At 41.4% G+C, this 48,327-nt stretch carries 39 protein-coding genes, 1 other RNA gene and 1 pseudogene (1 of these 41 cut by a window edge); 24 read left to right on the top strand and 17 right to left on the bottom strand.

Annotation, left to right across the window (positions count from 1 at the left end; genetic code table 11):
* Positions 1–172: 172 nt before the first annotated feature.
* Both V7K53_RS23555 and aroB read right to left on the bottom strand, forming a co-directional pair.
* Positions 173–751 carry a Uma2 family endonuclease gene (locus V7K53_RS23555; protein ID WP_335199955.1) on the bottom strand — a complete coding sequence of 193 codons (579 nt, stop codon included), beginning with the start codon at positions 749–751 and terminating at the stop codon, positions 173–175.
* Between the two features lie 73 nt (positions 752–824).
* Complete coding sequence (gene aroB / locus V7K53_RS23550; RefSeq protein WP_335199954.1) at positions 825–1,958, bottom strand: 3-dehydroquinate synthase; 1,134 nt, start codon at positions 1,956–1,958, stop codon at positions 825–827.
* Positions 1,959–2,171: 213 nt separating this feature from the next.
* On the opposite strand from aroB, the gene petL reads away from it, so the two are divergent.
* The 10 genes from petL to ssrA all read left to right on the top strand — a co-directional run bounded on the left by petL (position 2,172) and on the right by ssrA (position 9,443).
* Positions 2,172–2,267: a cytochrome b6-f complex subunit PetL gene (petL, locus tag V7K53_RS23545; protein WP_099101760.1), complete on the top strand. Its 96-nt coding sequence runs from the start codon at positions 2,172–2,174 to the stop codon at positions 2,265–2,267.
* A 268-nt stretch (positions 2,268–2,535) separates the two neighbouring features.
* A complete protein-coding gene (locus V7K53_RS23540) occupies positions 2,536–2,976 on the top strand; it encodes an ATP synthase subunit I (RefSeq protein ID WP_335199953.1) in 441 nt (146 codons plus the stop codon).
* A gap of 60 nt (positions 2,977–3,036) precedes the next feature.
* Entirely contained in the window at positions 3,037–3,798 is a 762-nt protein-coding gene (gene atpB, locus V7K53_RS23535) for a F0F1 ATP synthase subunit A (protein WP_175586935.1), read from the top strand.
* Between the two features lie 148 nt (positions 3,799–3,946).
* The gene (gene atpE / locus V7K53_RS23530; protein WP_012411162.1) at positions 3,947–4,192 is read left to right on the top strand and encodes an ATP synthase F0 subunit C; all 246 of its coding nucleotides are present in this window, start codon (positions 3,947–3,949) and stop codon (positions 4,190–4,192) included.
* 182 nt (positions 4,193–4,374) lie between these two features.
* On the top strand, positions 4,375–4,806 hold the full coding sequence (locus tag V7K53_RS23525; RefSeq protein WP_292781174.1) for a F0F1 ATP synthase subunit B': 432 nt from the start codon (positions 4,375–4,377) through the stop codon (positions 4,804–4,806).
* 212 nt (positions 4,807–5,018) lie between these two features.
* Positions 5,019–5,591, top strand: a complete 573-nt coding sequence (locus V7K53_RS23520) for a F0F1 ATP synthase subunit B (protein ID WP_335199952.1) — start codon at positions 5,019–5,021, stop codon at positions 5,589–5,591.
* On the top strand, positions 5,588–6,142 hold the full coding sequence (gene atpH / locus V7K53_RS23515) for an ATP synthase F1 subunit delta (protein ID WP_335199951.1): 555 nt from the start codon (positions 5,588–5,590) through the stop codon (positions 6,140–6,142). Before V7K53_RS23520 ends, atpH begins: the two co-directional genes overlap by 4 nt.
* A 189-nt stretch (positions 6,143–6,331) precedes the next feature.
* Entirely contained in the window at positions 6,332–7,852 is a 1,521-nt protein-coding gene (gene atpA, locus V7K53_RS23510) for a F0F1 ATP synthase subunit alpha (RefSeq protein WP_335199950.1), read from the top strand.
* Positions 7,853–7,948: 96 nt separating this feature from the next.
* Entirely contained in the window at positions 7,949–8,896 is a 948-nt protein-coding gene (locus V7K53_RS23505) for a F0F1 ATP synthase subunit gamma (protein ID WP_335062334.1), read from the top strand.
* Positions 8,897–9,053: 157 nt separating this feature from the next.
* Positions 9,054–9,443: a transfer-messenger RNA gene (ssrA, locus tag V7K53_RS23500) on the top strand.
* 346 nt (positions 9,444–9,789) lie between these two features.
* On the opposite strand, the gene V7K53_RS23495 is transcribed toward ssrA, so the two are convergent.
* The gene (locus tag V7K53_RS23495) at positions 9,790–10,245 is read right to left on the bottom strand and encodes a helix-turn-helix domain-containing protein (RefSeq protein ID WP_334839353.1); all 456 of its coding nucleotides are present in this window, start codon (positions 10,243–10,245) and stop codon (positions 9,790–9,792) included.
* 1,094 nt (positions 10,246–11,339) lie between these two features.
* Here V7K53_RS23495 and V7K53_RS23490 point away from each other — a divergent pair.
* Together V7K53_RS23490 and V7K53_RS23485 are read left to right on the top strand one after the other, a co-directional pair.
* Positions 11,340–13,079 carry a diflavin flavoprotein gene (locus V7K53_RS23490; protein WP_335199949.1) on the top strand — a complete coding sequence of 580 codons (1,740 nt, stop codon included), beginning with the start codon at positions 11,340–11,342 and terminating at the stop codon, positions 13,077–13,079.
* Between the two features lie 126 nt (positions 13,080–13,205).
* Entirely contained in the window at positions 13,206–14,918 is a 1,713-nt protein-coding gene (locus V7K53_RS23485; protein WP_335199948.1) for a diflavin flavoprotein, read from the top strand.
* A 234-nt stretch (positions 14,919–15,152) separates the two neighbouring features.
* Here V7K53_RS23485 and V7K53_RS23480 read toward each other — a convergent pair whose 3' ends face one another.
* On the bottom strand, positions 15,153–15,989 hold the full coding sequence (locus V7K53_RS23480; RefSeq protein ID WP_335199947.1) for a M10 family metallopeptidase C-terminal domain-containing protein: 837 nt from the start codon (positions 15,987–15,989) through the stop codon (positions 15,153–15,155).
* A gap of 379 nt (positions 15,990–16,368) precedes the next feature.
* Here V7K53_RS23480 and V7K53_RS23475 point away from each other — a divergent pair, with 379 nt between their 5' ends.
* Complete coding sequence (locus V7K53_RS23475) at positions 16,369–17,430, top strand: TIGR03032 family protein (protein ID WP_335199946.1); 1,062 nt, start codon at positions 16,369–16,371, stop codon at positions 17,428–17,430.
* A 399-nt stretch (positions 17,431–17,829) separates the two neighbouring features.
* The gene (locus V7K53_RS23470; protein ID WP_228013468.1) at positions 17,830–18,009 is read left to right on the top strand and encodes a hypothetical protein; all 180 of its coding nucleotides are present in this window, start codon (positions 17,830–17,832) and stop codon (positions 18,007–18,009) included.
* Positions 18,010–18,049: 40 nt separating this feature from the next.
* Here V7K53_RS23470 and V7K53_RS23465 read toward each other — a convergent pair whose 3' ends face one another.
* Positions 18,050–19,342: a dicarboxylate/amino acid:cation symporter gene (locus tag V7K53_RS23465; RefSeq protein ID WP_335199945.1), complete on the bottom strand. Its 1,293-nt coding sequence runs from the start codon at positions 19,340–19,342 to the stop codon at positions 18,050–18,052.
* A gap of 193 nt (positions 19,343–19,535) precedes the next feature.
* Here V7K53_RS23465 and V7K53_RS23460 point away from each other — a divergent pair, with 193 nt between their 5' ends.
* Both V7K53_RS23460 and tnpA read left to right on the top strand, forming a co-directional pair.
* Positions 19,536–22,166 carry a DNA polymerase III subunit alpha gene (locus V7K53_RS23460; RefSeq protein ID WP_335199944.1) on the top strand — a complete coding sequence of 877 codons (2,631 nt, stop codon included), beginning with the start codon at positions 19,536–19,538 and terminating at the stop codon, positions 22,164–22,166.
* A gap of 372 nt (positions 22,167–22,538) precedes the next feature.
* Positions 22,539–22,949 (top strand): IS200/IS605 family transposase, encoded by a 411-nt coding sequence (gene tnpA, locus V7K53_RS23455; RefSeq protein WP_335199943.1) that lies wholly within the window; start codon positions 22,539–22,541, stop codon positions 22,947–22,949.
* A gap of 131 nt (positions 22,950–23,080) precedes the next feature.
* Here the strand turns inward: tnpA and V7K53_RS23450 are convergent, their stop codons facing one another.
* Both V7K53_RS23450 and V7K53_RS23445 read right to left on the bottom strand, forming a co-directional pair.
* Complete coding sequence (locus V7K53_RS23450; RefSeq protein ID WP_335199942.1) at positions 23,081–24,814, bottom strand: Rqc2 family fibronectin-binding protein; 1,734 nt, start codon at positions 24,812–24,814, stop codon at positions 23,081–23,083.
* Positions 24,815–25,464: 650 nt separating this feature from the next.
* A pseudogene (locus V7K53_RS23445) lies at positions 25,465–26,703 on the bottom strand (glycosyltransferase family 4 protein); the annotation flags it as partial.
* Between the two features lie 735 nt (positions 26,704–27,438).
* On the opposite strand from V7K53_RS23445, the gene V7K53_RS23440 reads away from it, so the two are divergent.
* Positions 27,439–27,606, top strand: coding sequence for a hypothetical protein (locus V7K53_RS23440; protein ID WP_335199941.1), 168 nt, complete (start codon positions 27,439–27,441; stop codon positions 27,604–27,606).
* A 138-nt stretch (positions 27,607–27,744) separates the two neighbouring features.
* On the opposite strand, the gene V7K53_RS23435 is transcribed toward V7K53_RS23440, so the two are convergent.
* The 5 genes from V7K53_RS23435 to V7K53_RS23415 all read right to left on the bottom strand — a co-directional run bounded on the left by V7K53_RS23435 (position 27,745) and on the right by V7K53_RS23415 (position 34,595).
* A complete protein-coding gene (locus tag V7K53_RS23435; protein WP_335199940.1) occupies positions 27,745–28,317 on the bottom strand; it encodes a Uma2 family endonuclease in 573 nt (190 codons plus the stop codon).
* Positions 28,318–28,512: 195 nt separating this feature from the next.
* Positions 28,513–29,064 carry a hypothetical protein gene (locus tag V7K53_RS23430; RefSeq protein WP_335199939.1) on the bottom strand — a complete coding sequence of 184 codons (552 nt, stop codon included), beginning with the start codon at positions 29,062–29,064 and terminating at the stop codon, positions 28,513–28,515.
* A gap of 43 nt (positions 29,065–29,107) precedes the next feature.
* Positions 29,108–31,270 (bottom strand): DNA helicase RecQ, encoded by a 2,163-nt coding sequence (gene recQ, locus V7K53_RS23425; RefSeq protein ID WP_335199938.1) that lies wholly within the window; start codon positions 31,268–31,270, stop codon positions 29,108–29,110.
* A gap of 195 nt (positions 31,271–31,465) precedes the next feature.
* A complete protein-coding gene (locus V7K53_RS23420) occupies positions 31,466–33,049 on the bottom strand; it encodes an AAA-like domain-containing protein (protein WP_335199937.1) in 1,584 nt (527 codons plus the stop codon).
* 139 nt (positions 33,050–33,188) lie between these two features.
* Positions 33,189–34,595 (bottom strand): AAA-like domain-containing protein, encoded by a 1,407-nt coding sequence (locus V7K53_RS23415; protein WP_335199936.1) that lies wholly within the window; start codon positions 34,593–34,595, stop codon positions 33,189–33,191.
* 424 nt (positions 34,596–35,019) lie between these two features.
* On the opposite strand from V7K53_RS23415, the gene V7K53_RS23410 reads away from it, so the two are divergent.
* Complete coding sequence (locus V7K53_RS23410) at positions 35,020–35,979, top strand: protochlorophyllide reductase (RefSeq protein ID WP_335199935.1); 960 nt, start codon at positions 35,020–35,022, stop codon at positions 35,977–35,979.
* Positions 35,980–36,552: 573 nt separating this feature from the next.
* Positions 36,553–37,173, top strand: a complete 621-nt coding sequence (locus tag V7K53_RS23405; protein ID WP_335199934.1) for a TMEM165/GDT1 family protein — start codon at positions 36,553–36,555, stop codon at positions 37,171–37,173.
* 126 nt (positions 37,174–37,299) lie between these two features.
* Here the strand turns inward: V7K53_RS23405 and V7K53_RS23400 are convergent, their stop codons facing one another.
* Positions 37,300–38,193, bottom strand: a complete 894-nt coding sequence (locus V7K53_RS23400) for a tetratricopeptide repeat protein (protein ID WP_335189847.1) — start codon at positions 38,191–38,193, stop codon at positions 37,300–37,302.
* A gap of 378 nt (positions 38,194–38,571) precedes the next feature.
* Between V7K53_RS23400 and V7K53_RS23395 the strand changes: the two genes are divergently transcribed.
* Positions 38,572–39,597, top strand: a complete 1,026-nt coding sequence (locus tag V7K53_RS23395; protein ID WP_335199933.1) for a hypothetical protein — start codon at positions 38,572–38,574, stop codon at positions 39,595–39,597.
* 82 nt (positions 39,598–39,679) lie between these two features.
* Here the strand turns inward: V7K53_RS23395 and V7K53_RS23390 are convergent, their stop codons facing one another.
* On the bottom strand, positions 39,680–40,849 hold the full coding sequence (locus tag V7K53_RS23390; RefSeq protein WP_335199932.1) for a homocysteine biosynthesis protein: 1,170 nt from the start codon (positions 40,847–40,849) through the stop codon (positions 39,680–39,682).
* 635 nt (positions 40,850–41,484) lie between these two features.
* Here V7K53_RS23390 and V7K53_RS23385 point away from each other — a divergent pair.
* Positions 41,485–42,375 (top strand): DUF4231 domain-containing protein, encoded by an 891-nt coding sequence (locus tag V7K53_RS23385; RefSeq protein ID WP_335199931.1) that lies wholly within the window; start codon positions 41,485–41,487, stop codon positions 42,373–42,375.
* A gap of 377 nt (positions 42,376–42,752) precedes the next feature.
* Here V7K53_RS23385 and V7K53_RS23380 read toward each other — a convergent pair whose 3' ends face one another.
* The 3 genes from V7K53_RS23380 to V7K53_RS23370 all read right to left on the bottom strand — a co-directional run bounded on the left by V7K53_RS23380 (position 42,753) and on the right by V7K53_RS23370 (position 45,457).
* The gene (locus V7K53_RS23380) at positions 42,753–43,898 is read right to left on the bottom strand and encodes an AI-2E family transporter (RefSeq protein ID WP_335199930.1); all 1,146 of its coding nucleotides are present in this window, start codon (positions 43,896–43,898) and stop codon (positions 42,753–42,755) included.
* A gap of 90 nt (positions 43,899–43,988) precedes the next feature.
* Positions 43,989–44,180 (bottom strand): hypothetical protein, encoded by a 192-nt coding sequence (locus V7K53_RS23375; protein ID WP_335199929.1) that lies wholly within the window; start codon positions 44,178–44,180, stop codon positions 43,989–43,991.
* Between the two features lie 284 nt (positions 44,181–44,464).
* Positions 44,465–45,457, bottom strand: coding sequence for a hypothetical protein (locus tag V7K53_RS23370; protein ID WP_335199928.1), 993 nt, complete (start codon positions 45,455–45,457; stop codon positions 44,465–44,467).
* Positions 45,458–45,909: 452 nt separating this feature from the next.
* Here V7K53_RS23370 and V7K53_RS23365 point away from each other — a divergent pair, with 452 nt between their 5' ends.
* The 3 genes from V7K53_RS23365 to V7K53_RS23355 form a co-directional block, all read left to right on the top strand.
* Positions 45,910–47,100, top strand: a complete 1,191-nt coding sequence (locus V7K53_RS23365) for a pyridoxal phosphate-dependent aminotransferase (RefSeq protein ID WP_335199927.1) — start codon at positions 45,910–45,912, stop codon at positions 47,098–47,100.
* An 86-nt stretch (positions 47,101–47,186) separates the two neighbouring features.
* On the top strand, positions 47,187–47,624 hold the full coding sequence (locus tag V7K53_RS23360) for a secondary thiamine-phosphate synthase enzyme YjbQ (RefSeq protein ID WP_335199961.1): 438 nt from the start codon (positions 47,187–47,189) through the stop codon (positions 47,622–47,624).
* Positions 47,625–47,807: 183 nt separating this feature from the next.
* Positions 47,808–48,327, top strand: the 5' end (the start) of a protein-coding gene (locus V7K53_RS23355; protein WP_335199926.1) for an aromatic ring-hydroxylating dioxygenase subunit alpha. The gene runs 533 nt beyond the window's last position; the window shows 520 of its 1,053 coding nt (coding positions 1–520); the start codon lies at positions 47,808–47,810; its stop codon lies beyond the right edge, outside the window.

The raw sequence follows: 48,327 nt of genomic DNA, 5'->3' as shown, positions 1-48,327 counted from the left end.
GGTTCAACTCTGGTGATTCTGCTAATAGGGGGTCTGTGTTCAAGCACACCCCTTATTTTTTTCTTGAGGCACAAGCTATTTAGTCTAAACTCCAGGCTCAAGCAACTTGTTAAAACTAAGCAAACTTGCGCCACTTGAAATTTCGATGGATGTCGAAAGCAAGAGAATTGTGCTATTCAGTAGCTAATGGTATTTTCGCCTTTTGAAACACCTGCTCAACAGTAAATTGCAGTCCTTCAAACAAAGAATCTGTGAGTAGTTCTTCTCCCATATAAGTTTGTGGTGCTGCATCTGGATAAAAAACAGTAATGCTTCTAGCTTTACTATCTAATACCCATACCCGCAGCACCTTAGCATCCAAATAGTCTTTGGCTTTAGCCGCCATTTGTCCAAAGGTTTGCCCTGGCGAAATAATCTCAATCACCAAATCAGGAGGAACAGGACAAGCTTCATTTTCATCCCAGTTCGCGGGCAAACGCTCATAAGAAATGTATAAAATATCTGGAATTGGCATCCAATCTCGTCCTCGACGAGTTAAGGCAACAGCCCATTCCGGGCAAACTTCTCCTTTATCCTCACACGATTGCTCAATCAAATTAAGAATAACGCGGGTAAGTTTCGCATGAAAAAATTTTGGTGACATTTTAGGAATTGCTTGACCATCAACTAGCTCATAAGTTATGTCTCCCTCGCCTGGTGGAAGATTTAGGAACTCTTGCAAAGTTAATTGATTTTTGGCTTGAAGTATCATGGCTCATTAATTCGTAATTGAAGGACAGAGCAACTAACTTTTATTCTGACTCCTGAATTCTTCTTCAAATTGTTTACATTCTTCGCAACACTTGCCGAATAATATCCGATGGCACTTCATCGGTAATTGTTACTACACCAATTTCTGTTGGTAGAACAAACCGCACTTTCCCGGCTTGGACTTTCTTATCTAATTGCAACGCCTCAATAATTGCTTCAATATCTACCCCATCTGGTAACTGAGTCGGTAAACCCGCTTTTTGAATTAAAGCATTTTGACGTTCTGTGTCTTCCTTTTGCCACAGTCCCAAATCCACAGCAATTTGACCGGCTGCTACCATACCAATAGCCACCGCTTCGCCATGATTTACTAGACGATAACCAGTCAAACTTTCCACTGTATGACCGATGGTGTGTCCATAGTTGAGAATTGCCCGTAATCCGCCTTCTTTCTCATCTTTGCTAACAACATCAGCTTTAGCTTGACAAGAGCGCGTTAATATGCTGGTTATTAAGTCAGGTTTGACATAGCGGAGTTGATCGAGGCGTTTACTTGCTTCTAACTGGGCAAACAATTCGGCATCCCAAATCACACCGTACTTAATAACTTCTGCCATCCCTGCTCGAAACTCGCGCATAGGTAGAGTTTTTAACACATCTGGGTCAATCAAAACCAAACGCGGTTGATGGAATGCCCCAATTAAGTTTTTACCGTGGGGATGATTCACGCCAGTTTTGCCACCAATCGCCGAATCTACCATCGCCAACAAAGAGGTAGGCACTTGGACAACATTAATACCACGTAGCCAAGTTGCGGCTGCAAAGCCAGTCATATCGCCAATTACACCTCCGCCCAAAGCAACCATCGTAGCAGAACGTTCTAGGCGGTTTTCTAAGGCTACATCGTAGAGTTTTTGGATGGAATTGAGGGTTTTGTAGCGTTCACCAGGCGGTAAAGTGCAGCTAGCAACTTCAAATCCAGCAGATTTTAGGGATGTAATTACTCTTTCGCCAAAATGCTTAAAAATCGTCGGATTAGAAACTAGCAGTACCTTCTTGCCCAGCTTGAGACTGGCCATCTGTTGACCAAGTTGATCTAAACTCGAAGGTGCATTAGCGTAGCTCAACGTTCGCGTAGCGTCTCGAAGAGAAGTTATCACAATCTCATAAGACTGCTCTGGTAAATTTACATTAATTACAGAAGTCATTGCCCAACCCCAAACAAGCGCCCGTGGGCTGTATTGTATCGCAATCTAGGAAATGGGCATAGGGCATTGGGCATTGGGCATTGAGGATTGCTAAGAAGCAGGCAAGCAGCAAAGAAGTTCTAGTAAGTATTTCTCCTCTACCCTCATGCCCCATGCCCAATACCCAACAACTAATGATTCAATAGATTTAGGAAGTATTCTGGAGAGCAATAAATGTTTGCAATTGTATCTTATATCGTCTTCTTGGGTTTATTCTTTGGCTTATCTGTAGGTTTGCTGTTCGGTCTGCGGACTGCGAAGATAATTTAATCAAGAGGTATATTCAACCCCAGATTCTTGTGGGGCGGGCATCTTGCCTGCCTCAGTTTATCAATATCCTATAAAATCCTTACTTTTTAACCAAGTTCACCTTAGCGGACTTGGTAAAAGCGCCGTAGGCTTTAGTTTGTCGGTACTTACTGCCTGATGTTGACAAGAAGTTAATTGTTTTTTCCTAAAGTATTGTTACCGCATCGTGATATGATTCAGCTGACTGAATGTGCAGTCATCATATTTAACTGTACTGGTTTCAAGTCCCGTGAGCTTGTCTGACGAATCAATTGCGCCCACTCCGACAACGCAACAAGATGCTAAAACTGGTTCTGGAGACACAGAATCAGATAACTCCATGCAAGAGTTCCATCAACTCTTCCAGCGATTGTTGGTAATCACGCTTGTCTTGACGGGGGTTATTTTTATCTCTGTGTGGATTTTTTATTCCTTAAACATTGCCCTAAATTATTTAATTGGGGCGTGTACAGGTGTGGTTTACTTAAAAATGTTGGCTAGAGACGTTGAGCAGCTTGGTAGTGAGAAAACCAGTCTAAGTAAAACTCGTTTTGCTCTGTTTATTGGAGTGATGATCGTGGCAACTCAATGGCGTGAGCTACAGATTTTGCCCATTTTTTTGGGATTTCTAACTTACAAGGCCACGCTCTTCGTCTATATGGTGCAAATTGCGTTCATTCCTGATTCTTAAAAAGTCAGGCTCACAAAGATAGTAATCCCATCCTCGCTCGTTGGGGAAAATGCTTGAAGAATGCAAATGCTTAGTGTCTTAAACGCCTTTAATTCTTTTCCCCTCGCCGAATTAGAAGTAGGACATCATTTCTACTGGCAGTTGGGCAATCTTAAAATTCATGGGCAAGTTTTTCTCACCTCATGGTTTGTGATTAGTATTCTAGTAGTGGCTTCAATCGCAGCTACTCGAAATGCACAAAGAATTCCCAAGGGCATCCAGAATTTGATGGAATATGCCCTAGAATTTATTCGCGATCTGGCCAAAAACCAACTTGGTGAGAAAGAGTACCGCCCTTGGGTGCCATTTATTGGCACATTGTTCTTGTTTATTTTCGTATCGAACTGGTCAGGCGCACTAATTCCCTGGAAGCTCATCAAGCTACCTTCGGGCGAATTGGCAGCTCCCACCAATGACATCAATACGACTGTCGCATTGGCATTGCTAACCTCCTTAGCGTACTTTTACGCAGGTTTTAGCAAACGGGGTTTAGGCTACTTTAAGAAATATATAGAGCCAACACCCGTTTTGTTGCCGATCGCAATTCTAGAAGATTTCACCAAACCCCTCTCCCTAAGCTTCCGGCTATTTGGTAATATTTTGGCGGATGAATTGGTAGTGGCGGTGTTGGTGCTGCTAGTTCCTCTATTTGTACCTCTGCCTGTAATGGCCTTGGGTTTATTTACCAGTGCCATTCAAGCTCTGGTTTTCGCCACCCTAGCCGGAGCATACATTCATGAGGCAATGGAGGGACATGGCGGAGATGAACATGAGGAGCATTAAACTTCTCAGCTGATAGCACAGTTCCCAGAGCATATTCGCTCAAAACATCGCAAAGCGCGATCAAAGAACTCATGTGCAGCGTGAAAACCACGTTTCTAATCGTTAACGTACTTTTGTTAGTTTTGTAATCAAAGCAAGGAAAATCAACATGGATCCATTAGTTCAGGCTGCTTCAGTTCTCGCTGCTGCTTTAGCGATTGGTTTAGCTGCAATTGGCCCTGGTATCGGTCAAGGAAATGCTGCTGGACAAGCAGTAGAAGGTATTGCTCGTCAACCTGAAGCAGAAGGAAAAATTCGCGGTACTCTGCTATTAACCTTGGCTTTCATGGAATCCTTGACTATCTATGGTCTAGTGATTGCCCTGGTATTGCTGTTTGCTAACCCCTTCGGCTAATACCTTAAAGTTTTTGTGAGTGTGGAGACGTGAACCATCACGCCTCTACAATCGGAACTTTTTGGATATCTTAATAGTTCTAATGTTCAGTTGACCCTTATTGGCTATGGGTCTCTAAAATATGAAAGGTTGGATGATGTTGCTAGCCACGAAAACTGCTACTCCAGCCAAAGAGGAGACAAATGTTTGATTTCGATGCTACCTTGCCCTTCATGGCATTGCAATTCCTGCTCTTGGCAGCTTTGTTGAATGCAATTTTCTATAAGCCACTGACCAAGGTACTAGACGATCGCGATAATTATATCCGAACGAATACCCTTGAGGCGCGGGAGAGCTTGGCTAAAGCCGAGCGCTTGGCTACTGAGTATGAACAGCAACTCGCAGACGCTCGCAGACAATCGCAAGCGACTGTAGAAGCAGCTCAACTAGAAGCTAAAAAAATTACTGCCGAGAAAATTGCTGAAGCCCAAAAGGAAGCTCAGACTCAACGAGAACAAGCTTCTGTTGAAATAGAGCAACAAAAGCAGGAAGCTTTTCGCACCTTAGAGCAACAAGTTGATGCTCTAAGCAGGCAGATTCTAGAAAAACTATTGGGGCCAACTCCAGTTAGATAAGCTAACTAGATTGGTTCTGTGTAAAGCATACGCGCAGCTGGCCCCTAGTCCAGAGCGCAAAATTTAAGTGTCAAAAAAGGCACTTTTTCCCCTTCTGGGGAAAGATACTTAATTTCCTTACGGGGAAAAGATACTTAAATTTCCCTTTGGGGGAAACTTAATTTCCCTTCGGGAAAATACAACGTATTAGCAAGCAAGCAGCGCACTTGTAAATGGGTATCATGGGGACATTCTTATTACTTGCCGCAGAAGCGAACGCTGTTCACTCTGAATTGGCAGAAGGCGCAGCAGAAGGTGGTTTCGGTCTAAACCTAGACATTTTTGAAACCAATCTGATCAATCTAGCGATTCTGATTGGCATACTATTTTACTTCGGACGTAAGGTTTTAAGCAATATCCTGAACGAGCGACAATCCAATATTGCCACTGCAATTCAGGAAGCAGAAGGACGCTTAAAAGAGGCAAAGACTGCCCTTTCTAAAGCGCAAGAGCAATTGAAGCAATCTCAGGCAGAGGCAGAACGCATCCGCCAATCTGCCACAGAAAACGCCCAAAAGACGAAAGAAGCCTTGTTAGCGAAGGCAGCGCAAGACGTAGAACGCTTGAAACAAACAGCAGCAGCAGATTTAAACACTGAAACCGATCGAGCGATCGCTCAACTGCGGCAACGGGTAGCTACACTAGCATTGCAAAAAGTCGAATCGCAACTTAAAACTGGGATTGCCGACGATGCTCAACAAAGTTTAATTGACCGCAGCATCGCACAACTGGGAGGCAACGTATGACAAGTCAGGTAGCGTCAGCCGAAGTAGCCCAACCCTACGCACAGGCACTTTTGTCAATAGCGCAATCGAAAAACTTGACTGAAGAGTTTGGAGAAGATGCGCGTACTTTCCTGGGATTGCTCAGGGCAGACAAACAGCTACACAACTTCTTCAGCAACCCGTTTATTCAATCTGAGAACAAAAAATCTCTCATCAAACAAATACTCGGTGAAGGCGCTAATCCCTACTTACGCAATTTTTTGCTGATACTGGTAGATAAGCGGCGCATTGCATTCTTGGAAGATATTTTTCAACAGTATCTGGCGCTGTTGCGGCAGCTGAATCAAACCGTATTAGCGGAAGTAATTTCAGCCGTTCCCCTCACAGAAGCTCAACAGCAGGCAATCATCCAAAAGGTCATCGCCATCTCCAATGCTCGCCAGGTAGAACTAGAAACCAGGGTAGACAGCGAGTTGATTGGTGGGGTGATCATTAAAGTAGGTTCACAGGTAATTGACGCTAGTATCCGGGGTCAGTTGCGCCGCCTTTCATTGCGCTTAACTAATAGCTAGAAAGTTAGAAGTTAGGAGTTAGAAGGTAGGAGTTAGAGTTAGAAGTTAGGAGTTAAGTAAATAGTAATTTATTTTGACTTTTAACTTGTAATTTTTGCATTTTTAACTCATCACTCTTAACTCATCACTCCTAACTGTTAACTCCTAACTCTTGAATTTTTCCGTCTCAAAAGCAAAAAAGATAGACACATGAGCATATCAATTAGACCTGACGAAATTAGTAGCATTATCCAACAACAAATCGAGCAATACGATCAAGAGGTCAAAGTTGCTAACGTTGGTACTGTTCTCCAAGTTGGTGACGGTATTGCCCGGATTTATGGTCTGGAAAAGGCTATGTCTGGAGAACTTTTGGAATTTGAAGATGGCACAATTGGCATCGCCCAAAACTTAGAAGAAGACAACGTGGGCGCGGTGTTGATGGGTGAAGGGCTAGAAATTCAAGAAGGTAGTTCTGTAACTGCCACTGGTAGAATTGCCCAGATCCCAGTAGGAGAAGCCCTAATTGGCCGAGTTGTAGATGCTTTGGGTCGTCCTATCGATGGTAAGGGAGACATCAAGTCCCCAGAAAGCCGTTTGATTGAATCTCCAGCACCCGGTATCATTGCCCGTCGGTCTGTGCACGAACCGATGCAAACGGGTATTACAGCTATTGACTCAATGATTCCCATTGGTCGCGGTCAACGGGAATTGATTATTGGCGATCGCCAAACCGGTAAAACTGCGATCGCGATCGACACCATCATCAACCAAAAGGAAGAAGATGTAATTTGTGTCTACGTTGCGATCGGTCAAAAGGCTTCCACAGTTGCTAACGTGGTACAAACATTGCAAGAAAAAGGTGCAATGGATTACACCATCGTCGTCGCCGCTAGTGCCAGTGAACCTGCAACCCTACAATACCTAGCTCCCTACACAGGCGCAACTATTGCTGAGTACTTCATGTACAAAGGCAAAGCTACCCTGGTAATTTATGATGACCTTTCTAAGCAAGCCCAAGCTTATCGCCAAATGTCCCTACTGCTACGTCGTCCACCAGGACGCGAAGCTTACCCCGGAGATGTATTCTACATCCACTCCCGCTTGTTAGAAAGAGCCGCAAAGCTGAGTGATGAATTAGGTAAAGGCAGTATGACCGCCCTACCAATTATCGAAACCCAAGCTGGTGACGTTTCAGCATACATCCCCACCAACGTAATTTCGATTACCGATGGTCAGATATTCCTATCTTCTGACTTGTTTAACGCTGGTATCCGTCCCGCTGTAAACCCCGGTATTTCCGTATCCCGCGTGGGTTCTGCCGCTCAAACCAAGGCAATGAAAAAAGTTGCCGGTAAGATTAAATTGGAACTAGCCCAATTTGACGACCTGCAAGCCTTCGCTCAATTTGCTTCTGACTTAGATAAAGCCACTCAAGACCAGTTGGCACGGGGTCAACGGTTGCGCGAACTCCTCAAGCAGCCACAAAATTCCCCACTCTCGGTATACGAGCAAGTAGCAATTTTGTATGCTGGTATCAATGGATACTTAGATGATGTACCTGTAAATCAAGTAACTACCTTCACTGCCGGTCTACGTGAGTTCTTAAAGACTGGCAAGACCCAGTATGCTCAAGGAGTACAAGCATCTAAAGCACTAGGTGACGCCGAAGAAGCTGCTTTGAAGGAAGCGCTTACCGAATACAAGAAGACCTTCAAAGCTACAGCGTAATTACAGTGAGGAGTGAAGAGTTAAGAGTTAAAAGTTAATAAAATACTCCTAGCTCTTAACTCCTAACTCCTAACTCCTAACTCCTAACTCAAGAATATGGCCAATTTAAAAGCAATACGCGATCGCATTCAGTCGGTCAAAAACACCAAAAAAATCACAGAAGCCATGCGTCTCGTAGCTGCGGCTAGAGTGCGCCGGGCGCAAGAACAAGTGCTAGCAACTCGTCCCTTTGCGGATCGCTTGGCACAAGTATTGTATGGTTTGCAAAGCCGTCTGCGCTTTGAAGAAGCAAACCTACCACTACTGAAAAAACGCCAAGTTAAGTCAGTTGGGTTGTTAGTTATTTCAGGCGATCGCGGTCTATGCGGTGGTTACAATAATAACGTTATCCGTCGTGCGGAAAACCGCGCCAAAGAAATCCAGGCAGAAGGTTTAAACTATCAATTTGTGATTGTCGGACGTAAAGCTACACAGTACTTTCAACGCCGCAATCAACCAATTGATGCCACCTACAGCGGCTTAGAACAAATCCCCACCGCAGCGGAAGCCAATCAGATTGCCGATCAACTACTTTCCTTGTTCCTTTCGGAAGAAGTTGACCGCATCGAATTAATCTATACCAGATTCCTTTCTTTGGTTAGCTCCCGTCCTGTGATTCAAACCTTACTACCCCTCGATCCACAAGGTCTAGAAGCAGCCGATGATGAAGTCTTCCGCTTGACAACCCGTGGCGGTAAATTTGAAGTCGAACGGGAGAAAGTGACTAGCCAAGTCCGCACGTTGGCTCCTGACATGATTTTCGAGCAAGATCCAGTGCAGATTCTCGATTCTTTATTGCCCCTGTATCTGAGTAATCAGCTATTGCGGGCGCTGCAAGAATCGGCAGCTAGCGAACTAGCAGCGCGGATGACAGCTATGAGTAATGCCAGTGAAAATGCTGGTGAACTGATTAATACCCTCACGCTCTCCTACAACAAAGCTCGACAAGCTGCAATTACCCAAGAACTTCTTGAAGTTGTAGGCGGTGCTGAAGCACTAACTTAGGGTATAGCTAATTATTTATTTGTAGTGCGTTGTAATATATAGCCAATTGCTAATTATTTTAAGATTAGCAATTGGCTATTTTAGTATTGGGGACTTTTAATTATGTCTATTAACACATTTCAAGAATTGCGTATTATAATTGAAGTATGAAGCGCATGGGTCCGTCACGGTTTCGACAGGTTGGCGAACGCTGCTCTGTGATTCAGGTCGAGAGTGAGTCTCCTCTCGGAAATCAAAGGCTCAAACAAAAAGTAAATGCGAATAACATCGTTAACTTTGCTCGTAAGGATGCTCTAGTAGCTGCCTAAACACCTCTTATAGGTTCGAGCGTCTTCGGTTTGACTCCGTTAAGGACTGAAGACCAAACCCCAACGGATGCTCTAGCAAGCGTTCTCTGGTTGGCTTGCTGGCTAAGATCAAATCAGAGCATCCTACGTTCGGGATAATGAACGATTCCCGCCTTGAGGATTAAAAAGGCTAAACCTGTGAATGAGCGGGGGGTCAATACCCAATTTGGACAGCAGTTCGACTCTGCTCGGATCCACTCAAAATAGTTAACAAGTCCACTTGACACTGTGATGTGTAAGTGGACTTTGTTTTATGGGAAACTCCCATCAAAATTTTTTATAATGCACAGCTAACTTGAGTTCAACGGCTAATATAGCAATACCGTTCAGTTAAGCCCAAGTAATAGAAAGAAGCGCAACAAACACTATCTCTGCAACAAGCAGGAACCCGTTAACAAGATATCGATTAAGTCCGTGTAGAAGTAAAGCAACAACACGCACTATCTCTGCAAAAAGCAGGAACTTGTCAAGAAGGTAATCGTGATTGTCACACACGATTTAGCGATCGCAAAACGAAACCAGTGATTTGAGTCCAAGATGGTTTAGCTAATTATGCTGTTTCTGGGTTTGTGTACGTGCGCTTCCAAACCTCCTTCCCCTTTTTTTCAGTACTCGTCGTAGTCGATCTGCACTCAAGTTTACTTGACGTTCAGACGCCAGTTTTTTTGCTAATTGTTTAGAGTTATAAGTCTCTGACTCTTGAGCTAAACAATTTTCGAGATAAACCAAATCCGATTCCGAATATCGGGGTTTTCCTCCTCGACCAGGAGCATCCCATAAACCTGCTAAACCCATTTTTTCCCAGCGATGAAGGGTTTGACGTACTGTTGAAATCGCCCAGTTCAAGCCTTTTGCTATTTGCTCATTTTTTAAGCCACGAGTATTCAGCAGTAAAACTTGAGCGCGATCCTTAGTACGTTGAGGAACATCTTTGGCTTTTCTCAACTCTTCTAAAGTTAGCTTTTCCTCTTCTGTGAGAAACACTTTTAATCGGCATCCCATAAAAAATAACCTTTTACAAAATGAATTTTTGTCATTTTTGTATCTATTTACGTCTGTATACTGAATTACTTAGGTATTTCACCATACATTCGATAAAACTAAACTACAAGTATTAAGGATGTCAGCGTCTATAAGGCTGCTACACGATAAGTATTGGCTTGAGAACACTATCAAAGTTTGCAATTTTACATCAACAATGGATTTTTATAAAAAGTTCGGCACATCAAGATTACACATTAACCTATATAAGCAAACTTATCCGATAGCCTGAAGCTGTAGCTTATAGCTATGACAAGAAAAATTTGTTGGCGTTATCTTGATTAATGTTTAAAGTCGATAATAAAGGACTGTATCATTAAATTCCTAAGATTATTCCTATGCTTACGCAGGTTTATCGAAACTTTAAAAATCCTTTTTACGCTAGTTTCCATTTGGATGAGCGGAAAAAGATATACAAGGCTAGTTCCTTTTTATTCAACTAGTCTCTGGAAATTTGACTTGATTATCTCCAAAAAAAATATCTGTTTTACCAACTTTACATAAAGTTTATATTCTATGTACCATATTTTTGATTAAGACAACAACAGATTGAATATCTATTGAATAAACTAATGTTAACAGGCTATTCGGTACTTTTTGGAATTCTAATAAGGTTTATCCTACCTTTCCTACCTTTCCTACTTTTCCCACCTTTCCTACTTTTTCTAATTAAGGGAGTATCCGAAAAAAATACTTTTCTACTTGAAAAATATATTATCTGCCAATATTAAGCATCACAAGTAATTTAGAATTGGTAGATAGACCTGTAATCTAATATTGTTTAAATTATGCTGTTCTAGTTAAAAAATATAATTGCTATGATGTTTTTGAATTAAGATAAAACCACATCAATAGCAAAAAATAAGTACTCAGCAAAACTTAGGAACAAATTAATATTTAGTAGATTTTTTGAGTCACATTTTTTGCTAAAAAACAGCAATATTTGATACAAGTTAGATTTTTCAAAAACTGATATTCATTACAACTTCAAATAAAAATAATAGAGAGAATGGGGGCAGAAGAAAAACCTGTTAATTTGCGCTCGGAGACGAATAATGGTATCGATGTCTACGACCGGCAAGGCCCACGAAGAGAACGTTCAACATCGGCTAACTATACAAACTGTAGAAATTGCCCCTAACACAACGGCGATTCGCTCTCTTGACTGGGATCGCGATCGCTTTGATATCGAATTCGGACTGCAAAACGGTACAACCTATAATTCATATCTAATTAGGGGCGAACAAACAGTTTTGATTGATACTTCTCACCAGAAGTTTCGCGATCTGTATTTAGAGACTCTCAAAGGTCTTGTTAACCCCAAAACAATTGATTACATAATTGTTAGTCACACAGAGCCAGACCATAGCGGCTTAGTAGAAGATGTCCTCCAGTTAGCTCCTAGAGCTACCGTCTTAGCCTCAAAAGTTGCACTTCAGTTTTTGGAAGGTTTGGTTCACGATCCCTTCTCCAAGCGGGTTGTGAAAACTGGCGATCGCATCGATATCGGCAAAGGGCACGAAATGGAATTCGTGAGTGCGCCTAACCTGCACTGGCCGGATACAATCTTTAGCTTTGACCGCAAAACCCAAATTCTCTACACCTGTGATGCTTTTGGGATGCACTTCTGTGACGATCGCACCTTTGACGAAGATTTAGAAGCGATCGAAGCTGACTTTAGATTTTACTACGACTGCTTGATGGGTCCTAACGCTCGTTCGTTGCTGAATGCGATGAAGCGGATGGGCGATCTCGGAAAGATTAATATTATCGCCAATGGTCACGGCCCCCTATTATACCACCATTTAGATGTGCTGACCGGGTGTTACGAAAATTGGAGCCAAAAACAAGCGAAAGCAGAAACCACAGTTGGGTTGTTTTTTGTCTCAGAATATGGATATGGCGAACGCCTTGGTCACGCAATTGCTGAAGGTATCCTGAAAACTGGCGTTGGCGTAGAAGTACTGGATCTGAGTACTGCTGAAAGCCAAGAAATTCAAGAACTAGCCGGGAGAGCAGCTGGGATCATTATCGGGATGCCCCCAACTACCTCCGCTGCCGCCCAAGCTAGTATCAGTTCGGTGCTAGCTGTCGCCAAGAACAAGCAATTTCTTGGGCTGTTTGAATGTTACGGTGGGGATGATGAACCCATTGATACACTCCGCAGACAATTCCTTGACTCTGGCATCAAAGAAGCTTTCCCACCCATTCGGATTAAAGAGACTCCCAGCGCATCAACATTCCAGTTGTGTGAAGAAGCGGGTAAAGACATCGGACAATTGCTAGTGCGCGATCGCAACATCAAGCAAATCAAGTCCCTTGATGTCAACATGGAAAAGGCGCTGGGTCGCATTAGTAGTGGACTGTATATAGTCACTACAAAAAAAGATAATGTCTCAAGTGCAATGCTGGCATCCTGGGTAACGCAAGCGAGTTTGCAACCATTAGGATTCACAATTGCCGTTGCCAAAGACCGCGCCATTGATTCCTTAATGCAAGTAGGCGATCGCTTCGTCCTCAACGTTTTGGAAGAAGGCAATTATCAAGAACTCAAGAAACACTTCCTCAAGCGCTTGCATCCTGGTGCTGACCGCTTTGCAGGAGTGAAAACTCAAACCGCGAAAAACGGTTCGCCGATTCTAACTGATGCTCTGGCATACATGGAATGTGAAATACAGACCAGTATGGAATGCAGCGACCACTGGGTTTTATACTGCACCGTCCAAGAAGGTCGTGTCTCCAAAAACGATGGATTGACAGCCGTTCGCCATCGCAAAGTAGGTAATTACTACTAAGAAAAAGGCAAGAGGTAACAGGTGACAGGGGACAGAAAAGAAAACTATCCCCTGTTTCCTATGATCCATACCCTATAACCTATTCCCTGCTCTTTATTCCCTATTCCCTAACTTTACCCAACAGCTATGACCAATTCCAAGCCACGCGACGTACAAGTTTTACCAATTGCTACCAATACTAAAGCTATCAGAGCGCGTAGTTGGTCACGTCTGCGGTTTGAAATTGAATACGCACTTGAAAGAGGTACTACTTCCAATTGCTATTTAATTGAAGCTGATAAAACCGCACTTATCGATCCACCGCCAGAAAGCTTTACCGAAATTTATTTAGAAGCATTGCGGCAGACTTTAGATTTGCAACATTTGGATTATATAATTCTGGGTCATTTTAGTCCCAATCGAGTTGCAACCCTCAAAGCAATTTTAGAACTAGCGCCACAGGTAACTTTTGTCTGTTCTCTTCCTGGTGCGAACAATTTGCGTGCTGCTTTTTTAGAGCAAGATTTAAATGTCTTGGTGATGCGGGGGAAAGAAACTCTGGATTTAGGTAAGGGTCATGTTTTGAAATTCCTACCCACTCCCAGTCCGCGTTGGCCGGAAGGACTTTGTACCTACGATCGGCAAACCCAAATTCTCTACACAGATAAGTTATTTGCAACTCATCTCTGTGGTGATGAAGTGTTTGATGATAATTGGGAAGCGCTTAAAGAAGACCAGCGTTACTACTTTAACTGCCTAATGGCTCCCCAAATTCCTCATGTGCAAGCAGCTTTGGAGAAAATCTCAGATTTGCAGGTGAGAATGTATGCTGTGGGACACGGGCCCTTGGTACGCACCAGCTTAATCGAACTCACCAAAGCTTATGGAGAGTGGAGCCGTTCTCACAACGATCGCGAAATTTCCGTTGCCCTACTTTACGCTTCAGCTTACGGAAATACAGCGACTTTAGCACAAGCGATCGCTCTGGGACTAACTAAAGGTGGAGTCGCAGTCAAATCGATTAACTGCGAATTTGCTACCCCTGATGAAATTCGCATCAACCTCGCACAGTCAGAGGGTTTTATCATCGGTTCTCCTACCATTGGTGGTCATGCGCCAACTCCCATTCATACTGCTTTAGGGATTGTGTTATCGAGTGGTGACAACAGCAAACTCGCTGGGGTATTTGGTTCCTACGGCTGGAGTGGCGAAGCATTTGACTTAATTGAAGGTAAACTCCGGGATGCTGGGTATCGCTTTGGCTTTGATACCCTGAAGGTGAAGTTTAAACCTGATGATGTCACTCTCAAATTCTGTGAAGAATTAGGTACAGACTTTGCTCAAGCACTGAAAAAGGCTAAAAAGGTACGCGTACCCCAACAAGCCGCGACTCCAGTGGAACAGGCTGTTGGCCGGATTGTTGGTTCCGTTTGCGTGGTGACAGCGAAACAAGGAGAAGTGTCTACCGCAATGTTAGGCGCTTGGGTTTCTCAAGCTACCTTTAATCCACCGGGAATAACAGTGGCGATCGCTAAAGAGCGAGCGATCGAATCTTTGATGTATCCAGGCGGTAAGTTTGCCTTAAATATTCTACCTGAAGGCAATCATCAAGACTACATGAAACATTTCCGTAAATCTTTCGCGCCTGGGGAAGATCGATTTGCTAACTTTAGTACAGCAGTTGCAGATAACGGCTGTACTATCCTCACTGATTCTCTAGCATATTTGGAATGCTCAGTCAACCAACGTCTAGAATGTGGAGATCATTGGGTTGTATATGCAACTGTGGACGAAGGGAAATTACTCAAGCCTGATGCTGTGACTGCCATCAACCATCGGAAAACAGGCACTCATTATTAGATACAACGAAATCGCCTTAGCTCGAATATAGCTAAGGCGTTTGATGAGAAAATTCTCTTTTTTCTGGGATGGCCATCTTGCCCATCCCAGTTTTTTATGCTTATGGACTTCTAATTAAAAAATATCCCGTTGTAGGAGCGCAAGGCCTTGTGCTCCTACAAATCTATAAATAATTTGGGATAATTTATTTTTTGCAAGTCCCTTCTTAAAGGGTCATTCTAATATGTCCCAAACTTAAAGGATGAAATTAGTCGCGGCGATCGTTGACAATCCACTCAGTTGAATTTCTAAATCTGCGAGTATGTTACCATCACCATTGATCTCTGCCTGAACGAATAGATTGCTACCACTTGTAAAGTAGCGTACTTCGCCAGCAGATCCAGTGAAGGCAGCAGTACCAATAAATTTAAAAGCTTGATTGCCCAAAATTGATAGTTCAGAATCTATTGCCGACAAATCGATCTTGTCAAACCCTGATGTGAAATCTGTGAGGATATCCCGTGCCACACCTACCTGACTTTCAGAAGTACTGAAGTACTTGTAGATGTCATCGCCACCGCCGTCAGTTATTCTATCAGTACCTGCTCCACCGATAAGAATATCGTTGCCATTTCCACCATTAATCGTGTCGTTGCCACTACCAGCGTTGATGACATTATCAGCCGCACTGCCAGTAATACTGTCGTTCCCAGCACCAGTATTAACATTCTCAAAATTAATGGCCGTTTCACCCACAAAATTGGTGACTCCGGTTGTCAAGTTGAGTACATAAGCCCCACTGAAAAAAGTCAAATCCAGAGTATCAATACCAGCGCCACTATCTAAGGTATCAAGGCCAAATCCACCGTCGATTGTATCGTTGCCCAATCCACCGTTGATTTCATCGTTGCCCAATCCACCATCGATCCTATCGTTGCCGTTATTGCCGAACAGAAGATCGTTACCAGCTAAACCTGTTAGAAAGTCATTCCCATTATCACCAAGGATTACATCGTCTAAATTAGTACCTGTTGTGGTGTTATTGTCGGTTAGATTGCCATCAAAAATGTCGGTAAAAACTGCATTAGTCATGTTTTTCTTCCTTCAAAGTACTACATTAGACTACAGGGAAGATTGTGTTTTATCTATCACTGAATAAAATAATCAGTTACATAAATTTATATACAAACTTAAATACTCGTCCCTAAAAAAGAAAAAATAGTGGTCTACACTACAAACCGAGTTCAAGACTTGTGAAACGAAAGATAAGCTCGCGCAATCTTGAGAATTGCAGATTTCTAAAATACTATTGCTGATTTCGATATGGTAATGCTTTGTTTGCACTAATAGAGCGGCTGTTGCTCATGCATTGCCCAGATTATGGACAATAGAGACATTGACTGAAAGTTGTTTCTGTCGTGCGGCGAGATTCTCACGGATTCAACATCAGAGTTATAGGAGTCAAAACTAAGTGAATCCCATTGACAAACCATCTTTAGAAATCAACGCTTCGCGCCAGTTTACCGCTTGGCTGTATGAGCAAAACCTCAGTTTGTCCTTCACTACCTATCAAGCAGGGAAATTATTTTTCATTGGCTTGCAACCAAACGGCAATTTGTCTGTATTTGAACGTAGCTTTGAGCGTTGTATGGGATTGTATGCCAATGGCAACAGCCTCTATATGAGTTCACTGTACCAACTGTGGCGATTTGAAAACATTATCCAACCCGGAGAAAATCACCAAGGCTATGATGCTCTCTATTTACCCCAAATGAGTTATGTAACAGGAGATTTAGATATTCACGATATCGCTTTGAGTAAAGCAGAAAAGAAAGATTCAAATTTACAAAAACTATTATTTGTCAATACTTTATTTAGTTGTTTAGGAACAGTCAGCGAAACCCACAGTTTCGTTCCTCTATGGCAGCCAACCTTTATCAGCAAGCTAGCGGCGGAAGATAGATGTCACCTAAATGGGTTGGCAATGCAGCAAGGAAAACCCAAATACGTTACTGCTGTCAGCCAATCGGACGTAGCCGAAGGATGGCGGGACTATCGGGCAAATGGAGGCTGTGTTATTGACGTAGAAAGCAATGAAATCGTCTTGCAGGGGCTGTCTATGCCCCATTCCCCGCGTTGGCATCAGGAAAAACTTTGGCTGCTCAATTCAGGTACAGGAGAGTTTGGCTTTGCCGACTTAAAGCGGGGAGTATTTGAACCAGTCGCCTTCTGTCCGGGATATCTGCGGGGTTGTGCATTTTATGGCGACTTTGCAGTAGTGGGAATTTCCCAACCCAGGCATAACAAAACATTCAGCGGCTTGGCTTTAGACGAAAAATTGCATCAGAAAAACGTTCAGCCTCGCTGTGGATTACTAGTGATTGACTTGAAAAGTGGTGATATTGTCCATTCCTTGCGGATAGAAGGGGTGGTACTGGAATTATACGATGTGGTGACACTTTTGGGGGTACGTCGTCCAATGGCGATCGGGTTTCGCAGCGACGAAATTCGGCGGGTGGTAACGGTGGGATGAAAAGCAATTCAAAATTAAAAAAAATTAAGATCAATAGACCTCTTGCAAAACTATTTTTGCAAGAGCGGGGAAAGGGTAAAGGTTAAAGGGAAAAGGTAATTCTATTGCCGCTTTCCCCTTTACCCCTTACCCCTTACCCCACTTCTGCAAGAAGTCTAATGATGTCTAATTGAGCAATTTTTTACCTATCTAATCTCAATGGCAGCAACGGTTTTGCAATGTGGAATCAGACAAATTGTGCGTGCAATTTCAGTATTAAAGCGTAAACAACATAAATTCATTTGCTGAAATTCCGCAATTGCCACAAAGACAATAGCAAAAACGCAGGGTAGCCTTTAACTAGAAAAACAGTATTAGGTAATTCCTAGACACAACTTTTATATTATTTTTCTTGTTCTTATGACTCCAAAACACACCAAAATTAAATTTCCTCTTTGGCAGTATCTGAACCAGCCCTTATTTAGTCGGGATACTAAATTAGTATTGAATCCGCAACGCTTTGTATTGATCTGGCGTCTGCAACTTTTAGAACGTTGCTGGACTAAAGCATGTGACGCCAAAGGGCCTCAACAGCATTAGATATTTGAAAAGCTGCTGAACTCAACTAAAAGCTGACAAACTAAGCCTCGTCCACAGAACGAGGCTTTTTGCCGTCAAGTAAAGCACTGACAGTCATATCTCCCATAACATTAATCGCGGTGCGGCAGCGATCCAAAAACCAGTCTACAGTAACTAGCAAAGCGATGTACTGGGTAGGTAAGCCGACAGAAGTGAACACTAGTGTCATCGTTACCAGTCCAGCATTGGGAATATTCGCCGCACCTACGGATGCAAAAATCGAGGTAAGGATGACAATTAACTGCTGTCCTAAACTCAAATGTTGCCCAATCAGTTGGGAAATATACAACGCAGACATTGCTTCATAGAGGGCAGTGCCATCATTATTGAAATTTGCCCCAACTAATGCCCCCAAAGCAGCAGAAGATTCTCTTAAACCGACTTTTGTTTGCAAAACCTCAAAGGTTATAGGCATTGCTGCCGCAGAAGAAGAAGTTGAGAAAGCTGTCAAAAACGCATCAGAACCACCAGCGAGGAATTTTAGCGGGTGTACCCAAGAACCAAATTTTACTCTGATCAGGTAGTAACAGGCCTGCAATACCAGTGCTAACAATACGGCGACGATGAATGCACCCAAAGATTTAAATGGTGCAAAGCCCTGCATCGCAATAGTTTTGGCTACAATCCCAAAGACTGCGAACGGCACTAAAGCAATTACCCAATTGAGAACGCGGACTACTGCTTCAAATAAAATTCCGATGACATCCTCTATCGGCTGGAATCCATTCTTGCCTTGAGCGATTTGTTCAGATTTTAATGCCCGCAGAACGATGCCAAAACTTAGGGCAATCACAATCAACTGGATGACATTATTATCAACCAATGGCTTGAGAACAGCTTCCGGTACAGCATCTTTGAGTATTCCCCAAGGGTCGAGACTCTGAGGAGTTATTTCTGTACTTGTTGAGGTCGTTACATTGCCCCAAGTCCCTGGACGCAGGACATTCGCTACGAACAGTCCCACCAAAATAGCTACGGTAGTGTTGGTTAAAAGTAGCACTGCCAACCGCCGTCCGGCTGTACCAGGGATGTTGGTGGTCATTAAAGTATGCAGCACCGCTACTAAAATTAGGGGTGTAGCCAAGGCGCGGAGAGCCTTTAGTACCAATTCAGCCGGAATTGCTAAATTGTTGATTAAAGCGGCGTTGCTGGGATTGGGATTTCCAGCACCAAGAGCAATTCCGACGCTGACTGCTGCTATTAAGGCGATGAGAATTTGCAACGTGAGAGGGATACGCTGCCACCAAGGGCTAGCTTTGGTTTCAGGCGAAGTAGTTCTCTCTGTTTGACTCATTGGCTAGGTACTGGTTAACTGCTGTAACTATTAAAACAACACTAATGATAGTGATAATTCCAGAAAAAGAACAGCTTTAATTTTAGTTAAAAACTGTTAATCTAAGATTCCGTTGCTTTACAAAATCTGCCTCGAAAGGGTATACCACAAGGTAGGCCCCTAGAGATATCTTGGCTTGTGGTTGGAGATGCTTATGTCCTTTGTGCCTTTACATATTCACAGTGACTACAGTCTACTTGATGGGGCAAGTCAGCTACCAGAGTTGGTGGATCGAGCGATCGCACTGGGAATGAAAGCGATCGCCCTTACCGATCATGGTGTCATGTATGGAGCCGTCGAACTAATAAAAATCTGCCGTAGTCAAAATATTAAGCCGATTATCGGCAATGAAATGTATGTAATTAACGGTGATATTGAAAAACAAGAACGCCGTCCGAAATATCACCAAGTCGTTTTAGCTAAAAATACTAAAGGTTACAAAAATTTAGTTAAATTAACTACAATTTCTCACCTCAAGGGTGTTCAAGGTAAAGGAATTTTTTCTCGTCCTTGTATTAATAAAGATTTACTCAAACAATATCATGAAGGCTTGATTGTCACCAGCGCTTGCTTGGGTGGAGAAATTCCTCAAGCGATTCTCAGTAATAGACCAGATGCAGCCCGAAAAGTTGCTCAGTGGTATAAAGATGTATTTGGTGATGATTATTATCTAGAAATTCAAGACCACGGTTCCCAAGAAGACCGGATTGTGAATGTTGAAATCGTCAAAATTGCACGGGAACTAGGCATTAAAATTGTTGCTACCAATGATTCGCATTTTATTTCTTGTTTTGACGTTGAAGCCCACGACGCTTTGCTATGCATTCAAACTGGCAAGCTAATTATTGAAGATAAGCGGATGCGTTATAGCGGCACAGAGTATCTCAAGTCTGGTGAGGAGATGCGGCAGCTATTTCGCGACCATTTACCGGATGATGTAATTGTAGAAGCTGTAGCCACTACTGAAGAAGTCGCCGATAAAGTTGAGCCTTACCATATTATGGGTGAGCCTCAGATTCCTACACCTCCCATTCCCTCTGGTCATACTGCTGACACTTACGCCGAAGATGTTGCATGGAGTGGACTTTTAGAACGCTTAAATCGCAAGTCTCGCCAAGAAGTTGATTCCGTCTATAAAGAAAGATTGGAATACGAACTAAAAATGATTCAGCAGATGGGGTTTTCCAAATACTTTTTAGTTGTCTGGGACTACATCAAATTTGCTAGGGATAATAATATTCCTGTGGGGCCAGGTCGGGGTTCGGCGGCTGGTTCATTAGTTGCTTATGCGATGCGAATTACTAATATTGACCCTGTACATCATGGCTTACTATTCGAGCGTTTCTTGAACCCAGAACGGAAATCCATGCCTGATATTGATACGGATTTCTGTATTGAACAACGGGATAAAGTGATTGAATATGTCACTGAAAAATATGGTGCAGATAGAGTTGCTCAAATTATTACTTTTAACCGTCTAACTTCTAAAGCAGTTTTGAAAGATGTCGCCAGAGTATTAAATATTCCCTATGGGGAAGCTGACAAAATGGCGAAAATGATTCCTGTGGTGCGAGGGAAACCAACAAAACTCAAGGTGATGGTTTCTGATAAAACCCCAGAACCAGAGTTTAAAGAGAAATATGATAAAGAACCCCATGTTCGCCATTGGCTTGATATGGCAATGCGAATTGAAGGAACTAACAAAACTTTTGGTGTTCATGCCGCAGGTGTGGTAATTTCTGCCGATCCACTTGATGAAATTGTCCCACTACAGAAAAATAATGACGGTTCTGTGATAACCCAATATTTCATGGAAGACTTGGAATCAATGGGTTTATTGAAAATGGACTTTCTGGGTTTACGGAACCTAACGCTAATTCAAAAGACCGTTGATTTGATTCAAGAAACGAGAGGATATCGGGTCGATCCTGATGAAATTCCCCGCCAGGAAAGAAAAGCCCAGAAGATATTAGCCAAAGGTGAACATAGCAGTTTACCTAAAGATGTACAAAAAACTTATGAATTACTAGAAGCAGGAGAGTTAGAAGGAATATTTCAATTAGAATCTTCTGGGATGCGTCAGATCGTGCGAGATTTGAAGCCTTCTAATATAGAAGATATTTCTTCAATTTTAGCGCTTTATCGACCTGGGCCATTAGATGCAGGGCTAATTCCTAAATTTATTAAACGCAAACATGGGCAAGAAAAGATTGATTATCCGCACACTATTGTGGAACCAATATTAGACGAAACTTATGGAATTATGGTCTATCAAGAGCAAATCATGAAAATTGCTCAAGATATGGCGGGATATTCTTTAGGACAAGCTGACTTGCTGCGTCGGGCGATGGGTAAAAAGAAAGTTTCTGAGATGCAAAAGCAGCGAGAAAAATTCGTGGATGGTGCAGCTAAAAATGGCGTTCAGAAAAAAGTTGCGGATGAATTATTTGAGCAAATGTTGAAGTTTGCTGAATATTGTTTAAGCTATGACACGGAAATATTGACAGTAGAATATGGATTAATGCCGATTGGAGAAATTGTCGAAAAAGGCATTGAATGCAGTGTGTACAGTGTTGATAATAATGGAAATATTTACACGCAACCTGTGGCACAGTGGCACGATCGCGGACAACAAGAGGTATTTGAGTATTGCTTGGAAGACGGTTCAATAATTGGGGCAACAAAAGACCATAAATTTATGACTGCTGATGGTCAAATGTTGCCGATTGATGAAATATTTGAACGCGAATTGGATTTGATGCGGGTAGAGGGTTTACCGAATTGAGAAAAGGGGTAGTGGAAACCGCGTCAAATTAAAGAAGATGCGTCAATAATACCAGGGTTTGATGGGTTTTAGTCGGGGGCGTCCCGCTAACCAAATTCATTGGTTTACCAACCAGACCGCCAGGGAATAGAATTCCCTGTCTAATGATGGAAGTCCTCTAGAAGAGGACTAGAAAAAACTTGGTTTAGTTGTTGACTAGTTTTACATAGTCGTCTTCAGACGACTTTAGCTTTCAGACAGGGAATTTCATTCCCTGGCTGGGGCTGGCTGCTGCCTTCTAGCTGGCTGACGGACACTGCTAATATGATAATTTTTTCCAGCAATATGGGAAACATAAATATATGTAAGTAAATACAAAATTTAAAAAATATTATGTCCCTGTGGCGACTTTATTATCATATTGTTTGGGCAACAAAAGAACGCCAACCTCTAATTACCTCCAATAAAGAAACTGAGCTTTATAATTACATCATTGATAAATCAAATAGTTTAAATTGTATACTCCATGCCATTGGAGGTATTGAAGACCACATACATTTAGTAGTATCTATCCCGCCAACAATCGCGATTGCAGAGTTTGTGAAAAAAATTAAAGGAAGTAGTTCTCACCATTTCAACCGCAATCTTTGCCCTACATCAGAAAAATTTGCTTGGCAAGAAGGATATGGTATATTCTCTTTGGGCAGTAAGCAACTTGAGCAAGCTGTTATATATGTTCAAAATCAAAAAATAGATCATCTTAAAGGCACAGTAAATTCCTATTTAGAAAAAGCAGGCGCATAACCAAGAAAAAGCAACTGCTAATATCTACGGGCAACTCAAAGCTGATTAATTTAATCAATTTGCACCCAGAGAAAAAAGTAAGCGGAGAAAAACTAAAATAACTGATTTAGGTTTTGGTGAAGTAGAGAGCGTCATTTTGAATTTTGAATTGTTAATTGCGGTTTTCCCCAAAGGATGGTTTCTTGCTTGTAAATGGCAATTCCTGGTTTTGCTCCTTTGGGTTTGTAGACGTGTTTTGGCTGAGTGTAAACTACTGCCACTTGATCGCTTTGACGGGCGCGACTGTAATATGCAGCGAGATTAGCTACAAATTGCAAATCAGCTTCTTCTGCCACAGCACCCGGTTCTAAACGTAGTAATACATGACTCCCTGGAATTTCTTGAGCGTGGAACCAGATATCATAATCCCCAGCTACACGAAAGGTTAATTGGTCATTCTGGCGATTGTTACGACCGATTAATACTTCAAAGCCATTGGGAGTAAGGTAACGATGAAAATTGGTGCTGGGGGGTTCGTTGGCACTCCGGCTGCGGTATTCTGGATCTTCTAGATACTTTTGTCCAATTAACTCTTCACGGATTTCTTCTAAAGCTCGCAAATCTTCTGCTGTTTGGTAGTTATCTATTTGGCCAATCGCAGCTTCTACTTGTTCTAAATACTCAATTTCTGTCTGCACTTCCAATAGTAGCGGTTCCACGGCAGCACGAGCGCGTTTCAGCTTTTGGTACTGTTTGTAAAGACTTTGGGCATTTTGGACAGCATTTTTATCTGGCTGAAGTGCGATCGCAATCGGCAAATTTGTATCAAAATCAGCAAGGATAATTTCTTTCATCCCTGGTTCCCAGTTTTGCAAATGAGCCATCAATAAATCAGCTTTTTGCCGATACTCATCGGCTCGATCTGATTGCTGCAAGCGCGTCTGAAAGGTTTGAGCTTTATTGCGTAATTTCGTCAGAATATTATTCAATTTCTGACTCAACTGATGGCGCAATTGCGAAAATAACTGTTCGTTAATCTGGTTACTGTAATAATGGTTGAGTAACTCTTGGATATTTTTGACCTTTTCAACTGCACCCCAACCCATGACGGTGTAGCCATCTTTTGTCCAAGCGGGTTGAAATTCTTTGGAATCTAGGGCTTGCAGCCATTCTTGCCAACGCTCAAACAGCCGTCGCCAGTCGTCGGGGTTGAGTGTATCGGTGGATGTTTCTGGTGTGATATTTGCTTCTAGCAGCATTAACTCCAGTAGTGCAGCACTCAAGCCACTATAACTTTTGAGCAATTGCCGCTTGATTGCTCCTGGCACTAAACTTACCCGTTCTTGCCAACGTTCTTGAGATTCGCTCAAACTGGGGACAGTTCCAGTCAGTTTCGGTGGTGTTTCATAAGGTTGTCCGGTTTGGATGGGACGGACACTAGATTGTTGCTGACTGACTTGATGGGCGGCGGTGATAATTATATTGTTAGCGTCGGTGAGAATGACGTTGCTATACTTGCCCATGATTTCTGCATAGACATGATATAGGGCGCTTTCTCCAGGACGACGGGCAAATTGCAAATCAATCACACGCTCCCAAGGAGCGATCGCTTCAATCGCCACCAGTGCTAAACCACCCAATTGGTGTATTAATTGTTGGCTAAAGGTAAAGGTATCTGGCGATCGCGGTGGGGGATCGCCAATACAAATATGTGCAGCTTGGGGATGCCAAGAAATCTGTAGCCAATCTCGCTGTTGCAGGGTGCGTAATGCCATAGCAATCGTGTAGCGATCGCGCTGATAAACCTGTTCTAAGCGTGATGGTAGCCAGTTAGCGCGGATTTCGCTACAAGCAGCTGTGAGAGTGGTAAAGTCAACTGGTTGCAAAGCGATTAGTTATTAATATTCAAATGGTAGCGATCGCTATGCCTTTATTTTTGTTTAGTTAAAGCATAACAGACCTCAACTATCATAGCGGTTACTTGGTTTGCTGATAGCTGCGAATAAAAAAACGCAGAAAGTATCATAAGATTAGCTTCTGCGTTTAAGTGATAAATTCGTTTTTTATACAGTTTGTTTTTGGTGTTGAGTTTTCCAAGCTCAGGCAATCGCTGCCAAAGTTGAAGAACAATTCAGAATTCAGGAGTCAGAATTACTCTCGTGGGAAACTTAAACCCGTTCATTCAGACGCTAGCGGACTCGTTCTAAGCGTTGGCGCAGCCTCTCTAAGAGTTGCCATATCGCAGGCTTTACGCTGCACTATCCGCCAGTTTCACAGAATTTAATTCTGTAGCTTGCTTCTTTGAAAGGGTTTTGTGGCTCCTGACTCCTGAATTCTAATTTTGTTAAACCCAAAATACGATCCGAGTTACTCGCTCACCATTATCTGTTACGCAAAAGCGTTATTTAGCAACCAAAACTGGTTTTTTTGCTGTTGATTGCACTAGTTCTGTGGTTGAGTTTACTAGTTCTTTTGCTTTTGATTGCACTAGTTCGGCGGTTGAGTGTACTAGTTCTTTTGCTGTTGACGCTACTGCTTGTGGCTGCAACAGTTGGATGTAAAGTTCACTCAGTTGATTTGCGACACCATCCCAGCTAAACTTAGTTTCGACGCGTTTTCTACCAGCTTTACCCAATTCATCTCGCCATTGTGGACTTAATAGAATTCGGTCAATAGCAGCTGCAAAGGCATCTACATCTTGCGGTGGAGCCAATAAACCAGTTTCTTCATTAACTACCGTAAACTGAAGTCCACCGACATCACTAGCCACAACTGGTGTACCGCTTGCCATCGCTTCGATTGCCACTAGTCCAAAGGGTTCGTAATGACTGGGAACAACGCAAACATCAGCAGCTGCGTAATAAGTTGGCAAAATATCTTGACTCAGACGACCGGCAAAAGTGGTAAAGTCGCTCATTCCCAAATCATTGACGATTTGCTCAATGCGATCGCGCTCAATGCCGTCACTGTTACCTGGAGTACTACCACCACCAATAATTAGCTGGATATTTTTGGAGTCGCGTAGCTCAGACTGGTTTACTGCCCGCACCAACGTTTCTATACCTTTGCGTTGATCAAAACGCCCTACGTATAGTACAACTTTGGCTTCTTTGTCAATTCCCAATTCAGCCCTGGCTGCTTCTCGTACAATCGAACCAAATCGCTGAATATCTGTACCGCAGGGAATGATGTCGATATTGCCTTTTGTGGAAACTAGCGATCGCATGTGTTCCTGTTCTTGCGGACTTGTCGCTACAATTCGCTCTGCTTTTTCCAACACTTGTTTTTCTACTGCTAATCGCTGACTAGCAATCAGAGGAATATCTTCTATAATGTTATATTTTACTGCTCCTAATGAGTGGTAGGTGTGAACCTGTTTACTCTTTTGGATTTTATTTAACTCCATCCCCACCCAACTAGAGAGCCAATAGTTAGTGTGAACTAACTCGTATGTAAAATCATTTTTTACTTGAAATTTGAGGAAATTATCCACAAATTCTGGCAGATATTCAAAAATTTCATCTCGCGGCACAAACTCAAGGGGGCCAGCTTTTAAACGGATAGTTCGACAATTGTTGCTATGTTCAACTATCGAGTCTTGCTCCAGACTCACTTTGCGGGTAAACATATCAACTTGCCATCCCAGCTGCGCTAGTGCTTCACCCACATTGCGCACATAAACGTTTTGTCCCCCAGCTTCTTCTTTCCCTATTTCAATCGCTGGGTCTCCGTGGACGGAAATCAAGGCGATACGTTTTTCGGTGTTAGAGTTCATAGTTTGTGTGTTGCTGATTTTAACAAAGTTTTAGTCTGTTCCAAGCACGTGTATAGCACACTTGCCTGAATTGTTTAGGAACTTTGATTAATGTTGATTTTAATTTACTATGTCTAATTTTTTTTTACATCCTCTGTCAGAAGTATACTTTTAGATTAAATACAAATATTTAATTTCTTTAGATATAGGAAATTGTTATGTCCGTATCTCATACTTTTGATAGATAAAAATGAGATTTTTTCATTCATCTCTAGCTTTAATTTCATAGATATGGGAATAGATATGGCAATTTTAATTTGCTCTCTACCTAGAGACTAAGATCCCTAACTTCTGTGAGGATATATCTGATGAATAGGGGGTTTGACCCCACAGCATATATCAGAGCAGGAAGTCAGAATTCAGGATTCAGAGTCAAGACGCGACTCGAAAATACTCGCTAACGCTACGCTATCCGCTCTTTCGTTCAAAATACCCAACTGAATTCTGGCTCGCCTCTCCTGCCGGAGACGCTGCGCGAAAGACTACGCCTTTCTCTACGAGAGGCTGCGCAAACGGTTAGGCTCAGGACAGACTGGGCGACCACCTGACTCCTGAATTCTGTTTTGATAAAAATATATTTATTTAGCTTATATTCTCTAAAAGAAATCTAAATTATGTTTTTACGCAATTCTACTGATTTTGTTTCAAACTAATAAATATAGTCACCACCAATTTTCAAACGGAGAAGATTAATACATGAGTTTGATAGATGGTATATTTCTGACGATATTAAATACTGTTGCCTGTCTAGCACTGCCTAAGCTGCTATCTGTAATTCTGCCTGTCAAACGCCAAAACACTGAATCTTCAAAGTCTGCTATGACATCACAAGATTCTAACTCTGAAATTCCCAGTTTTTCTTAATGTAAACTGACGATCTATAGATATCGCCTTGATGAGGAGAAAACTTAGTTATTGGTGCAAGGCGATATCTAAACAAGAAATTATACATATTTTGTTTTGGGAAAAGAAGGACAGTTGTTTTTCCATTCAACCTAAAATTTATACAGGAAAAAGCTGGTCTACAATACAGCTAAAACCAGGTAATAGCGGAGAAATGAGATTATCGCTACTAAATAAGGTTACTACCAAGTTAAGTTGACTTTGTTCGCGCCGATAGACCTCTAGTTTACGCGATCGCCAATCAACAATCCAATATTCTTTGACTCCTCTGGAAGAATAAAGTTTAAGTTTAGCTTCCTTATCTCGTCTTTGGTCTTCGTTGCTAGCAGACAAAACTTCGACTACTAAATCTGGTGCGCCAGTCAAATGTCCCGCTTCATCCAATGTTAGCGCCAAGGTTTCTTTAGTAGCCCAAACTACATCAGGAATCACATTATCTGATTCTGAAAACAAAACGCCGGGATTGATTACAGCTTCTCCTAAACCAGTAGACTCTGACCAAATGTTAAGCTGTTGGAAAATTTTGCCACAAGTTTGCTGATGTTTAAAGTGAGGTGCCCTGGTCATAAATAATTCTCCATCAACTATCTCGTAGCGCGTCCCTTCATTTTCCGGTAACAGTTCTACATCCTGAGTTGTCCAGCGTACTCCTGTATTAAGTATCTGACTCATTGGCTAACTCCTTTAATCTTGCTTTTGTGTATAGTGTTTCTCGTTTGTATGAAAAATACTCTGACCTCTCTCCTAAAAGGAGAGGCTTTGACGAATCTTACTCCCCTTCCCTTGTAGGGAAGGGGTTAGGTCTGTATTAGACTCAACCCAGAAGCGCCGTATTTTAATCATAAGATTTAAGTTGAGCTTCCTTATCTAGTTTTTCAAAAAACAAATATATGAGCAAATTGTAAGATTTAAACAAAATGCACCAAATAAAATGCCAAACCAACCACCTAGTATAAGAGGGTTAGAGTTATCTTCAATGAGTGTCAGAATTTTCTGTTGAGAATCGTTTAGAAAAGCATTAATTTTGTCAGCAAGTTTTTGTGCTGATGGTTGCCAGAAGGAGGGTTGAGAAATGCGATAATTTTCTCCATCCTTAATAACAGGGCTGACATAATATCGGTTGTCTCCACCATCATGAATTGTCTTAACTTTTACGCCCATCCATAGATCTAATTCAGAATAGATTTTTACAGAGGACTCCCACCAATCTCGATTAGCCAACTGACAATTGACGCGCTTTGGTGTTCGCTCACATGAAAAAGTGGTAATCTTCTCTGGTGCAAATATTAACTTGACTCCAAATGCAACAAGCGAAACACAAAAAAGCAAATATATAAAGTTAAAGCAATGCATTGATTTTGGCAAATTTGAGAGTTTTGATTTCTCTCCCTCCTTAATTTTTTTATTGTCATTCATCATGAAACAATGATTGTTTTGGTTTGTATTACTCGTCCTTAGCAAATTATCTCTTGCGATTTTCGCGCCGCCACTTACTCCGTACTAAACGAATTTCATCAAAAGTGTAGCTTTCGCCTAGTTGTTCTTTGATAGGAGTGAGGGAAATATCACCGAGCACTTCTAAAACTTGCCAAATTTTTTGTTGATGTTCTAAAGGTACTAATTGATTTAAATCAACTGGCTGATTTAAATCAATTAGTTTTTCTAAATGATTGCTAACTGTTGCCGGACTAAGGTTGCGCTTTTGGGCAATTTGAGCGATATTTAAACCTTGTTGATGCAATTGCAATGTTTGTAATTCGGTGTAAGAAGAAGATGATTTGACAGAAGATACGGAAGTAGCAGATTTATTTTGCAAACCTTTCTCTTGGCGGTAGGCGCGAATTTCTGTAATGAACTTTTCGCCATATTGAGCGAGTTTGTGACTACCTACACCAGAAAGTTTGGCAAATTCAGCTAAGTTTTGGGGTTGCACCTGTACCATCAATTTTAAAGTGGAATCGTGGAAGATGACGTAAGGTGGTACAGATTGCTCATCAGCTAATTGTTTACGTAGCGATCGCAACTTCTGTAATAATATTTCTGCAACTTCTGCTTTTTCAATCCCCTGTTCCCAGGTAATCTTTTGGACTGTGGTTACAGCTAGCGAAACTGTACGCTGTTTTCGCATTACTTCCCAACTGTGGGCATTGAGTTTTAAAACTGAGTAACCATCGCTAGTTTGTTCTATTAACCCTTGATGTAAAAGCGATCGCCCCAACATTCGCCATTCATCTACAGTTCTATCTTTACCAATACCATAAGTAGAAAGTTTATCGTGTTCGTACTGGATAATTTTGTCTTTTTTTGCCCCCCGCAACACATCAATTATGTGTAGCATCCCAAACCTTTCTTTGCAACGCGCTACACAAGATAAAAACTTCATAGCTTCAATTGTCCAATCTTGCACGGGTTTAGGATAACGACAATTATCACAGTTACCGCAATTCCCAGGAAACCTTTCGCCAAAATAACCTAGTTGAATTGTTCGCCGACAATCAGTGCCTTCAGCGTAATCGATCGTCTGCCGCAATTGTTGTTTGGCAATCAACTGTTCTTGAGGATCGGTTTTTTGATCGATACTCCATTCAATTGTTTTAACATCACCAAAGCTGAAAAATATTGTACACCGAGATGGTTCTCCGTCTCTACCGGCTCTACCCGATTCTTGATAATAACTTTCTATGTTTCTAGGCAGATCGAAATGAACTACCAACCGCACATCGGGTTTATTAATTCCCATCCCAAAGGCGATTGTTGCCACCATCACCCGGACATCATCTCGAATAAATCGCGTTTGATTACTACTACGTTCTTCATCACTTAATCCGGCGTGATAAGGCAGAGCAATAACTTTATCATTTTGTAGTTTAAAAGTAAGTTCATCAACTTTTTTCCGAGTTAAAGAATAAATAATTGTCGAACCTTCAGTTTCTCGAATTAGTTCTAACAATTCAGCGTAAGCATTTTTAGTTTTAGGACGAACTTCGTAATAAAGATTTTCACGGTTAAAGCTGGCAAGATGAATACTTGGTTGCTTTAGTCCTAGTTGTTGAATGATATCGCTACGGACGCGATCGGTTGCTGTCGCGGTGAGGGCGACGGTAGGAACATCAGGATAGCGTTTTCGCAGAGATTTTAACTGGCGATATTCTGGACGAAAATCGTGTCCCCATTCCGAAACACAATGCGCTTCATCAATAGCAAAGCTAGAAATACCGATTTTTTCTTTAACTAAATCGAGAAATGGGAGAAACCTCTCACTCAGAAGACGTTCTGGAGCAACATAGAGTAATTTTACTTTACCACTGAGGATGGCTTCTTCCCGCGATCGCACTTTGTAAGCATTCAAACTGCTATTGAGAAATGTCGCGTTAATATTATTATTTCGCAGTGCTTCTACTTGGTCTTGCATCAAAGCAATTAACGGCGACACTACCACAGTTAGTCCATTTTTCAACAATGCCGGTAGCTGAAAACATAGAGATTTCCCCCCGCCAGTCGGCATCACAACCATTAAATCTCGATTTTGCAGCGCATCTTCGATAATTTGCCGTTGTCCGGGGCGGAATTGGTCATAACCGAAGTGATATTTTAGCGCTTGTTCGAGATGGGGATACTGGAGCATAGCGATCGCTTTTTCGGGGCCTGTCTGCGTGAGTAGTGATTGAAGATATCAGGATTTTAACTCACATCATTGGTAGCTTTGGTCAGAACTGCGTTTCTTTAGTCGAGGTTTTTGACTCTGTTGAGATTGTTTAGAGAAGTGGTTAACGATGAACAAAAAGTTAGCCAATCTCAAGCTGAGTCCCTAACTAAGTTTTTAATGATTATTCTTCTCAATTTCCCTAGCAGCTCTTGACTTTGGACAGTCAGGAAATTGAAGGGTTGTAGTCAAGTCGGCACATTTTAGCTGTGATTCTAAAACATCAATCTTTCGTAAAAGCGATACTCCCCACACTATAGAAATCACCAACTTGATAGTCATACCCACGAGCAAAAGTGTCACTATTGTGGAATTTTTCTTTTGTTGAGCCAGCCTTTTTTGTTGCTCAAGAAGTCGTGCTTCTACTTCTTGAGCACGTTCAGCCTCTAATGCTTGCTGTACTTCTCGCCGATCTAATTCTTCACTAGCAGCTAAAAAGCGATAATCTAAATTGCTCAAGCTTTTACCATTTGCCCACGTTTGAGCATCGATCAAGGCTTGTCCACGTAATAGGCGAGATTTATCTTTTTCTTCTGAGGCTACCCATGCATTAAAGCTTTCGTAGTAGGGGCGCAAGTAAGCTAATTTTTTTCCAACCCATTCTAAATTAAAAACTTCTTGATAAATTCGGTTTTTTACTTGGAGACAACCTTGTTTTTTGATTACCAAACCAGACAGCAACAGTTCTACCTGTTCTCGACTATCATCGGCTGGTACTTTCAATCCTTGGAGGATTTGTTGATAAATTCCTAACAATCTGGCGGCAAATTTTTCGTTTCTGAGGATGCGATCGCGAATAGTTCGTAAATGCTCTGGTTCGTCTTGTGATTCCCATTTCTCAATGATGTACGATCGCACCACATTTTCTATCCAAAATTCTTCTGTGCCAGGGGGAATTTTCAGCTTTCTACCCATATCATCTTGAGATAAACTCACAAGTAGCCGACACAGCTTTTGAGTAAGAAATGGTTGCCCATCTGTCCAAGCTAATACTTCTTTCAAAACTTTCTGAGGATGATTGTCTTTAATATCTAGTCCCAAAGAAAGTGGTTGAGCTTCTTCAAAGGTGAAACCATTTACTTGGATAGTTTTACCAAGATTAAATGGGGTAGTATTATTTTGATATATAATTAAGTCTGAAGGTGTAGCAACCCCAAAAATGGCAAATGTAATCCGATAATACTCTGGATTTATTGCTCGTTGATTGTAACAGAACCGAATCAAATTAAAAAAGTCATCAACAGAGAAATCAAGGCTGAGTATACTATCAACTTCATCAATAAAAATAAATAGTTTTTCGTTAGGAAACTGAGTTAACAAAATGTCTGAAATAAATCGACTGGTTTTCTGAACTAAAGAAAGATCGTTTTGTTCTTGCCACCAGGTTTTTAAATTAACTTTTCCTAAAAGTTTAAAACTCAACCATAAATCGCCAACAATTCCTTTATACCACTGTTCTGGAGTTATATTTTCACAACCAATATTAGTCATATCAACGGTGGCACATTTAAAGCCCTCTTTTTGCAAGCGGTGCTTTGTTTTTACCATAAGTGAGGATTTACCCATTTGTCTACAGCTTAAAATGTGGCAAAATTCACCCTGTTTTAAAGCTTCGTAAAGTTCTACATCCGCTCGGCGCTGAACATAGCTAGGAGCGTCATTAGTAAGAGTACCACCAACTTGGTATCGATAATTTTTCATTTAATGGATTTTTAATTTTAAATTCTTTTTATATCTCAATTAATAAATGTCCATAGGTAAATTTGATAAAATGCTCATAATTTCGATGAAATATTAGGTTCATAGTAAAAACTATAGTACTTATTATGAACTCTTAAAACTAGTTTGGAAGTTTGATAGAAGCATTAGCAGTATTTTGCTTTCCAAACTGTTGACTAAAATAAAGACGATATAATTCACACATGGCACTAGCTTGATTGCCGTTTAGTTGAACCAAACCCATACTTTCTAGTTTGTAAGCAGCGATCGCGTCTAACTCCACTTTTTCATCTGTTGCAATTACCTGTTGCATAGCTGACATTAATTCTGGTTCTTCTTGCAGTAGTGTCAACAGTTCTCGTAAATGCTGACCGTAAATTCCTACTGGTGTAGATGCAGTTTCTAATAACACCTCTAGCGTCATTCCACCCTGACATAAATGATAAAATGCAAGGCTCACCAGATAGGGATGTCCTCCTACCATTGCTTGTAGGGGTGCAAGGCGTTTTGCGCCTTCCGAGTTTCCTGCCCAATCTAGTCCGTAACGTAATGCTAAACTCTGTACTTGCTTAAGGGTAAATGGTGGCAGTGTAATTGTTATCCCTACATTGAAAGGCGATTGGTTGAGCTTAAGCGGAATATAAATTTCTGTGGTGTGAACCACTATCATCCGTAGTTTTTGCCAAGTCTGATCTTGCTTTGCTTGTTCATGCCAAAATCGCAGCATTGGCAGAAAGTCTTGGGCAATATTGGGATGTTCAAAAATCCGATGGACTTCATTCAAAGCCAAAACTAAAGGACTATCATTAATGTATTGCAAGAGATAAGCTTCAAAATAGATTTTGCAGCTTACCTTGCTGCCCATTTCTATATCCCAAAAATCATCTATACAAGGAAAGAGATTTAACTGCCTACTAACATTTACACAAAACCAGCGCAAAAATTTATCCAAGGAAACAAAAACGTCTTGGTCAGCTTCTTGAAAGTCCAAATAGACAATTTGATAATCTTGCTCTCTAGCAAAAGCAATCATCCGATTGAGCAGAGAACTTTTTCCCATCTTTCTAGGTGCTTTGATCCGGATTAAGCAACCAGGGTGTAAAACCTCATTACAAACAAGTTCTTCCAGGGAAGGGCGATTGATGTAAAGAGGAGAATCTAGTGCTACAGGGCCGCTAGGAAATTCTATCTTGCTTGCTGAAAAAAAGTCTGGAGAAACCATTTCTAAGCTAGATTCTTGACCGAACTTTTCTTGGATCTGATTTTCTTGATTACCTATCTCGTCTTGCAAATGTTTATTTAAGGCTAAATGCAGATTTTTTTTCGTTATTCTTTTTCCAAGTGCTATAGAAAGGTCTTGCCACAACTCAGAACCAACTTCCTTGATGTAATTGTTACCGTAGCCTGACACCTCTGCCATCTCACCATAAGTTTTACCCAACCACGATTGATAGAGTACAAACCACTGAATTGAATCGAGAGGCTTGTCTTGGAGAATTTTTTTTACAGATTGTAGAAGCTTATCCACAGTGTATAAATTGTTAAACAGGTAGGCAATTTACTTATAGCGGTTATCCGTTGAGTAAGGTATGAAAACCCACCTAAATCACCTCCCCACAAGCGAGAAAGTGACTATGATGTACCTTATATAATTAGGAAACGCTATATAATTTTTGGCCCAGTAATAATAATATACATCTGAAAAAATACTTGAAACCAGAAAAATTCAAGATTGCATTGATACAATTTTAAACTCTATTAGTAAATCACAAATATTATTGTAATTATATTTTTTGAGCCATTTTTGTATAATTATATACTTTTTATTGACCATTAGTCTCTGCTATTTAGAGTACGAAGTTAGTTCAGCCTAATGCAGCCTTGAAAAAGCTGATGACGATCGTGGCTCACTGGTGTGAGATCCTAGAGATAGTCAATGGAGTGCGAACACAATGGAACAACATCAGAAGCCAACGGTTGTAATTACGGGTGCATCTTCGGGGGTGGGCTTGTATGCTGCAAAAGCTCTTGCTGATAAAGGATGGTATGTGATACTGGCATGTCGGGATTTAGCGAAGGCACAAAAAGCTGCTCAGGATGTGGAAATCCCCTACAACAGTTATACCAGCATACATATTGACCTTGGCTCCTTGGAAAGTGTTCGACAATTTGTGAAGAACTTCCGAGCCACTGGAAAGTCTTTAGACGCTTTGGTGTGCAACGCTGCAATTTATATGCCCTTAATCAAAGAGCCGTTACGCAGTCCAGAAGGTTACGAGTTAACTGTCACTACTAATCATCTGGGGCATTTCCTATTGTGCAACTTGATGATAGAGGATCTGAAGAAATCATCTTTAGAGCCAAGGCTGGTAATTTTAGGAACAGTCACGCACAATCCAGACGAACTGGGTGGGAAAATTCCACCACGTCCCGACTTGGGCGATTTGCAAGGCTTTGCAGAAGGGTTTAAAGAGCCAATATCGATGATTGATGGCAAGAAATTTGAACCAGTCAAAGCTTACAAAGACAGCAAGGTTTGCAATGTGCTGACTATGCGGGAACTGCACGAGCGCTATCACAAGTCAACCGGTATCGTCTTCAATTCTCTTTATCCGGGATGTGTTGCAGAAACGCCGCTATTTAGAAACCACTATCCCCTGTTTCAGAAAATCTTTCCATTATTCCAGAAGTACATCACTGGGGGATATGTGTCTCAGGAGTTGGCGGGAGAACGGGTTGCTGCCGTGGTTGCCGATCCTGAGTATAATCAATCTGGTGTCTATTGGAGTTGGGGAAATCGCCAGAAGAAAGATGGCAAGTCTTTTGTGCAAAAAGTCTCTCCTCAAGCCCGTGATGACGACAAAGGCGATCGCATGTGGGAACTAAGCGCCAAATTAGTTGGACTTGCATGACGGAAAAGGAGGTGGCGTTACTTTTGTGCATGATTCATAAATTCATTTTTTTGAATGAATTGGCATTATTGTGCAGGTAAGTAATGCTTGAGGTGATTATTACGTCACCTCTGACTTTAGTAAATGCCTTAAGTTTTTGCTGAGTGTTATACACAAGCGGTTAAGCAGCAAAAGCTGAAACTGGCTTGTTAATCAAATCTTTTCCTTTGAACTGCCCATACCAGCTAGCAGAAGTCACAGATGATGAATTTTTACCTCAGTAAGCCCTGAATCAGTCTGTATGTACCGCTTCACTCTACAGTTATACCTCTATATTGCCTACTCTCTTGACTTAATACATCGAAAATATGTATAATGACGGACGCATAGAAGGGGAGTAGCTGCTGGCAAAAAACTTGAAAGCCAGTACATCTGAATCAACATACTGGCGATGAGCCTGGTTCAGGTGGCAAATAATCAATATTTGAAAGCGAGACCTTCACTAAGTTCACACCGAAAAGTGTAAACTTGGTGAGGTCTTTTGGCTCTCATCAAGCTTCACATCGGTAAACGATTCTTCAGGAGCTTGAGAGAGTGTTAACAGCTTTTACCGCAGGTTTATTACTAATTACAGTTTCAGAACTAGGTGATAAAACATTTTTTATTGCTGTAATTTTGGCGATGCACCACCCGCGGCGGCTGGTATTTATAGGTGTGACAGCTGCTTTGGCGGCGATGACAATCCTTTCGGTGATATTTGGACAAGCAGTATCTTTGTTGCCAAAAGTTTATATTCATTACGCCGAAATAGCTTTATTTATTGCCTTCGGTATCAAGCTGTTGTATGACGCTAGTAAGATGTCCTCGGCTGCTTGTGATACAGAAGTTGTGGAAGAAGCTGAAGCTGCGGTGAAACAAGCAGATTTGCAGTTACCAAAGCAAAAGACTAAGTTGGCAATTGTCGTAGAAGCCTTTGTGTTGACATTTATGGCAGAGTGGGGCGATCGCACCCAAATTGCCACCATTGCCCTAGCCGCTGGTAATAATCCCATTGGAGTGACAATAGGTGCAATTTTAGGACATTCCATTTGTGCTGCGATCGCAGTTATCGGCGGCAAAATGATTGCCGGACGCATTTCTGAGCGTCAACTCACCCTGGTTGGCGGATGCCTGTTTTTAGTCTTTGGTATTGTTGCTGCCATTGAAGGAGCGTGAGGGGAAGAAGCAGGGGAGAAATCAATTCAAAATTCAAAATTCAAAATTCAAAATTAAAGAACTTCTCACTCCTGCCTCACTTCGACTACGCTCAGTGACCACCTGCTTCCTCTTCCCCAATACCCATTACTTGGGAGTATTTCCCACTGAAGATGCAGGAGAGGTAGCAGATTTAGGAATGGGAGAAACCGTTCCTGCCTTCTTAATTTCGTCTCTGTACTTAGCAGGTGCTAAAGCTGCGGCACTATCAAATAAAGGTTTTGCATCTGCATCTTTGCCCTGTTGTTTCAGGAGCATCGCTTTTGCCACGACGGGACGAAAATCCTTGGGATCTTTCTTAATTGCCTGGTCATATACAGAGCTAGCTTGAGCGTAGCGTTTCTGGGAAGCATGAACAGAACCTAACAGCACCTGCACGGCTACTATATCTACACTTCCAGGCTGAATTGTATTTGCTTGGGCTGCATTAGAGAGGGTTTCTTGCAACAAACCAATGGCTGCTTCCGGGCGTTGCTGACTGATCAATAGAGCCACCATTCCTTGCAAAGCCTTCAAATCACCTGGTTTCGTGGACAAAATCGAGCGATAAGCTTGAGCGGCTCCTTCGCGATCGCCAATTTGCTGTTTTGCTTGAGCTAGTAACACTGAATATTCTGACTGTTCGGGATTCAGCTTTGCTAGCTTTTCTAGGGGTTCAATGACAACTTGGATATCAGCTGGTTTAACCTCACTTTTATCTTTTTGACTCAGTAATTGCAGCCGCGCCTGTAACAGACCCTTAAGCGCAGTCTGATTTTCTGGTTCTCGTTGCAAAACCTGTTCATAACCCCGTGCTTCGTCTTCCAGTTTTGATTTTTGGTCAGCGGAGGACAAACTGCCTCTGGTGTTAGCAGTATTCTGACTTGAGGGTGGCGTATTATTAAATGCTCCAATTATGGGAATCACCGAAACACCCACAAAAGCAAGAATTGCCACCGCTAAGACGACTTGAACTATCCAACGATTGCGCGGTTGAGACACGGTTTTGTCTTTCTCCTAAATTTTAATGACATTATCATTTACACAAATCGTAAAGTTAAAAATTTCCAAAACTTTGCGGAATACCGCCAATTGCCTGTGAATTTTATAACAATTAACTATCCACACTGCTAAAGTAAGTGATGACTTTAGGAGGAGCCGTCAGAATTGTAGCTATGATATGCTTCCGAAACTAGTGTAAAGCCGCTAAATTAGACATTTAGTGTTTATACATTAAATTTAGCGCCTTTAGGATTGTATAGAGTACCCTAGTGTGATTTTGTGAAAAGCCAATATACTTTCATCAGTCGCACAAATGCTCTTTCCAGCTGCCTTTGTAAAATCCCACAATGGGATGTGTCTCCGCCGCAAGGAGTTTTTATGAATTCCGACCTGATGCCGTTGCCTGAATCTTCCAATTCTTCTGCCTCTAACCAGGGCCCAACTAATGTAGAGGCAGCCGCTAATGTTCATATAGCAGCCCAGTCCTCTAAACAAGTTGACAATTTGCCTGTCAACACCAGCGAGACTGACGCAAATGGGAACTTGATTAATCGCCAGCAACCGATTCCACCTCCCAGCGAACCGATGCAGTATCGAGCGATCGGCTTAGTCCGGGGTCGCTATCATGCTAGCAGCGAACAATTTACTCAAGGTACGCTGCTGACTCCAGATGGTGTAGAACTCAATGCCGTCCTCCTAGGCCGGATTATGAGCTTAGTCAAGAATCATCTAGACTTAGAAAAAGAACACTTGTGGGTAGTATATCCACGTACTAGACAAGAAAATGACACCTTGCACATCCAAATCGTCGGAGTTTGGGAGCCAGAAAATCTGGCTAAAAACTCAACAGATGAGGACGAATCGGATTTTGAGTTGCAAGAGTTAGAGACACTCGATGATGGCTTATCCGAGAACTCTGAACTAAATACAACTGCCCCCAGACCTTCATCAGAAGTTGCAGATGGTGGTTTTTCTGTTCGTGGTGAAGTAGTATACCAATCTTTTGATGCTAAAAGCTTGGTAGTCAAAATTAGGCAGGCTCCACGCAAATCAACTGACAAACCCAAATATTTTAAGTTGAAATTGAGGGGTGTGCTAACTACCAAAGCAGTGGGAAAATTCTGGGACTTCCAAGCCAAGCGAGAAGCAGACGTTTTAGTAGTAGAAAAAGCTGAAGCGATCGCTGATTTGCCCAAAAAACGCAAACCACCATTTAAAAGTGGGCCTCGTGCTGGCATTGGTGGTGCTGGTGGTAGAAAACCATTCCCCCCCAGACGCACTGGCGAAACTCCTCGTCCTATCAAGAAAACAAGTACAGGCGGCGACACTTCAGTGGTGTCAAAACCTATACCAAGAACACCCGCTCCTAAACCGATCAAGCGACCGAAACCGACTCAAGAGTAGGGAATGGGGCATAAGAGGCAGAGGGGCAGAGGGGCAGAGGGGAAAAACTTACTGCAACTTCTCCCCCGCTCCCCTGCTCCAATCAAAAATCCGTCCGACGGTCTTGGGGTAGAAAAGATCGCTCCATCGAAATTGGAGAAACTGGTTCTGTCAGGGTAAACGTACCTGCTTCGATCCACTTTTTCAACTCTAGGGCGACTTGTCTAGAAAAGAACAAACTCGCTAAGGGGGCAGAGCGTACTGCTTTGCCCTCTATAGTGAGCCACCCAGATTTGAGTTGGGCGTAACTCACTAAACCAAAGGTGGGACGTACGCGCCGGGGAATGGAAAAATCTACTATTGGGGCTACTAAGTCTCGGTCTTGGACGGCACAATGTTCAATTACTTGTTCATTTAATACAGGTAGTGGTACACCAACCCCTAACATCAATGAGGGGCCATAACTTTTGAAGTAACACCCCCGCACCCAATGAGCATCCATTTGCTTGGCATCACCAATTAAAGCTAAAGTTGCAGAAGGCCCAATCGGTGTACGATTAGCTAAACGCTTTTGTAAGGGGAAGTGCTGAGTGCCTTCCCAAGCGACATAACCAATACCGCCGCCTAAAAAAATTCGAGTACCTATACCAACGAGTTGCAAATCGGGATCGTTGAGTAAGGGGGAAATCGCACCTGGGTTAGAATAAACAGCATTCCCCAAACGCGGTTGTAAAGGGCCGAGATAGGTGAAGAGGGGGCGATCGCCACCATTTACACCAACAATAAAATTTTGATAAAGATTGCGCGGATTGAATAAATAAAACTGATTAATTGTGTCACTGGTAATTGTAGTTTCAAAATTTGCCCTGGGGTAACAATCTGTTACTTGTCCTTGCGCTTTCACGTGTATAGATTTACCAGCGATCAAATCTTCGATTACATGACCGCCACCACGTTCTCGCACTTCTTCCCCATCCGTCGTCTCCACAGCGCAACTCGCACCCAAATATAAATCTACTGCCCCAAAACCAGAGTATGCTGGCACGCCATCTAACCAACAACGGCGAATTTTGATTGGGGGATCGGTATGTCCCAGATTGATAATTGCACCACTTGATTCCATCGGCTCAAAAGTACCAGTGGTAATTACATCAACTTCTTTAGCGGCTTTAGTAACACCGATTTCTACAACTCGTGCTTTTAATTCTTCAGTTGTCAACACCACCGCACGTTGGCGCTTAATTTTCTCATTAATTTCTGCAATTGTTCGCATCTTCTCAGTGCTTGCGCTTCCTGCTGAATGGTGAATAGGGAGAAACACGATTAATCGCGTCTGTAACTAGGGAGTAGGGAAAAGAAATTTTCATTGCTCTTTGTGAGCGCTGACGATCGAGGCTTTTGAATAATTTCATCTCCAAATAACGATCGCCAATCTCTGCGCGACAGCTTACCCCGAATAAAGATAGATTCCAAAAAATAATTCAAGTATTGCAAAATTAAAATGATAGATTTTTTGGGTCAAACAAGCTACCTATATCCAAAATAGTTTTTATTCTACGTAAAATTACCATAAAGAAAGCCTTGCATTATCAATCAAATGTATGTATGGTTAGGATTAAGTGGACTTACTGGACTTAAATAATTTTACGTCAACCGAAAGAAACATTTCTGGTTTTTGTAAAGCATTATAAGCCAACTAGTCAATCGCAAAGTGAGAGTTAATAGCAGATACTAGAAAGTTTTGAGAAGGTAGAAATTATTTAAGAGCGTTAATAGAAGCGAAGCATAAGCAAAAAAAAGTTGCTTTCTGGCGGACTTATTCTGATTTCTACTTCCTCAAAGCAATTCTACTTATTGCTATTGATTTTATTGCTACATTTGACCTGATAATGAATTGAGTAAGAGGCAATGACTACTTCAGAATTAGCTAATCTTGAGCAAAAAAACCAAAGTAAGATTTCCGATAGGATTGAAAATTTATCCTCTTCATCAGATGAAAAAAAGTTGTTCAACCTGAAGGTAATAGAATATTTATTACTTGCAGCTTTTGTCTCTGCTGGACTCTTTATTATTTTTCTTTCAGATGATAAAACAGTTGTAATTTCTGGAGCAGTATCTCTAACTTTTTTGTTTTTTTTGTTGCTCATCAACAGACAAGTATATCAGAACTATAAGCAGACCGTTTATAAATCTGAACTCACCAAAAAAGCTGAACTCTATAGTTATTTATTGACCAATCCTAATTCTTGGGATAAAGATACGCTGACTCTAACAAGAGGGAAGGCTTTACAATACAGCCAAGACTTGATTGACGATTATAAAAAAATTAGGAGTGTATCAAGGAACCTTTACTATAGTTTACAAATTTCGACAGTGATTTTATCAGGAGTCACACCGATTTTAGTTCTGGTAGACAAATTAGAAGCAGGACAAGCTTGGCTGAAGTGGCTCCCTGTGCTTTGCCCAGCTATTGCTTCTATAGTTGCTAGTATAGTTACCTCTTTTCCTTTTCAGAAGAATTCGCTTGCTGCTAATACAGCCGTTGAATTATTAGAAGCGGAACAAGAGAAATTTATATTGGGCGTGACTCCGCCTTATCGTTGTTATGATGTATCTGACGAAACCCAACAGCAACAAAAGGCAAGTCAGGCATTAGAATATTTTATTGTTCAAGTGAACAATATTCATCTCAACCAATTGCAACAAACTAGTGAGACTCAATCAGAGAAGACAGAATCAGCTTCATCTAATGAGTCAAGCAAAGCAGAAGCAGAGGTAAAGAGCCAGAACAAACAATAGCTGATGAGCTAATTGTGTCCATGCTCATGGTTATTTTTTCAAAGAGGATTTCTTCAGACTGACTCAAAAGTATGAGATTCCCGACTTTTTTAAGAAGTTGGGAATCTTATTGTTTTTTCACTCCAGCACTAATTATCCCAATAGTTTGAAAATTTACAAGACTTCATATATCATATAACTTGTGTAATTGAGTTTTTTGGCTTTCCAGGAATTATTGTTGCTATCTTCGATTAAGGCAAGAGACGCGATGAATCGCCGTCTCTACAATAATTGGTCTTTCGTCTTGACGGCGATTTATAGCATCTTTTTAATCTAAAAATTTCATCAAAAAATCTTAACCGAACCCTACTGCCACATTGAAAGTCGAGTGACTAATCTTATTTTTTCAAGATATCATCATCAATCGAGGGATTCTCATTTTTATCTGTATTTTCTGCCGTCCAATTATCATCTGTTCTAGGAGATTCAGAAACTATCACAAACTCAGTCTCTTTTTTATGATTATTTCCCCATTCATCTAAAACATCTTTAATTAACACTTCTTGTAACCAAATCTTAGCGACAACAGTTAAAGGTAGTGCTAGGAATAATCCTAAAAAGCCAAAGAAAGTGACGAAAAATAGCTGGGCAATTAAGGTTATAGCTGGCAGTAATGAGACTTGATGCGCCATGACAACAGGCGTGATGAAATTACTCTCAATCTGTTGAATAATAAAGTAGAGAATCAAGACAGCGATCGCTTTCCAAGGTTCATCCAAGAAAGCGATCGCCATTGCTGGGATTACACTCATTGTTGGCCCCAAATTGGGAATCAAGTTAAAAAATCCCGCTAAAACCGCTAAAGCAAGTGCTGCCTTGACATGCAAAATTGATAAGCCAATCAGACTCATCACCCCCACTACAAAGATGGCAATGAAAGCGCCTGTAATCCATCCCTCCAAAGAGACTTCACATTTATCTAAAATTCCATCTACCCGTCGCCGATAAAATGAAGGGAAAAGCCGGACAAATACTTTGCGGTAAGCCATTGGGTCGGCTAACATCATTCCTGTTAAAACCAACACTAGCAAAATCTTGAGGACGACTTCTAAAGAGCCAGATACAAAAGCAAAGGAGTTTCCCAGTAACCGATTAGCGAAGGGCTGTACTTGTTGAATGAGGCTATTGATATCTGGGATATAAGGAACTAACTGGTCAGGAATACGAGTTCTCAGGGCATCAAGCCAACTATTAAAGCGTCCAAACCCTTTAGGAACTTGATATGTTAGTTCTTGAAACTGTTGGGCAAATGGCGGCACAATTAGCCAGAAAAAACCCACAACACCTGCGAAAAAGATAGCTACTGCTAGGAGTACGGCGAATCCCCGCCTCATCCCAAACCTTTGGAAACGTTTCGCTAGGCGATTTAAGGTGGTGGCTAACACAACTGCGGCAAACATCAGCAAAAGCACTTCCCGAATTTGCCACAGGATGTATAAACAAAGAAGTATGGCGATTAAGCCGATCCATTGACCCAGGTTCACAGGCTAACTCCCAACGGTTGGCGAGATGGAATTTTCTTGTAATTAAGCTAGGTTAGCTGATTTTAGGAACTTGTGCGTAAATGGTTTGAGTTAATTTTGTTTTTGTGCTTGAAATCGCCATAGTAGAGCGATCGCTACGATCGCAATCGGCGAGAATACTATAATCAGCGCGTTAGTTGCTGTCGCCGGAATTGGTAGACTTGGCCCTGCATACTTAATCAATACCGATAACAAAGCCGAGAGTAAAAGTAGTTTTAGAATTAATCCTAATTGATTTTCCATAAAAGTACGGCAATACAGATTTTTGTGGTACATACAAATTTACGCTATACCATGTAGTTTCTAGAATAAACCCACAGATACAATCCTTGTAGTTTTCACAAAAATATAATTTATATTACCTGTCAGGAGCGAAGGATGTGAGGCGCGATCGCTATTACACGTTGTTAGTGCTGCCTGAACTTCAGACAGCACATTATATACTATTAAAGCTTTACAGAAAATAACCAAAGCAGCCTTTGAGTAATTTAAACTAAGCACAAAGGAATGCAGAGTTTTAGCAAACTTTATTTGCTCTGAACTGGCTCAACTTTATATTTAGTTTTAACTAACTCAGGCAATTGTATCAAAAGTTTTTTCACTCTAGCTTGAATATATTTAGGATTTTTAGGTACACGTTTAGCTATATATCTTAATAAAGCAATCTGATAGCCAAACTTATATTGAATTGCAGAAAATATATTGGAATTGATCTGCTTGGTCGAACCTTTGTCTAGGTTTTTTAACTTTGTTACTTCACGATGATATATGGGATGTTCTCCCCAAACGCAGGCAAAGTGTACAAGAGCAGGAGACACCACCTGATTATATTTTTGAAAAGTAGATTTACCTTTAATAGCATCTATATTAAAAGAACCACGAAGACCGATAGGTGTTCGCATCATCTGACCATTATCTTCAAACATACTTTGATTGTGTAGCATCATAGCTAGACCAAAAATACGTTCATCATTAGGGCCATCACCACGAAATTCGCTAATACCTAGCTTTTTCCAATCCTTTGCCAATTCTAGTGCTGTTTCAAAAAAGGCCTTAGTAGTATCGTTTTTTTCAAAATAATAAAGACCTCCATTAAATCTAGGTAATTTTGTTAGATTAAATCGTTTGAGTGTGTCATCTACATCAATGAATGTATCTTTATCACCTGCTTGAAGATATACATTACCTGCCACACTAAAACTTTTACCTTTAAAATCATCAAAAATAAAGTTAATATCCCTTACTGCTATGCAATCACTATCAATACAAAGTGTATATTTAAATGGAGAATAATTATAGACATGAAGCTTTTGTTTTACGTTAGAACCGTATTCATCTCTAATATTTATAACGTAATCATAAAGCTCTAGTAAATCTTTATCAGTTTCACGATCGGTAACAATAGCACGCGGAACATTTGGTGAATGAAGCCGTAGAGAACGTGCTAATGACTTTGCCATTTCTAGATAATAGGATGCTCCGTAAGCATAGGTGATAATGCCACGTTGTGAAATAAACATTATTTTATTAATTAACAGTATCTAAGCTTTTCGTTTTCTAATTGCATTCTACCTTACACGCCAAAGGATAGATATCTACTAATATCAATCAAGCTTAAATTCTGTGTAAAGTGTCCGTAAAGTATAGTCTAAATTTTATTTAGACCTGTTTAAACACGTCTGGTTGATTGCCTTTAAAATAACATTTTAAAGGTATAGATAGGTTAAAAGAAAAGCAATGTATGCAGCAAAAAACAACATAGATATCGGATTTTATATTCGTCCAACCCGAAAATTAAATGTAGAAAATGGATTTTTATTACATCTATTAACTTGATAGATATTGAAATCAGTGCCAGAATGCAGTATGGGTCGGCGGAAATAAACAGACCATATTGGTGATTCACCGTGCTGTACTAGTTGATTGTTCACCTATTAAGGGATACTAAAAGTAGGTACATAGGCAAGAAAATATGAAATCCCTAACCTCTCGTATGCAGGCGGTACAATCGCCAATTATTCCTGTGGTTGGGGAACTGATTAAAAACTCTCCTGGAACCATCTCTCTAGGACAAGGTGTTGTTTCTTACAACCCACCACATGAAGCAATAGAATTTTTAGCCAAATTCTTAGCCGAACCCGACAATAATTTATACAAATCAGTTGAGGGAATTCCCCCTTTACTGACAGCACTTACCGGAAAATTGCAAGCCTTTAACGGGATTGAAATCAACGGGGAAAACTGCATCGTCGTGACAGCAGGGAGCAATATGGGATTTATGAATGCCATTCTTGCTATCACTAACCCAGGCGATGAAATTATTCTGAATACGCCCTACTATTTCAACCACGAAATGGCGATCGCAATGGCTGGTTGTCGTGCGGTATTAGTGGCGACGGATGAAAATTACCAACTGCGAAAAGAAGCGATCGCTCAAGCAATTACTCCTAAAACACGGGCTGTGGTGACGATTTCACCAAATAATCCCACTGGAGTTGTCTATTCTGAAGCCGCATTGCGCCAAGTAAATCAAATTTGTGCTACTCACAGTATTTACCACATCAGCGATGAAGCTTATGAATACTTTACATATAACGGTGTAAAACACGTTTCACCTGGCTCATTTAGTAATAGCAGCGAGTACACCATTTCTCTCTATAGCTTTTCCAAAGCATACGGTTTTGCGAGTTGGCGCATTGGCTACATGGTGATTCCTAAACACTTACTTGTCGCTGTTAAAAAAGTTCAAGATACAATTTTGATTTGCCCGCCAGTCATTTCTCAATATGCAGCTTTAGGGGCATTGCAGGCAAAAGAGGATTATTTGAAGAGTCATATAGGAGCGTTGGCGCAGCCCGTCGTAGGCATCGCTCAGGTACGCCAATTGGTATTAGACTCTCTTAATCGTCTACAAGGCTTATGTACCATTATCCCTGCCAATGGCGCTTTCTATTTTTTCCTCAAAGTTCATACCCAGATGGATGCTTTTGAGTTAGTCAAACAATTGATCCAGGAACATAAAGTCGCAGTTATTCCAGGTACAACCTTTGGCATAGATGATGGATGCTATCTACGCGTTGCCTATGGGGCGCTACAAAAAGAGACAGCAAAAGAAGGGATAGAAAGATTAGTACAAGGTTTGGAAACTATAGTTAGGAGTTAAAAGTCATTCAATTCCTGCCTCCTTCAAAAAGGCATTAAGCTGTGTTAGCGTACCTAGTTCGCAATCCTAAATATAAAATTCAACAGATGCCAATTATTCATAAGTTAATTGAAATTGAAACTGAGCCAAAAATTAATATTTATAATATCACCCCACAAATTCAAGATTTTATTGCCTCAACATCAATTAAAAATGGACAAGCTTTAGTATTTTCTCAACACACTACAACAGCGTTAGCTATCAACGAAAATGAAGTCAGATTATTAGAAGATATAAAAGTGTTCTTGCAAAAATTAGCACCAGAATCAGACTGCTATTTGCATAATGACTTGCATTTAAGAGATGTCCCAGAAGATGAGCCGATTAATGCTCACTCTCATTTAATGGCAATGATGCTGAACACTAGTGAGATAATTCCCATTGTGGATGGTAAATTAGCTTTGGGAACCTGGCAATCTGTGTTGTTTTTTGAGTTGGATGGCCCGCGTAAAAGAACAGTATTTGTACAAATTTCTGGTGAATAATGCAATTTCAAACCTGCAATCCTCTCAGAACAACCTAAATCTGAGAGAATTACGAACACGACTAATAAGTACATCAGTTGAACTTACCTACAGCAATTAAAAACCTGAAAGAATGTTTTCAAGCATCACCTTCCTTTCCACAAACCAGGACTTTCGTTGTGTCAAAGGCAGAGGCCATTGGTTATGAAAAATAACGATAATTTTGTATTACGTAATACTTGGTACTATGCTCTGCCTAGCGATCAAATCAAGCCAGGTATGACGATCGGGCGCATTTTCTTAGGAGAACCAGTGCTGTTAGTTCGCAGCCAGGATGGCAAAGTGTCTGCAATGACCGACATTTGTCCCCATCGTGGTGTGCCCTTGAGTTGTGGGAGATTCAATGGGCAGGAAGTTGAATGCTGTTACCACGGTTGGCGCTTTAACTCCGCTGGGCGCTGTACTGCGATACCTTCTCTTGTAGAGGAGCAGCAAATGGATTTGAGTCGCTTTGACGTACAATCTTATGCAATCCGCGAAGCCCAAGGGAATATCTGGATATATATGCCCGATCCCGATAACCCTCAACCTGCTTCTGAGATGGAAATTCCGGTAATACCAGGCTTTGGCGATCGCTCTCACCAGTTCGTAGAGGTGGTAAAATTTCCTTGTTTTATAGATCATGCAGTAGTAGGTCTGATGGACCCGGCTCATTCGCCTTATG

The organism is Nostoc sp. (assembly GCF_036917355.1).
Lineage (GTDB): Bacteria > Cyanobacteriota > Cyanobacteriia > Cyanobacteriales > Nostocaceae > Nostoc.
This window is presented reverse-complemented; position numbering and strand designations above follow the sequence as displayed.

Bases quoted from the DNA above. Each gene is read 5' to 3' on its own strand.
- V7K53_RS23555 (WP_335199955.1), bottom strand. From the start codon at position 751: ATGATACTTCAAGCCAAAAATCAATTAACTTTGCAAGAGTTCCTAAAT.
- aroB (WP_335199954.1), bottom strand. From the start codon at position 1,958: ATGACTTCTGTAATTAATGTAAATTTACCAGAGCAGTCTTATGAGATT.
- petL (WP_099101760.1), top strand. From the start codon at position 2,172: ATGTTTGCAATTGTATCTTATATCGTCTTCTTGGGTTTATTCTTTGGC.
- atpB (WP_175586935.1), top strand. From the start codon at position 3,037: ATGCAAATGCTTAGTGTCTTAAACGCCTTTAATTCTTTTCCCCTCGCC.
- atpE (WP_012411162.1), top strand. From the start codon at position 3,947: ATGGATCCATTAGTTCAGGCTGCTTCAGTTCTCGCTGCTGCTTTAGCG.
- V7K53_RS23525 (WP_292781174.1), top strand. From the start codon at position 4,375: ATGTTTGATTTCGATGCTACCTTGCCCTTCATGGCATTGCAATTCCTG.
- V7K53_RS23520 (WP_335199952.1), top strand. From the start codon at position 5,019: ATGGGTATCATGGGGACATTCTTATTACTTGCCGCAGAAGCGAACGCT.
- atpH (WP_335199951.1), top strand. From the start codon at position 5,588: ATGACAAGTCAGGTAGCGTCAGCCGAAGTAGCCCAACCCTACGCACAG.
- atpA (WP_335199950.1), top strand. From the start codon at position 6,332: ATGAGCATATCAATTAGACCTGACGAAATTAGTAGCATTATCCAACAA.
- V7K53_RS23505 (WP_335062334.1), top strand. From the start codon at position 7,949: ATGGCCAATTTAAAAGCAATACGCGATCGCATTCAGTCGGTCAAAAAC.
- V7K53_RS23495 (WP_334839353.1), bottom strand. From the start codon at position 10,245: ATGGGATGCCGATTAAAAGTGTTTCTCACAGAAGAGGAAAAGCTAACT.
- V7K53_RS23490 (WP_335199949.1), top strand. From the start codon at position 11,340: ATGGTATCGATGTCTACGACCGGCAAGGCCCACGAAGAGAACGTTCAA.
- V7K53_RS23485 (WP_335199948.1), top strand. From the start codon at position 13,206: ATGACCAATTCCAAGCCACGCGACGTACAAGTTTTACCAATTGCTACC.
- V7K53_RS23480 (WP_335199947.1), bottom strand. From the start codon at position 15,989: ATGACTAATGCAGTTTTTACCGACATTTTTGATGGCAATCTAACCGAC.
- V7K53_RS23470 (WP_228013468.1), top strand. From the start codon at position 17,830: ATGACTCCAAAACACACCAAAATTAAATTTCCTCTTTGGCAGTATCTG.
- V7K53_RS23465 (WP_335199945.1), bottom strand. From the start codon at position 19,342: ATGAGTCAAACAGAGAGAACTACTTCGCCTGAAACCAAAGCTAGCCCT.
- V7K53_RS23460 (WP_335199944.1), top strand. From the start codon at position 19,536: ATGTCCTTTGTGCCTTTACATATTCACAGTGACTACAGTCTACTTGAT.
- tnpA (WP_335199943.1), top strand. From the start codon at position 22,539: ATGTCCCTGTGGCGACTTTATTATCATATTGTTTGGGCAACAAAAGAA.
- V7K53_RS23440 (WP_335199941.1), top strand. From the start codon at position 27,439: ATGAGTTTGATAGATGGTATATTTCTGACGATATTAAATACTGTTGCC.
- V7K53_RS23435 (WP_335199940.1), bottom strand. From the start codon at position 28,317: ATGAGTCAGATACTTAATACAGGAGTACGCTGGACAACTCAGGATGTA.
- V7K53_RS23430 (WP_335199939.1), bottom strand. From the start codon at position 29,064: ATGATGAATGACAATAAAAAAATTAAGGAGGGAGAGAAATCAAAACTC.
- recQ (WP_335199938.1), bottom strand. From the start codon at position 31,270: ATGCTCCAGTATCCCCATCTCGAACAAGCGCTAAAATATCACTTCGGT.
- V7K53_RS23420 (WP_335199937.1), bottom strand. From the start codon at position 33,049: ATGAAAAATTATCGATACCAAGTTGGTGGTACTCTTACTAATGACGCT.
- V7K53_RS23410 (WP_335199935.1), top strand. From the start codon at position 35,020: ATGGAACAACATCAGAAGCCAACGGTTGTAATTACGGGTGCATCTTCG.
- V7K53_RS23395 (WP_335199933.1), top strand. From the start codon at position 38,572: ATGAATTCCGACCTGATGCCGTTGCCTGAATCTTCCAATTCTTCTGCC.
- V7K53_RS23390 (WP_335199932.1), bottom strand. From the start codon at position 40,849: ATGCGAACAATTGCAGAAATTAATGAGAAAATTAAGCGCCAACGTGCG.
- V7K53_RS23385 (WP_335199931.1), top strand. From the start codon at position 41,485: ATGACTACTTCAGAATTAGCTAATCTTGAGCAAAAAAACCAAAGTAAG.
- V7K53_RS23375 (WP_335199929.1), bottom strand. From the start codon at position 44,180: ATGGAAAATCAATTAGGATTAATTCTAAAACTACTTTTACTCTCGGCT.
- V7K53_RS23370 (WP_335199928.1), bottom strand. From the start codon at position 45,457: ATGTTTATTTCACAACGTGGCATTATCACCTATGCTTACGGAGCATCC.
- V7K53_RS23365 (WP_335199927.1), top strand. From the start codon at position 45,910: ATGAAATCCCTAACCTCTCGTATGCAGGCGGTACAATCGCCAATTATT.
- V7K53_RS23360 (WP_335199961.1), top strand. From the start codon at position 47,187: ATGCCAATTATTCATAAGTTAATTGAAATTGAAACTGAGCCAAAAATT.